The organism is Variovorax sp. GW821-FHT10B04 (genome assembly GCF_059415645.1).
Genome location: NZ_JBWKNQ010000001.1, coordinates 1 through 56994, shown reverse-complemented (window position 1 = coordinate 56994; position 56994 = coordinate 1). Strand labels below are relative to the sequence as shown.

Annotated in this window: 52 protein-coding genes (1 of these 52 only partly in view); 30 read left to right on the top strand and 22 right to left on the bottom strand. The window is 66.6% G+C overall.

Going from position 1 to position 56994, the window contains the following annotated elements:
• The 4 genes in view from AC07PZ_RS00260 to AC07PZ_RS00245 are tightly spaced (at most 60 nt apart) and all read left to right on the top strand, a layout consistent with a single transcriptional unit that may run on beyond the window.
• A protein-coding gene (locus AC07PZ_RS00260) for an ABC transporter permease (RefSeq protein ID WP_495293932.1) crosses the window boundary here: on the top strand, positions 1 to 250 show its final stretch. It extends 647 nt beyond the left edge of the window; the window shows 250 of its 897 coding nt (coding positions 648-897); its start codon lies beyond the left edge, outside the window; it ends in the stop codon at positions 248 to 250.
• Between the two features lie 2 nt (positions 251 to 252).
• Positions 253 to 1254: an ABC transporter ATP-binding protein gene (locus AC07PZ_RS00255; RefSeq protein WP_495292989.1), complete on the top strand. Its 1002-nt coding sequence runs from the start codon at positions 253 to 255 to the stop codon at positions 1252 to 1254.
• Positions 1251 to 2240: an ABC transporter ATP-binding protein gene (locus AC07PZ_RS00250; protein WP_495292988.1), complete on the top strand. Its 990-nt coding sequence runs from the start codon at positions 1251 to 1253 to the stop codon at positions 2238 to 2240. The genes AC07PZ_RS00255 and AC07PZ_RS00250 overlap by 4 nt, the downstream gene beginning before the upstream one ends.
• A 60-nt stretch (positions 2241 to 2300) precedes the next feature.
• Complete coding sequence (locus AC07PZ_RS00245; protein ID WP_495292987.1) at positions 2301 to 4112, top strand: NAD(P)/FAD-dependent oxidoreductase; 1812 nt, start codon at positions 2301 to 2303, stop codon at positions 4110 to 4112.
• Positions 4113 to 4183: 71 nt separating this feature from the next.
• Here the strand turns inward: AC07PZ_RS00245 and AC07PZ_RS00240 are convergent, their stop codons facing one another.
• The 6 genes from AC07PZ_RS00240 to AC07PZ_RS00215 form a co-directional block, all read right to left on the bottom strand.
• Positions 4184 to 6133, bottom strand: a complete 1950-nt coding sequence (locus AC07PZ_RS00240) for a glycosyltransferase family 2 protein (RefSeq protein WP_495292986.1) — start codon at positions 6131 to 6133, stop codon at positions 4184 to 4186.
• Complete coding sequence (locus AC07PZ_RS00235) at positions 6126 to 7541, bottom strand: ABC transporter ATP-binding protein (protein WP_495292985.1); 1416 nt, start codon at positions 7539 to 7541, stop codon at positions 6126 to 6128. The genes AC07PZ_RS00240 and AC07PZ_RS00235 overlap by 8 nt, the downstream gene beginning before the upstream one ends.
• The gene (locus AC07PZ_RS00230) at positions 7531 to 8337 is read right to left on the bottom strand and encodes an ABC transporter permease (RefSeq protein ID WP_495293931.1); all 807 of its coding nucleotides are present in this window, start codon (positions 8335 to 8337) and stop codon (positions 7531 to 7533) included. The genes AC07PZ_RS00235 and AC07PZ_RS00230 overlap by 11 nt, the downstream gene beginning before the upstream one ends.
• A gap of 160 nt (positions 8338 to 8497) precedes the next feature.
• The gene (locus AC07PZ_RS00225; RefSeq protein ID WP_495292984.1) at positions 8498 to 9487 is read right to left on the bottom strand and encodes a glycosyltransferase family 2 protein; all 990 of its coding nucleotides are present in this window, start codon (positions 9485 to 9487) and stop codon (positions 8498 to 8500) included.
• Entirely contained in the window at positions 9484 to 9621 is a 138-nt protein-coding gene (locus tag AC07PZ_RS00220) for a hypothetical protein (RefSeq protein ID WP_495292983.1), read from the bottom strand. The genes AC07PZ_RS00225 and AC07PZ_RS00220 overlap by 4 nt, the downstream gene beginning before the upstream one ends.
• 206 nt (positions 9622 to 9827) lie before the next feature.
• Positions 9828 to 10643 (bottom strand): response regulator, encoded by an 816-nt coding sequence (locus AC07PZ_RS00215; RefSeq protein ID WP_495292982.1) that lies wholly within the window; start codon positions 10641 to 10643, stop codon positions 9828 to 9830.
• Positions 10644 to 10838: 195 nt separating this feature from the next.
• On the opposite strand from AC07PZ_RS00215, the gene AC07PZ_RS00210 reads away from it, so the two are divergent.
• Complete coding sequence (locus AC07PZ_RS00210; RefSeq protein ID WP_495292981.1) at positions 10839 to 13004, top strand: ATP-binding protein; 2166 nt, start codon at positions 10839 to 10841, stop codon at positions 13002 to 13004.
• Positions 13005 to 13049: 45 nt separating this feature from the next.
• On the opposite strand, the gene gloA2 is transcribed toward AC07PZ_RS00210, so the two are convergent.
• The 9 genes from gloA2 to AC07PZ_RS00165 all read right to left on the bottom strand — a co-directional run bounded on the left by gloA2 (position 13050) and on the right by AC07PZ_RS00165 (position 21977).
• Positions 13050 to 13484: an SMU1112c/YaeR family gloxylase I-like metalloprotein gene (gene gloA2, locus AC07PZ_RS00205; protein WP_495293930.1), complete on the bottom strand. Its 435-nt coding sequence runs from the start codon at positions 13482 to 13484 to the stop codon at positions 13050 to 13052.
• 26 nt (positions 13485 to 13510) lie between these two features.
• Positions 13511 to 14686, bottom strand: coding sequence for a Gfo/Idh/MocA family protein (locus AC07PZ_RS00200; RefSeq protein WP_495292980.1), 1176 nt, complete (start codon positions 14684 to 14686; stop codon positions 13511 to 13513).
• Positions 14683 to 15690, bottom strand: a complete 1008-nt coding sequence (locus AC07PZ_RS00195) for a sugar phosphate isomerase/epimerase family protein (RefSeq protein WP_495292979.1) — start codon at positions 15688 to 15690, stop codon at positions 14683 to 14685. Before AC07PZ_RS00195 ends, AC07PZ_RS00200 begins: the two co-directional genes overlap by 4 nt.
• A gap of 24 nt (positions 15691 to 15714) precedes the next feature.
• Positions 15715 to 16677, bottom strand: a complete 963-nt coding sequence (locus tag AC07PZ_RS00190; RefSeq protein ID WP_495292978.1) for a substrate-binding domain-containing protein — start codon at positions 16675 to 16677, stop codon at positions 15715 to 15717.
• A gap of 157 nt (positions 16678 to 16834) precedes the next feature.
• Complete coding sequence (locus tag AC07PZ_RS00185) at positions 16835 to 17836, bottom strand: ABC transporter permease (RefSeq protein ID WP_495293929.1); 1002 nt, start codon at positions 17834 to 17836, stop codon at positions 16835 to 16837.
• Positions 17823 to 19388 (bottom strand): sugar ABC transporter ATP-binding protein, encoded by a 1566-nt coding sequence (locus AC07PZ_RS00180; protein ID WP_495292977.1) that lies wholly within the window; start codon positions 19386 to 19388, stop codon positions 17823 to 17825. Before AC07PZ_RS00180 ends, AC07PZ_RS00185 begins: the two co-directional genes overlap by 14 nt.
• Entirely contained in the window at positions 19385 to 20554 is a 1170-nt protein-coding gene (locus tag AC07PZ_RS00175; protein WP_495293928.1) for an ROK family protein, read from the bottom strand. The genes AC07PZ_RS00180 and AC07PZ_RS00175 overlap by 4 nt, the downstream gene beginning before the upstream one ends.
• Before the next feature lie 135 nt (positions 20555 to 20689).
• Positions 20690 to 21073, bottom strand: a complete 384-nt coding sequence (locus AC07PZ_RS00170) for a cupredoxin domain-containing protein (protein ID WP_495292976.1) — start codon at positions 21071 to 21073, stop codon at positions 20690 to 20692.
• A 4-nt stretch (positions 21074 to 21077) separates the two neighbouring features.
• Entirely contained in the window at positions 21078 to 21977 is a 900-nt protein-coding gene (locus AC07PZ_RS00165) for a metallophosphoesterase family protein (RefSeq protein ID WP_495292975.1), read from the bottom strand.
• A 185-nt stretch (positions 21978 to 22162) separates the two neighbouring features.
• Here AC07PZ_RS00165 and AC07PZ_RS00160 point away from each other — a divergent pair, with 185 nt between their 5' ends.
• Both AC07PZ_RS00160 and AC07PZ_RS00155 read left to right on the top strand, forming a co-directional pair.
• Positions 22163 to 22738: a sigma-70 family RNA polymerase sigma factor gene (locus tag AC07PZ_RS00160; RefSeq protein WP_495292974.1), complete on the top strand. Its 576-nt coding sequence runs from the start codon at positions 22163 to 22165 to the stop codon at positions 22736 to 22738.
• An 83-nt stretch (positions 22739 to 22821) separates the two neighbouring features.
• Positions 22822 to 23556 (top strand): hypothetical protein, encoded by a 735-nt coding sequence (locus AC07PZ_RS00155; protein ID WP_495292973.1) that lies wholly within the window; start codon positions 22822 to 22824, stop codon positions 23554 to 23556.
• Between the two features lie 82 nt (positions 23557 to 23638).
• Here the strand turns inward: AC07PZ_RS00155 and AC07PZ_RS00150 are convergent, their stop codons facing one another.
• The 3 genes from AC07PZ_RS00150 to AC07PZ_RS00140 all read right to left on the bottom strand — a co-directional run bounded on the left by AC07PZ_RS00150 (position 23639) and on the right by AC07PZ_RS00140 (position 25772).
• Positions 23639 to 24484 carry an NAD(P)-dependent oxidoreductase gene (locus tag AC07PZ_RS00150; RefSeq protein WP_495292972.1) on the bottom strand — a complete coding sequence of 282 codons (846 nt, stop codon included), beginning with the start codon at positions 24482 to 24484 and terminating at the stop codon, positions 23639 to 23641.
• Positions 24485 to 24529: 45 nt separating this feature from the next.
• Positions 24530 to 25090, bottom strand: a complete 561-nt coding sequence (locus AC07PZ_RS00145) for a TetR/AcrR family transcriptional regulator (protein WP_495292971.1) — start codon at positions 25088 to 25090, stop codon at positions 24530 to 24532.
• A gap of 190 nt (positions 25091 to 25280) precedes the next feature.
• Positions 25281 to 25772 carry an Rrf2 family transcriptional regulator gene (locus tag AC07PZ_RS00140; RefSeq protein ID WP_495293927.1) on the bottom strand — a complete coding sequence of 164 codons (492 nt, stop codon included), beginning with the start codon at positions 25770 to 25772 and terminating at the stop codon, positions 25281 to 25283.
• 153 nt (positions 25773 to 25925) lie between these two features.
• Between AC07PZ_RS00140 and AC07PZ_RS00135 the strand changes: the two genes are divergently transcribed.
• The 6 genes from AC07PZ_RS00135 (at position 25926) to AC07PZ_RS00110 (ending at position 33548) form a co-directional block, all read left to right on the top strand.
• Positions 25926 to 26816, top strand: coding sequence for an NAD(P)/FAD-dependent oxidoreductase (locus AC07PZ_RS00135; RefSeq protein WP_495292970.1), 891 nt, complete (start codon positions 25926 to 25928; stop codon positions 26814 to 26816).
• A gap of 17 nt (positions 26817 to 26833) precedes the next feature.
• The gene (locus tag AC07PZ_RS00130; RefSeq protein WP_495292969.1) at positions 26834 to 27511 is read left to right on the top strand and encodes a class I SAM-dependent methyltransferase; all 678 of its coding nucleotides are present in this window, start codon (positions 26834 to 26836) and stop codon (positions 27509 to 27511) included.
• A gap of 300 nt (positions 27512 to 27811) precedes the next feature.
• Complete coding sequence (locus AC07PZ_RS00125; protein ID WP_495292968.1) at positions 27812 to 28906, top strand: GGDEF domain-containing protein; 1095 nt, start codon at positions 27812 to 27814, stop codon at positions 28904 to 28906.
• 202 nt (positions 28907 to 29108) lie between these two features.
• Positions 29109 to 30233: a helix-turn-helix transcriptional regulator gene (locus tag AC07PZ_RS00120; RefSeq protein ID WP_495292967.1), complete on the top strand. Its 1125-nt coding sequence runs from the start codon at positions 29109 to 29111 to the stop codon at positions 30231 to 30233.
• Between the two features lie 135 nt (positions 30234 to 30368).
• Positions 30369 to 32531 (top strand): type IV secretory system conjugative DNA transfer family protein, encoded by a 2163-nt coding sequence (locus AC07PZ_RS00115; protein WP_495292966.1) that lies wholly within the window; start codon positions 30369 to 30371, stop codon positions 32529 to 32531.
• A gap of 3 nt (positions 32532 to 32534) precedes the next feature.
• Positions 32535 to 33548, top strand: a complete 1014-nt coding sequence (locus tag AC07PZ_RS00110) for a hypothetical protein (RefSeq protein WP_495292965.1) — start codon at positions 32535 to 32537, stop codon at positions 33546 to 33548.
• Between the two features lie 33 nt (positions 33549 to 33581).
• Here the strand turns inward: AC07PZ_RS00110 and AC07PZ_RS00105 are convergent, their stop codons facing one another.
• The 3 genes from AC07PZ_RS00105 to AC07PZ_RS00095 all read right to left on the bottom strand — a co-directional run bounded on the left by AC07PZ_RS00105 (position 33582) and on the right by AC07PZ_RS00095 (position 36018).
• Positions 33582 to 34766 (bottom strand): low temperature requirement protein A, encoded by a 1185-nt coding sequence (locus AC07PZ_RS00105; RefSeq protein ID WP_495292964.1) that lies wholly within the window; start codon positions 34764 to 34766, stop codon positions 33582 to 33584.
• 266 nt (positions 34767 to 35032) lie between these two features.
• On the bottom strand, positions 35033 to 35344 hold the full coding sequence (locus AC07PZ_RS00100) for a putative quinol monooxygenase (protein ID WP_495292963.1): 312 nt from the start codon (positions 35342 to 35344) through the stop codon (positions 35033 to 35035).
• Positions 35341 to 36018, bottom strand: a complete 678-nt coding sequence (locus AC07PZ_RS00095) for a type 1 glutamine amidotransferase domain-containing protein (protein WP_495292962.1) — start codon at positions 36016 to 36018, stop codon at positions 35341 to 35343. Before AC07PZ_RS00095 ends, AC07PZ_RS00100 begins: the two co-directional genes overlap by 4 nt.
• 125 nt (positions 36019 to 36143) lie before the next feature.
• On the opposite strand from AC07PZ_RS00095, the gene AC07PZ_RS00090 reads away from it, so the two are divergent.
• The 11 genes from AC07PZ_RS00090 (at position 36144) to AC07PZ_RS00040 (ending at position 49279) form a co-directional block, all read left to right on the top strand.
• A complete protein-coding gene (locus tag AC07PZ_RS00090; protein WP_495292961.1) occupies positions 36144 to 37049 on the top strand; it encodes a LysR family transcriptional regulator in 906 nt (301 codons plus the stop codon).
• A 123-nt stretch (positions 37050 to 37172) separates the two neighbouring features.
• Entirely contained in the window at positions 37173 to 38849 is a 1677-nt protein-coding gene (locus tag AC07PZ_RS00085) for a hydantoinase B/oxoprolinase family protein (protein ID WP_495292960.1), read from the top strand.
• Positions 38846 to 40993, top strand: a complete 2148-nt coding sequence (locus AC07PZ_RS00080; protein ID WP_495292959.1) for a hydantoinase/oxoprolinase family protein — start codon at positions 38846 to 38848, stop codon at positions 40991 to 40993. The genes AC07PZ_RS00085 and AC07PZ_RS00080 overlap by 4 nt, the downstream gene beginning before the upstream one ends.
• A 33-nt stretch (positions 40994 to 41026) precedes the next feature.
• Positions 41027 to 42595 carry an ABC transporter substrate-binding protein gene (locus AC07PZ_RS00075; RefSeq protein ID WP_495292958.1) on the top strand — a complete coding sequence of 523 codons (1569 nt, stop codon included), beginning with the start codon at positions 41027 to 41029 and terminating at the stop codon, positions 42593 to 42595.
• A gap of 61 nt (positions 42596 to 42656) precedes the next feature.
• Complete coding sequence (locus AC07PZ_RS00070) at positions 42657 to 43577, top strand: ABC transporter permease (RefSeq protein WP_495292957.1); 921 nt, start codon at positions 42657 to 42659, stop codon at positions 43575 to 43577.
• Positions 43574 to 44476, top strand: coding sequence for an ABC transporter permease (locus AC07PZ_RS00065; RefSeq protein WP_495292956.1), 903 nt, complete (start codon positions 43574 to 43576; stop codon positions 44474 to 44476). The genes AC07PZ_RS00070 and AC07PZ_RS00065 overlap by 4 nt, the downstream gene beginning before the upstream one ends.
• A complete protein-coding gene (locus AC07PZ_RS00060; protein WP_495292955.1) occupies positions 44473 to 45507 on the top strand; it encodes an ABC transporter ATP-binding protein in 1035 nt (344 codons plus the stop codon). The genes AC07PZ_RS00065 and AC07PZ_RS00060 overlap by 4 nt, the downstream gene beginning before the upstream one ends.
• Positions 45504 to 46583 (top strand): ABC transporter ATP-binding protein, encoded by a 1080-nt coding sequence (locus AC07PZ_RS00055; protein WP_495292954.1) that lies wholly within the window; start codon positions 45504 to 45506, stop codon positions 46581 to 46583. Before AC07PZ_RS00060 ends, AC07PZ_RS00055 begins: the two co-directional genes overlap by 4 nt.
• A 10-nt stretch (positions 46584 to 46593) precedes the next feature.
• Positions 46594 to 47610, top strand: a complete 1017-nt coding sequence (locus AC07PZ_RS00050) for a dipeptidase (RefSeq protein WP_495292953.1) — start codon at positions 46594 to 46596, stop codon at positions 47608 to 47610.
• 85 nt (positions 47611 to 47695) lie between these two features.
• A complete protein-coding gene (locus AC07PZ_RS00045) occupies positions 47696 to 48697 on the top strand; it encodes a LysR family transcriptional regulator (protein ID WP_495292952.1) in 1002 nt (333 codons plus the stop codon).
• Positions 48698 to 48700: 3 nt separating this feature from the next.
• Positions 48701 to 49279 carry a dihydrofolate reductase family protein gene (locus tag AC07PZ_RS00040; protein WP_495292951.1) on the top strand — a complete coding sequence of 193 codons (579 nt, stop codon included), beginning with the start codon at positions 48701 to 48703 and terminating at the stop codon, positions 49277 to 49279.
• 163 nt (positions 49280 to 49442) lie between these two features.
• Here the strand turns inward: AC07PZ_RS00040 and AC07PZ_RS00035 are convergent, their stop codons facing one another.
• Positions 49443 to 50162, bottom strand: a complete 720-nt coding sequence (locus AC07PZ_RS00035; protein WP_495292950.1) for a helix-turn-helix domain-containing protein — start codon at positions 50160 to 50162, stop codon at positions 49443 to 49445.
• Positions 50163 to 50584: 422 nt separating this feature from the next.
• Here AC07PZ_RS00035 and AC07PZ_RS00030 point away from each other — a divergent pair, with 422 nt between their 5' ends.
• From AC07PZ_RS00030 to AC07PZ_RS00005, 6 genes are all read left to right on the top strand, one after another.
• Positions 50585 to 51730 (top strand): NAD(P)/FAD-dependent oxidoreductase, encoded by a 1146-nt coding sequence (locus AC07PZ_RS00030; RefSeq protein WP_495293926.1) that lies wholly within the window; start codon positions 50585 to 50587, stop codon positions 51728 to 51730.
• Positions 51731 to 51778: 48 nt separating this feature from the next.
• Positions 51779 to 53233 (top strand): M81 family metallopeptidase, encoded by a 1455-nt coding sequence (locus AC07PZ_RS00025; protein ID WP_495292949.1) that lies wholly within the window; start codon positions 51779 to 51781, stop codon positions 53231 to 53233.
• A 40-nt stretch (positions 53234 to 53273) separates the two neighbouring features.
• Positions 53274 to 54848, top strand: coding sequence for an ABC transporter substrate-binding protein (locus AC07PZ_RS00020; protein ID WP_495292948.1), 1575 nt, complete (start codon positions 53274 to 53276; stop codon positions 54846 to 54848).
• Positions 54849 to 54866: 18 nt separating this feature from the next.
• On the top strand, positions 54867 to 55802 hold the full coding sequence (locus AC07PZ_RS00015) for an ABC transporter permease (RefSeq protein ID WP_495292947.1): 936 nt from the start codon (positions 54867 to 54869) through the stop codon (positions 55800 to 55802).
• 109 nt (positions 55803 to 55911) lie between these two features.
• The gene (locus AC07PZ_RS00010; RefSeq protein WP_495292946.1) at positions 55912 to 56787 is read left to right on the top strand and encodes an ABC transporter permease; all 876 of its coding nucleotides are present in this window, start codon (positions 55912 to 55914) and stop codon (positions 56785 to 56787) included.
• 22 nt (positions 56788 to 56809) lie between these two features.
• Positions 56810 to 56994, top strand: a 185-nt coding sequence (locus AC07PZ_RS00005; protein ID WP_495293925.1) for an ATP-binding cassette domain-containing protein, incomplete at its 3' end; no start/stop codon positions are given.

The following is a 56994-nucleotide window of genomic DNA, read 5'->3' as shown; positions in this document are numbered from 1 at the left end:
GGTGCAGGCCACCTACATCTGCGCCAGCGCGATGATCATCGAGGCCATGCTGTCCTTCATCGGCGCGGGCATCCCGCCGAGCACGCCCTCGTGGGGCAACATCATGGCCGAGGGCCGTGCGCTCTGGCAGGTCAAGCCCTACATCGTGTTCATACCGGCGGTGTTCCTGTCGGCCACGGTGCTGGCCATCAATCTGCTGGGCGACGGCTTGCGCGACGCGCTCGACCCGCGCGCGGCCAAGGGGATCTGACGATGGCCTTGCTCGAAGTCGAGAACCTGCGCGTGCACTTCCGCACGCCCGACGGCGTGAACCGCGCGGTGGACGGCCTGTCGTTCGAGGTGAACGAGGGCGAGACGCTGGCGATCGTCGGCGAATCGGGCTGCGGCAAGTCGGTGACCTCGATGTCGCTGCTGCGCCTGCTGCCCGAGCCGCCCGCGAAGATCGCCGGCAGCATCCGCTTCATGGGGCGTGAGCTGCTTGCGCTCGACGACGCCGCGATGCGTGCGGTGCGCGGCAACGAGATCTCGATGATCTTCCAGGAGCCGATGACCAGCCTGAACCCGGTGCTGACGGTCGGCTTCCAGATCGCCGAGACGCTGCGCCTTCACCAGAAGCTGGACAAGCGCGCAGCGGCGCGGCGCGCGATCGAGATGCTGCAGCTGGTCGGCATCCCCGCACCGGAACGGCGGCTGCACGAGTACCCGCACCAGTTGTCGGGCGGCATGCGGCAGCGCGTGATGATCGCGATGGCGCTGGCCTGCAACCCGAAGCTGCTGATCGCCGACGAACCGACCACCGCGCTCGACGTGACCATCCAGGCCCAGATCCTCGACCTCATGGCCGAGCTGAAGGACCGCACCGGCGCGGCGATCGTGCTGATCACGCACGACCTCGGCGTGGTCGCCGACGTGGCCGAACGCGTGATGGTGATGTATGCCGGCCGCAAGGTCGAAGAAGCCGCGGTCGACGAACTGATGGCGCGCCCGCGCCACCCCTACACCCAGGGCCTGCTGGCCGCCATCCCGAAGCCGGGCGCTTCGCAGCAGGCGGAAAAGGCACGGCTCACCGAAATCCCGGGCATGGTGCCGAGCCTGAAGACACGCATCGACGGCTGCCTGTTCGCACCGCGCTGCAGCCGGGCGACCGAGCTGTGCCATCGCGTCGCGCCCGCACTCGCGGCCAAGGCACCGGCGCATTTCGCGGCCTGCCACCATGCGCCGGCCGACGCGTTCGCCATGGAGCTTGCCGCATGAATGCCGCCGTGACTGTGAACCCCCTGCTCGAAGTCACGAACCTGAGGAAGCACTTCCCGCTCAAGCGCAGCTGGCTGGGTGCGTCGACCGGGCAGGTGCACGCCGTGGACGGCGTGTCATTCCACATCGACCGCGGCGAGACGCTCTCGCTGGTCGGCGAATCGGGCTGCGGCAAGTCGACGGTCGGCCGCTCCGTGCTGCGGTTGTTCGACCTGACGGCGGGCGAGGTGCGGCTGGACGGCCAGCGCATCGACAACCTGTCGGCGCGGCAGCTGAGGCCGTTGCGGCGCGACCTCCAGGTGGTGTTCCAGGATCCGTTCGCGAGCCTCAACCCACGCATGACGGTGCGCGACGCGCTGGCCGAGCCGGTCGGCAATTTCGAGCCGGCGCTGTCGCCGGCCGGCGTGCAGGCGCGGGTCGACGAACTGCTCGACCTGGTGCGCTTGCCGCGCGACGCCGCACGGCGCTATCCGCACGAGTTCTCGGGTGGCCAGCGCCAGCGCATCTGCATCGCGCGCGCGCTCGCCTCGCGGCCGAAGCTGGTGATCTGCGACGAAGCCGTGTCGGCGCTCGACGTCTCGGTCAAGGCACAGATCGTCAACCTGCTGCAGGACCTGCAGGCGGAGCTGGGCCTGGCCCTGCTGTTCATCAGCCACGACCTCGGCATCGTCGAGCACATGACGCACCGCGTGGCCGTGATGTACCTGGGCCGTATCGTCGAGCAGGGCACGGCGCGCAAGCTGTTCGGATCGCCGCGCCACCCCTACACGCAGGCCCTGCTGTCGGCCGCGCCGGGCAACGCGAAGGCGGGCCGGCGCATCGTGCTCAAGGGCGACGTACCCAGCCCGGTGAACCCGCCCGCCGGCTGCCACTTCCACACGCGCTGTCCGCATGCCTTCGACCGCTGCCGCAGCGAGGCGCCGCCGCTCGAGGACAAGGGCGACGGGCAATGGGCCGCCTGCCATCTGCAGGCGCTGCCCACCTGACCCCAGGCGCCGGACGCCTGGCAGGAACGCATCACGAAGAGACAAACCAGAGACCCACCCATGAACGCTACCCCACAGGATTCCGCCGTCGGCCAGGCCCGCGAATGGCTCGACGCGCTCGCCGCCACGCTCGCCGATCGGCAGCTGGACGCCCTGCCCGCGCTGTTCGCCGAAGACTGCTTCTGGCGCGACTTCCTCGCCTTCACCTGGAACATCAAGACCGTCGAAGGCATCGCGACGGTTCGGGAGATGCTCGCGCAGGCGCTGCCGCAGTTCGACAGCGCACCGACCTGGACGCTCGACGCGGCCAGCGTGCAGGTCGACGGCGACACGCTCGGTGCGTGGTTCCGCTTCGAGACCTCCGTCGGCCGCGGCCAGGGCCATCTGCGGCTGCGTGACGGCAAGTGCTGGACCTTCTTCACCGCCTTGCGCGAGCTCGACGGCTTCGAAGAGAAGTCCGGCCGCCGCCGCCAGCTCGGCACCGCACATCACTACGGCGCCGGCCGCCGCACCTGGCTCGAGGAACGGCAGCACGAAGAGGCGACGCTCGGCGACACCGAGCAGCCCTACTGCGTGATCATCGGTGGCGGCCAGGGCGGCATCGGCCTGGCGGCGCGGCTGCGGCGCCTGGACGTGCCGACCATCGTGATCGAGCGCAATGCGCGCGCCGGCGACTCCTGGCGCCAGCGCTACAAGTCGCTCTGCCTGCACGACCCGGTCTGGTACGACCACCTGCCCTACCTGCCCTTCCCGGAGGACTGGCCGGTGTTCACGCCCAAGGACAAGCTGGGCGACTGGCTCGAGGCCTACACGCGCATCATGGAGATCAACTACTGGTCGTCCACCGAGTGCGACAGCGCGCGCTACGACGAGGCCGCCGGCGAATGGACCGTGACCGTGCGGCGCGCGGGCAGGACCGTCGTGCTGCGGCCGAAGCAGCTGGTGTTCGCGCTCGGCGTGTCGGGCTATCCGAGCACGCCGGTCATCGAAGGGCACGAGCGCTTCGCGGGCGAGCAATGCCATTCGAGCGCCTACCGCGGCGGCGAGGACTGGCGCGGCAAGCGCTGCGTGGTGCTCGGCGCCAACAACTCGGCGCACGACATCTGCGCCGACCTGTGGGAGCACGGCGCCGAGGTGACCATGCTGCAGCGCTCGTCCACGCTGATCGCCAAGTCCGACACGCTGATGGAACGCGTGATCGGCAAGCTCTATTCCGAGGACGCGGTCGAACGCGGCATCGACGCCGACCGGGCCGACCTGATCCAGGCCTCGACCCCGCTGAAGATCGCGGCGCTGGTCAACATCCCGATCTGGCAGGGCATCGCGGAGGCCGACGCGGCTTTCTACGAACGCCTGCGGCAGGTCGGCTTCATGCTGGACTTCGGCGAGGACGGCTCGGGCCTGCACACCAAGTACCTGCGCCGCGGCTCCGGCTACTACATCGACGTCGGTGCGTCGGAACTCGTGGCGGACGGGCAGATCGGCCTGCGCAGCGGTGTCGGCATCGCGAAGATCGAGCCCGACGGCGTGGTGCTGACCAGCGGCGAGAAGCTGCCGGCCGACCTGCTGGTCTATGCGACCGGCTATGGCTCGATGAACGCCTGGGTGGCCGACATCGTGTCGCCCGAGGTGGCCGACCGCGTGGGCAAGTGCTGGGGCGTCGGCTCCGACACCACGCGCGACCCCGGCCCGTGGGAAGGCGAGCTGCGCAACATGTGGAAGCCGACGCAGCAGACTGCACTGTGGTTCCACGGCGGCAACCTCAGCCAGTCGCGGCACTACTCGCTCTACCTGGCGCTGCAGTTGAAGGCGCGGATGGAAGGCCTGTCGACGCCGGTCTGGGGAATGGAAGAAGTCCACCATCTGCGCTGATCCGGGGAGCGGCCCCCGTGCCATCCCTTCCGTGGCTCGCCGACGCGGCTAGTCCGGCGCCAGGGCCTGCGTCATCGGTGCGACCGATCCGCAGGCGGATTCCCCAGCGAGAAGTCTTCCCGGGTCAGCGTGAGGTTCGGGTTGTAGGCGCGGTCGCGCAGCAGCCCCACGCCCCAGCGGCGCTTCATGTACGCCACTTCGGAGGCGAAGCGTTGCTGTTTTTCCGGTGAGGCATCGGTGCCGCGCGTGGCCGACTCGTGGTGGTAGAGCTCCGCATAGGGCGTCCAGACGTTGCGCCAGCCGGCCTCCAGCAGCCGCAGGCAGAAGTCGACGTCGTTGAAGGCCACCTTCAGGTGCACGTCTTCCAGGCCACCGACCGCGAGATAGGTGTCGCGCCGCACCACCAGGCAGGCGGCCGTGACCGCCGACAGGGACTGGATCAGGTCGGCGCGCCCGAAGTACCCCGCCCGACCGCGCGCCAGGCCCTTGTGGCTGTGGCCGGCAACGCCGCCGATGCCCAGGACGATGCCACCGTGCTGCAGCGTGTCGTCCGGATACCAGAGCCGCGCGCCGACCGCGCCGACGCCGGGCTGCAGCGCGATGGACACCATCTCCCCCAGCCAGTCCGGCGAGATGACCTCGATGTCGTTGTTGATCAGCGCCACCAGTTCACCGCCGCAGTGCGACACCGCGGTGTTGTTGAGCGCCGCGTAGTTGAAGGGGCTGTCGATCCGCAGGACCTCGGTGTCGGGCTGGTCGTTCAGCGCATCGAGGTAGCGGCGGGCCGCCGGATCGTCCGATCCGTTGTCGATGATCAGGATCTCGTAGTTCGGGTAGCGCGTGCGCATGCGGATGCTCTCCACGCATTGGCGCAGCAGCGGCAGCGCATTGCGCGTCGGGATGATCAGCGTGACGCGCGGCGGCGTGTCCGGCAGCGCGTAGCGCGTCCGGTAGCCGCTGCCGGCCCATCCGGCGGTGGCCTGCACGCCGCACCGCGCGAAGTGCTCGTTGAGCGCCCGCTCGCTGGCCACCTGCGCATAGGGCTTGGCATCCACACCGGCCGCCGTGCTCTGCGCATGCACGCGCCAGTGATAGAGCACCCGGGGCACATGCTGGATCTGCGATGGCTCGATCCGCTCGATGCAGCGCAGCACGAGGTCGTAGTCCTGCGCACCCTCCAGCCCCACGCGAAAGCCGCCGACCTGGCGTACCAGCGACGTGCGGTAGGCGCCGAGGTGGCAGAACATGTTCTGCGAGTGGATGAGATCCGGGTTCCAGTCGGGCTTGAAGTACGGGTCGCAGCGCATGCCGGCCGCGTCGAGCTTGTCCTCGTCGGTGTAGATGAGCCGCGCCGCCGGATGACGGTTGATGCAGTCGGCGATCCAGAACAGCGCGTCTTCCTTCAGCAGGTCGTCGTGGTCCAGCAGCGCGATCCATTCGCCGTGGGCCAGCGTCAGCGCGGTATTCGACGCCGCGGCGATGTGCCCGTTGCGCGGCCGCCGCACGGCGCGGATCCGGGCGTCGCCGCGGTAGGCGTTCAGCACCTCGCGTGTTCCCGCATCCGTCGACGCGTCGTCGGCGATGCACAGCTCCCAGTGCGGATACAGCTGCGATCGCACCGATTCGATCGCAGCGTGCAGCCACGCCGGGTTGGCGTTGTAGGTCGGCATGACGACCGATATCAGCGGCAGGCGCGGCAGCGCCTGGACACGCTCGCGCAGCAGCGCCCGCGCGGGTGCGTCGAGCGTGTCGTAGCGCGCGACCCATTCGCGATAGTCCAGTGCAGCGCCCACGTTGCGGTCGGCCGCGCGCAGGTTGCCGAACGCCTGCCAGAGGCCCCGCAGGCCGGATTGCCGCCAGATGGCCGCCGTGCGTCGCGCGGTGCCCACGAGGCCCTGATGGTGCGACACCCGTTGCCCCAGGCGGCGCGCCAGCCGCCCGACGCCGCGGACCTTGCGCGCACTCCAGCGCAGCGGGCTCGCGAGCCGTCCTGCCTGGTTCGGGATCGTCCGTTCATTCATGGTCGACCTCGAACTCGATCTTCTGGAATGGAATGCCCACCAGGCCCCAGCGGATCTGGCTGGACGCCACATGCAGCACGAGCGCGTCGTGCATGTAGTGGTGCTGCACGTTGTCGTAGAGATCGCCGTCGGCCAGCGAGGCCATCAGCGTGTAGCTGCCGTTCGGAAGCATCGGCATGCGGAACTCGAAGGCCGCGTGGAAGGTCTCGCCGGTCCGCACGGCGCGGGGCGAAAAGGCCGTCAGCGGCAGCGTGTTCTCGCCGAACAGGTCCTGCCCCAGGCGGTCCTTGAGAATGAAACCGAGGATCGGATGATCGAAGCCCTGCCGGGCCATCGCGCGGATGACGAGCCGCACCGGTTCGCCGCCTTCGAAGACTGTCGACGGTGCGCCGTCCGGCCGCTCGATCGCGATCGACACGATCTCGCCGGCACCGGTCTTCCAGCCGGTCGCGTCGGCCAGGTTCGCAGGGTCGACGCGCAGGCGCGATGCGTAGTCGATGACCGGCGCCGCGTCGGGCGAACCGGCCTGTTCGGCATCATCGACGCCGTCGGCCACGCATGCCATCTCGTGCATCTCCCGCAGCTCCGGCAGCTCCGACGTCCTGGGCGTTTCCAGCGGCGCGAGCGACACCGCGCCGCCATACACCTCCTGCAGCGTCTGCCGCAGATAGGACGCCACCACCTGCTTCGACGGGCCCGACGCCACGATCTTGCCCTGGCCCATCCAGATCGAGCGCTGGCAGAGGTTCTGCACCGACCCCATGTCGTGGCTCACGAACAGCAGCGTGCCCTTCTGCTGGAACTCGCGGATGAAGCGCATGCACTTCTGGGTGAACACGGCGTCGCCCACCGACAGCGCCTCGTCGACGATCAGGATGTCCGCATCGACGTGCGCGATGACGGCGAAGGCCAGCCGCACGTACATGCCGCTCGAATAGGTCTTCACCGGCTGGTCGATGTGCGCACCGATGTCGGCGAACGCGGCGATGGCGTCGAAGCGGGCATCGGTCTGGGCACGCGACAGGCCCAGCAGCGATGCGTTCATGTAGACGTTGTCACGCCCCGAGAACTCGGGGTTGAAGCCCGCGCCCAGTTCGAGCAGCGCCGCCACGCGGCCCTGCGTTTCCACCGTGCCGAGGGTCGGCATCAGCGTGCCGCAGATGGTCTGCAGCAGCGTGGACTTGCCCGACCCGTTGCGCCCGACGATGCCCACGGTCTCGCCTCGGCGCACCTGGAACGACACGTCGTCCAGCGCCCAGAACTCCTTGAAATAGGGCTGCGTCGGCAGGCCCAGCAGCTGGCGCGCCGGGGGGACTACGAACTGGCGCAGGCGGTCGATGGGGCGGGCATAGGTGCGGTAGCACTTGCCCAGGTTTGCCACGTCGATGGCCAGGTCTTCAGAGGACATCGGCGAACCCCGTGCGCGTCTTCTGGAACCAGGCGTAGCCCAGCCAGGCCACCGCGGTCGCGATGGCGAGATAGAGGCCCAGCCCGGCCCAGTCGGGCAGGTGCCCCCAGATCACGACCTCGCGCATCTGCTCGATGATGAAGGTCAGCGGATTGAGCTGGATCCAGGGCTGCAGGCGCGGCGGCAGCGCGCTCACCGGGAAGAAGACGGGCGACAGGAACATCAGGACGGCCGTGGCCATGCCCACGACCTGCGCGATGTCCCGGGCGAAGACGCCGACCGAGGCGAGAAACCAGCCGCAGCCCATCGCCAGCACGATCAGCGGAAGGAACACCAGCGGCAGGAACACCGTCGTCCATTGCAGATGCCCGTTGAAGACCCCGAAGGCCAGCAGCAGGACCGCCGTGCTCGTCGCCGCATGGAACAGCGCGGCGCCGGCCGTGGTCGCCACCAGCGTCTCGAGCGGGAAGACGACCTTCTTCACGAAGTTGGTGTTCGCGAGGATCAGGCCCGGCGCCCGGTTGATGACCTCGGCGAAGAAGGCGTGCACGATCATTCCGGCGAACAGGACGATGGCGAACTGCGTGCGGCCGCCCGGCCCGCCGGTGTCGACGCCCCACTTCGCCTTGAAGACGACGGAGAAGACCAGCGTGTAGACCGCCAGCATGAACAGCGGGTTGAGGAAGGACCAGAACAGCCCCATCCACGAACCCTTGTAGCGGCCGCTGATCTCGCGCCGCGTCATGCGGGCGATCAGCTCGCGGTGCGACCAGAGCGTGCAGGCGAGGGACTTCATCGACGTGGCGGCCGCCAGGTGCGGGTTCAAACGCGTGCTCCCGGTTCGGCCATGGGATGGCGGCAGGAGGATGGTGGAAGTGGCATGGGAAGTGGACGGAAAAGCACGTGGAAGAGTTGGGCTTTGGGGGCTTGGGCCCCTGGGGGTTGGGGCTGCACCGCTACTTGGGCTGCAGCAGGTCGCGCACGATGCCCTTGCCGCCGCGGCCGACGCGGGCGTAGTGGCCCTTCAGCGCCTCGTGGGCGATCGGCAGGATGCGTGCGAGCCGGCTGTTGGGCAGCGTTGCGCGAAAGCGCTGGTGTTCCAGCTTGTCGAACACCAGCCCGATCTTCTCGACCTCGACCTCGCCCACCAGCCGCAGCATCTGGGCCAGCAGCTTCTCGGCCTTGACGGCCATCCGCGACTGGCTGTCGCCGCTGGACACAAGGGCACGCTGGACCTTTTGCAGGAAGGACTCGCGCCGCGCGCCGAGCTGGTTGTTGTCGTGTTGCCGGTAGTCGATCAGCTCTTCTTCCAGCACGTCGACGCGGCCGACGGCGGCGGCAATGATCGCGAGCCATTCGTCGTGCAGCCATTCCTCGGGAAAGGGCAGCGCATGGTCCAGCAGGCTGCGGCGGAACACGGCCGTCGCGCCGGTGACCAGGTTGCGGTGGAGCAGCGCGTCGAAGGCGCGGCCATCGTGGATGCATGCCAGCTCGGCGGGCTGCACCTCGAGCGCGTGGAACAACGACCCGCCCAGACTGCGGTTGTGCGCATCGACCAGCCGGGCGTCGCTGTGCAGCAGCAGCAGTTCGGGGCGGCGTTCGAACTCGGTCCGCAAGCGCTCGAGCCGGTGCGGATGCCAGGCGTCGTCCTGGTCGCACAGCATCACGAGTTCGCCATGGCAATGCATCACGGCCTGCTCGAAATTGCGGGTCACGCCCAGGGCCTTGGTGTTCTGGAGGATGACGACCTCGATGCGCTGGTCGGTGTTCTCGCGGGCGCATTCGTCGAAGGCCGCCTGTGCGATCTCGACGCCGCCGTCGGTCGATGCGTCGTCCGAGATGACGATCTCCGACGGCGGATGGGTCTGGCGGCAGATGCTGCGGACCTGTTCGCGGATGAAGGCCGCGCCGTTGTGCATGCACAGCGCGACGGAGACCTGGGTCATGGCAGCCGCTCCTGTGCAGAAGCGAGCGGGATCAGCCTTGCCAGGTGCCTGTGGTCCCAGCGCAGGAAGGCCCGCAGCAGCAGCGCGTCGCCGATCGCCAGGGTGGCGATCGAGCCCCACTCCCAACCCGTCATGGCCGGTCTCCGGCTCGCGCCGGAAAAGATGCGGGGAGACCGTGTTCGCGGCCAGTCGCCGGATGCGTGTCGAAGACGTTCAATGTGAGCTCCGTAGTGGAGCCCGGAGTCTCGAAGGCTGTCTTTGCTGGCGGATTTCGCCGTGTTGCGGCTTTGTTGCCGGACCTCGCCAAGCTGCCGCTGTCTGCGGCCAGCCGCGGCGAACGTCAGGCTGGCGGTGTGCGGCTCACGGCCGGAACGAAGATGTAGCCCTCGTTGCGCACCGTGCGGATCAGCTCGACCGGCGCGCCGCTGCGCGACAGCTTGCGCCGCAGCCGGCTGATCTGCACGTCGATCGCGCGGTCGTAGCTGTCGGCGTCCGCGCCCATCGCATAGCCCATCAGTTGATCGCGGGTCAGCACCCGGCGCGGGTGCTGCGCCAGCGCCCGGAGCAGGCGGAACTCGCCGTCGGACACGGACACGATCTGGCCTTCGGGGTCGTACAGCAGGCGGCCAGCCACGTCGAGCCGCCAGCCGGCGAAGTGCAGCGATGCGTCTTCCGCGTCCTGCGCCTCGCCCACGCCCACGCCGTCGCGGCTGTGCGCAGGCGCTGGCAGGTCGCGGGGCGTGGCCGGCACGGGCGTCGGCGCGGATGCCGGCACGGGTGCCGGCCCCGACACCCGCCGCAGCACGGTGCGGATGCGTGCCAGCAGCTCGCGCGGGTTGCAGGGCTTGGCGAGATAGTCTTCGGCCCCGATCTCCAGGCCGATGATGCGGTCGATGTCGGTGCCCACGGCCGACAGCATGATGACCGGCGGTGCGCCGCTGTTCTGCAGTTGCCGCAGCGCCGTCAGGCCGTCCTCGCCGGGCATCATGACGTCGAGCACGATCAACGCGTAGGTCGACTGCGCCAGCCGCTCGCGCATCTCGCCGGGATGGCCGGCCACGTCGACCTGGAAGCCGTGCTTCTCCAGGAACGACGACACCAGGCTTCGGATGCCGGCGTCATCGTCGACGACAAGGATGCGGGTGGAAAGATTCACGTTGGGGACCGTTCTGCGGCCCGGGATCATAGGCCGGGAACGCCGGCCGCCGACACAAAGCTGCAATCCGGCGCAATACGGCGACATCCGGCCACCCGGGCGAACCTGCAAAATGCCGCTTTTCCATCGACCCGAACGCGCCACCATGGCGGGACCCAACGTGACATTCGGCGCCGCCCCTGCAAGCATCGACCCATGAACCCGACAGGTGCTTCACGCCGATGGCTGGGCCCGCCGCTCGCCCTGCAGATCATGGGGCTGCTGCTGGCGGGGCTGGTGGTGGCCCAGGGGGCGACGCTCGCGCTCACGCTGCTGCTGCCGCCCGAGCCCCAGTCGCAATGGGATCTCGGCGAGATCGCCCAGGTCCTGGCAGGCCGAAAGGCGGTGGACCGCAGCACCCGGCTGCAACGCACGCTGCAGGCAGGCCCGCCCGAGGCGAAGGGCCCGGGCTGGCTGCTGTCCGACAGCACGCGCCGCGATCTCGCCCGCCTTCTCGAGCGGCCTGAAGAAGAAGTCCGCCTTTATTTCTACACGCCGTTGCCCTTCGCAGGCACGGGAACCGCGGCGAACGCCGTCCGCCCCGCGCCGCTGGCCGTGCGCAAGGCACCGCTGCGGCTGGCCGACGCGGACCCGGACAGTCTGGACCGGTCGGGCTTCCTGCGGGTCCAGGCGGGCGGCGGTCCCGGCGGCGGTGGCATGGGTGGATTCGGCGGGTCCGGCGGATGGGGCAACGGCCGCCCGGGTGGCTTCGGTTTTCCCGACGGTGTTCCCGGCCGCCGGGCCACGCCCGATGCCGCACCGACCACACAGCCCAAGCCCTCGGAAGGAACTCCGTCGACCAGCGGCAATGCAACCAGCCCGGCCGCCGAGCCCGCAGCCGCGGCAGCCCGGCAGGCGCCGGCAGGCACGGACAGCGCAGCGGCAACCCCATCGACACCACCCTCGGCCAGCCGCGACGCGGCACCTGTCGCCGCCCCGGCGCAATCCGGCAATGGCGCCCCGCAGCCTCCCGCTGGCGCAGCGGGTACAGCGGGTACAGCGGCCCCGGCGCGCAGTGGTGCGGCCGACGCGCCTCGGCCCGGCCCGAACGCGAGCACGCGTCCGCCCATAGAACGCCGCCCCGCAGCGCCGCCGATGGCCGCGACGAGCACACCGTCCGCGTCGCCAGCACCGGCGACCGGCACGCGCGCCGCGCCCGTGCCCGAAACCCAACGCAGGATCGCGCCGGCGCCGAGCCGGCCTTCTGCACCGGCGCCATCGGCCGCGATCGTTCCCCGAGCCGCCGAGGTGTCGCGGCCGCCAGTCGCCGCGGTATCGCCGGCACCCAAGCCTCAGGCGGCGCCCGCGCAGCCCGTGGAGGTGCGGCCTGCCGCGCGCGGGCTCTTCGGCCTCGCACCGGCGCCCTTCGTCGAGGGCGACTTCGTGGCGGCGGTGCACACGACCGAAGGCAGCTGGATCGTGGTGCAGCCGATTCCCGAACCCTTTCCGAATGCGTGGCAGCGCCGGGTGCTGCTCTGGTTCGCGATCGCGGCGGCGGTGGTGCTGCCGGCCGGCTGGCTCTTCTCGCGCCGGCTGGTGCGCCCGATCAGCGGCTTCGCGCAGGCGGCCGAGCGCCTGGGGCGGGACCCGTCGGCGCCGGTGCTGGCACTGGAAGGGCCGGCCGAGATCGGCCGCGCCGCGCAGGCCTTCAACCGCATGCAGTCGCGCCTGCGCAGCTTCGTCGACGACCGCACGGTGATGATCGGCGCCATCAGCCATGACCTCCGCACCCCGCTCACCCGCATGCGCTTTCGCATCGAGGACGTGCCCGACGACGTGCGCGCCGGCATGCTGGAGGACGTGGAAGAGATGGAACAGATGATCGGCGCCGTGCTGGCCTTCATCCGCGACGCCTCCACGCCCGGCACGCGCGAGCAGATGGACTTCGCGAGCCTGGTCGACGACGTGGTGGAACAGGCCGTGTTCGTCGGCAAGAACGTGCGGCTGGAACACACGGAGAGCGCGCCGGTCGACGTCGACGCGATCGGCATGCGCCGCGTGCTCGACAACCTGATCGAGAACGCGGTGAAGTACGGCACGCAGGCCCGCGTCCGCCTGTTCCGGGAGGGCGACAGCGCCGTCGCCGAGATCAGCGACCGCGGCCCCGGCATCGCGGACGGTGAGCTGGCACGCGTGTTCCAGCCCTTCTATCGAACGCCGGACGCACGCGCATCGGGTGCCGCCGGCAGCGGCCTGGGACTGGCCGTATGCCGGTCGATTGCGCGGGCGCACGGCGGCGATGTCGAACTCAAGCCCGGGCCGCACGGGCTCGTCGCGCAGCTGCGCGTTCCGCTCGCCATGAAGGTTGCCGCATCAGCGTGAGCCGTCCATTGGCGATCGGTCTGCGACAGAACGCTCCCGATCGCGTCAGGGCGCTGGGTGACGCACCTGCGCCGGCACCTCGTACAGCTCGAGAGGAAGACCGTCAGGATCCTGGAAGAAGAAAAATCGGCGTGACGTGAACTCGTCCACCCGGATCTCTTCGACCGGCACGGACGCCGCTTCCAGGTGCACCTTCCAGGCGTCGAGGTCTTCGACGGCCAATGCCAGGTGCCGCAGGCCGGCGGCTTCCGGTCGGCTCGGTCGGGCGGGCGGACTGGGGAAGGAGAACAGCTCGATCTGCGCGCCGCCGGGCAACTCCAGGTCCAGCTTGAAGGAATCACGTGCCGCGCGGTAGTTCTCGGCAACGACCCGGCATCCCAGGACCTCGGTGTAGAAGTGCTTCGAACGCTGGTAGTCCGAGCAGATGATCGCCACGTGGTGGATGCCGCGCAACGGCGGAATGTTCGTCGGGGTTTGCATGGCCGCCAGTGTGGCCGCAGACGCATTCACCAGGGCGTCCACTTGGCGTAGCTCGCCGCGGACGCGACCGTGCGCTCGATGAAACGCACGCCGCGCGCGCCGTCTTCCACACGCGGATAGTCCGCGTCCGGCGGATCGTCCTGCTGGCCGCCAAGCCGCGCGCGGATGCTCGCGAAGATGCCGGCGTAGACATTGGCGAACGCTTCGATGAAGCCTTCCGGATGGCCGCTGGGCAGGCGGTTGGCGCGCAGCGCCGCCGGATGCAGCCACGGCGATGCGCGGGTCAGCCGGCGCGCCGGGCCATCGAGCGTCCGATGGATGAGCTCGTTCGGCTGTTCCTGCTGCCACTCGACGGTGCCGAGCGTGCCGGACACGCGCAGGCGCAGGTCGTTCTCCACGCCCGAATTGATCTGCGATGCGACCAGCACGCCGCGCGCGCCATTGGTGAAGCGCAGCAGCAGGTTCGCGTCGTCGTCGAGCGCGCGGCCCGGCACCAGCGAACCCAGATCGGCGCAGAGGCTCTCGATCCGAAGGCCGGTGACCGTGGCGATCAGGTTTTCCGCATGCGATCCGATGTCGCCGATGGCGCCGGCCGCACCGCTGCGGGCCGGGTCGAGCCGCCAGCCGGCCTGCTTGTTGCCATCGTCCTCGAGCGCGGTCGCGAGCCAGCCCTGGCTGTATTCGCACACCACCTTGCGCACCGTGCCCAGTTCGCCGGCGGCGACCATCGCGCGCGCCTGCCGAACCATCGGATAGCCGCTGTAGTTGTAGGTGACGCCGAACACCGTGCCTTGCCGTGCGACGGCCGCGACCAGCGCATCGGCCTGCGCGCTCGTGTGCACCAGCGGCTTGTCGCACACCACATGGAAGCCGGCCTCGACGAAGGCCTGCGCCACCGGAAAGTGCACATGGTTGGGCGTGACGATGACGACGAAATCGACGCGCTCGTCGGCCGGCCGCCGCAGCTCGTCGGCCAGCAGCGCGGCCCAGTCGCCGTGATTGCGCGCGTCGGGCAGGAACAGGTCGCGGCCCGAGGCGCGCGCCTTGTCCGGGCTCGACGAGAGCGCGCCGGCCACCAGTTCGGCCTGGCCGTCGAGCGCGATGGCGTGGCGGTGCACCGCGCCGATGAAGGCGTCGCGCCCACCGCCGACCATGGCGTAGCGCAGCTTGCGGTGGATGGTGGAAGAAGGCGTGGCGCTCATCGGTTTTCTTTGGCGAACACGGCGTCGAACGCGCCGGCCGCGGGCTTGAAGTCGAGCCGCTTGCAGAACGCCGCGCTCTCGGTGGCGCCGTGCACGCGGTCCATCCGGCTGTCTTCCCACTCGACGCTGAGCGGGCCGGCGTAGCCGATGTCGTTGAGCGCGACGATGACCGACTCGAAATCGATCATGCCGCGCCCGACGCTGCGAAAGTCCCAGAAACGGCGCACATCGCCGAAGCTGGTGTGGCCGCCGAACACGCCGACCGTGCCGTCGCCCTTGCCCCACCACACGTCCTTCATGTGGGCGTTGTAGATGCGGTCGTGGAACAGGCGGATGAACTTGACGTAGTCGACGCCCTGGTAGCCCAGGTGGCTCGGGTCGAAGTTGAAGCCGAAGCGGCGGTGGCCGTGCACAGCCGCGATCGCGCGTTCGGCGGAAGCGATGTCGAAGGCGATCTCGGTCGGATGCACCTCGAGCGCGAAGTTGATGTCGTGTTGCTCGAACACGTCCAGGATCGGGCTGAAGCGGCGGCCGAAGTCGGCGAAGCCCTTGTCCCAGAAGGTCTGCGTGGTCGGCGGGAACGCATAGGTGGCGTGCCAGACCGACGAACCGGTGAAGCCGGTCACGGTCTTCACGCCGAAGGCCGCGGCCGCGCGCGCGGTGTCGGCCAGCTCGCTGGCGGCGCGCTGGCGCACGCCTTCGGGCTCGCCGTCGCCCCACACATGGTCGGGCAAGATCGACTTGTGGCGTTCGTCGATCAGGTCGCACACGGCCTGGCCGACCAGGTGGTTGCCGATCGCGAAGCACTGCAGGCCATGCGACTGCAGCAGTGCCCGCTTGTCCTGCACGTAGCGCTCGGAGGCGAGCGCCTCCTGCACGTTGAAGTGATCGCCCCAGCAGGCCAGCTCGAGGCCGTCATAGCCCATTCGCCGGGCGAGCGGCGCCAGCTCGGCCAGCGGAAGGTCGGCCCATTGGCCGGTGAAGAGAGTGACGGGTCTTGCCATGGTGTCTGCGGGGGCGAGTGAGGATCAGAACGGCGAGTCGGGGTGGTAGAAGTCTTTTGCGTTGTCCTTCGTGATGAGGACCGACGGGATGATCGTCGTGGCCGGCAGCTTCTCGCCCTTCAGGCGGGCTTCGGCCGTGAGCTTGATCGCGTCGTAGATGAACTTCGGCGAGTAGCTCACGTCGGCACCGATGCGCTTGTCCTTGCCGTCCATGATGGTCTTGACCATGCCCTTGGCGCCCGCGCCGCCGAACACGATCTTGATGTCGTCGCGCTTGGCCTGTTCGATGGCCTTCAGCACACCGACCGCCATGTCGTCGTCGGCCGCCCAGATCGCGTCGATGTTCTTGAAGCGCGTGAGGTAGTCCTGCGTCACCTTGAAGGCGTCGTCGCGGTTCCAGTTGGCGTACTTGGCGTCGAGCAGCTTCACGTCGGGGTTGGCCTTGAGCACCGCGTTGAAGGCGTCCATGCGCTCGTTGTCCAGCGTGGTCGCGATGCCGCGCAGCGCCACCACGTTGCCCTTGCCGCCCAGCGTCTTCACGATGTACTCGGCGGGGATGCGGCCGAAGGCGGTGTTGTCGCCGGCCACGTACGCGTCCTGCGCGCTGGTGTCGGTCAGGCCGCGGTCGACCACGGTCACGTAGGCGCCCTTGGCCTTCACCTGGGCCACCGGCTTGGTCAGCGCGGCCGATTCGAACGGGAAGATCACCAGCGCGTTGATCTTGGTCACGGTCGTGAAGTCCTGCAGCTGGTTGGCCTGTTCGGGCGCGCCGCTGGCGGTCTTGATCGTGATTTTCAGGTCCTTGTGTTCCTTCTCGAGGTCCTTCTTCGCCTGGTTGGCCCAGTAGTTGATGCCGCCCATGAAGCTGTGCGTGGCGGCCGGGATCGAGACGCCGAGGTTGACCTTCTCGGCGGCCAGCGCCGGCAGGCTGGCCAGGGATGCGGCTGCGATGGCCGTGAGCGCGATACGACGTGTGAAACGTGTCATGACGGATGTCTCCTTGTGGTTGAGGGAAGCGGGAACGGAACAATGAACACAATGACTTTTCGTGGAACACCGCGGAACCGGCTGGGCCGGGCCGCTGGTGTGGCCCCCGGCAGGGGGTTGGCGGAGCGACACGAAGTGCGCGAAGACTGGGGGCGAGTCATCTTCTGCTGCGCTGCAGGAACGCGACGATGATGATCACGAAGCCCTGCACCGCCGCGTTGAGGTACACGCTGATGATGCTGGTGAGGTTCAGGATGTTGCTGATGACCGACAGCAGGATCGCGCCGATCACCGTGCCGGTGATGCTGCCCGCGCCGCCCTTGAGCGCGGTGCCGCCGACGATCACCGCGGCGATCGCCTCCAGCTCCCACAGGAGGCCGGTGGTGGGCGACGCCGAGCCGAGGCGCGGCACGTACAGCAGCGTGGCGATGCCCACGCAGACACCCAGCAGCACATAAGTCAGGATCTTCACGCGGTCGACGTCGACCGCGGCATAGCGCGCCACCTGCTCGTTCGATCCGATGGCCTGCACGTAGCGGCCGTAGGCGGTGCGGTTCAGGATCACGCCGCCGATCACCGCGACGATGAAGAACACCCAGACCGGCACCGGAATGCCCAGCAGGCTCGCGTAGTACACCGGCGCGTACAGGTCCGACAGCTCGTTGTCGAGCGTCAGCGCGCCGCCATCGGCGAAGTACGTGAGGTACGCGCGAAAGATGCCGAGCGTGCCCAGCGTCACGATGAAGGGCTCGATCCGGCCCTTGGTGATCAGCAGCCCGTGCGCCAGCCCGAACATCGCGCCCAGCACCACCGCGAGCCCAGCGCCGAGCACCACCGCCATCAGCGGCGAACCGGTCGCCGGCCCCGCCCAGTTGATGAACATGATCACGCTGCCGGCGATCAGCGCGGCCATCGAGCCGACCGACAGGTCGATGCCGCCCGAGATGATCACGAAACACATGCCGACCGCGATGATGCCGATGAAGGCGGTGCGGGTGAGCACGTTCATCGCGTTGTCGAGCGTGGCGAAGTCGCTGTTGAGCAGCGTGCCGGCGATGCACAGCAGCACCAGCCCGATGACCGGGCCGACGCCGTGCAGGCGCTCGGCCCATCCGGGCTTGTTCTCGGCGCGGTGCGCGGCGGCCTCAGGCGTTGGCATGGTCATGGGCTGTTCCTGTGGCATGGGCGATGAGTTCTTCTTCGGTGAGATGGTCCGCGTCCAGCGTCGTTACGAGCCGGCCGGCGCGCATCACCGCGACGCGGTGGCACAGGCCGATCAGCTCCATCAGCTCGGACGAGACGACGATCACGGCGAGCCCTTCGCGGGCCAGTCGCTGGATCAGGAAATAGATGTCGCGCTTGGCGCCGACGTCGACGCCGCGCGTGGGCTCGTCCAGCACCACGACCTTCGGTTGCGGCTGCAGCACCTTGGCCAGCGCCAGCTTCTGCTGGTTGCCGCCCGACAGCGACGACGCGCGCGCATCGAGATCGCCGGTGCGGATACCGTAGTCCTTCACCGCCTCGGCCAGCGCGGCGCGCTCGGCGTCGGGCTTGAGCCACGGCGTGGCATAGCGCTCCAGCGCCATCAGCGTGAGGTTCTGCCGCAGGCCGAAGTGCACGTGCAGGCCCTTGCCCTTGCGGTCTTCGCTGAGGTAGGAGAAGCCGTTCTTCGCGGCGTCGCGCGGGTTGCGCCAGCCCTTCTGGTTCGGCACCGTGCGGCCGAGCATCTCGACGCTGCCGCTCGCCGGGCGCAGGCCCAGCAGGCCTTCGAACAGCTCGGTACGGCCGGCACCGACCAGGCCGGCAAAGCCGAGGATCTCGCCGGGGCGCACCTCGAAGCTCGTGTCCTGCGCCCAGCCGGGCACGCTGAAGTTGCGCACGCGCAGCGCGGGCGCACCGCCCTGCACCACGGCGTCGCGCGGCGGATAGAGGTCGGCCAGCTCGCGGCCCACCATCAGGTTCGCCATCTGCTGGCGCGTGACGTCGGCGGTCAGCGCGCGCGTGACGAAGCGGCCGTCGCGCATCACGATCACGTCGTCGGTCACGCGCTCGACCTCGTCGAGCTTGTGCGAGATGTAGACGATGGTCACGCCATCGGCACGCAGCTGCGCAATCAGCTTGAAGAGGCGCTCGGTCTCGCCGGGCGTCAGCGTCGCGGTAGGCTCATCCATGATCAGCAGGCGCGCACGGCGGGCGATCGCCTTGGCGATCTCGACCAGCTGCTTCTCGGCCACGATCAGGCGGCGCACCTTGGTCTTGGGGTCGACCTGCAGGCCGACCTGGGCCAGCGCGGCCGCGGCGTCGCGCTCCATCGATGCGTCGTCGAGCAGCCAGCCCAGGGGCGGTTTCTTCTTTTCATGGCCGAGGAAGATGTTCTGGGCCACGCTCAGGTCCTCCGCCAGGTTGAATTCCTGGTGGATCAGGACGATGCCCAGCGCCTCGGCGTCGCGCGAACTCGCGAACTGCTGCGGCGCGCCGTTGATGCGCAGCGTGCCGGCGCTCGGCTGCTCGTAGCCCGACAGGATCTTCATCAGCGTCGACTTGCCCGCGCCGTTCTCGCCGAGCAGGCCATACACCCGGCCGGGTTCCAGCGAGAAGCTCACGCCGTGCAGCACCTGCACCGGCCCGAAGGCCTTGACGATCCGGTCGAAGTCGACCGACACGCCCGTCGCTGTGCTGGCCGTGGCGGCGGATGAATGCTTGTCTGTCATGGCGCCACTCCGCGGACCTTGAGGGTTTCCTGCATGGCCAGCACGCCGGCACCGGTGACGCCGGCCTGCGCGCCGAGCGGTGTGTACTGGATCTCGAGATGCCGGGTCGACAGCGCCAGCGAGCGCTGGTAGACGCTCTGCCGCACGGCCGCCAGGAACAGCGGACCGATGTGCGTGATGCCGCCGCCGATGAAGATGTGCGACGGATTGAAGAAGTTGACGACCGACGCCAGCATCTGGCCCAGCAGGCTGCCCGCCTTCTGGATGATGCCGTTGGCCGCCGCGTCGCCGGCACGGCCGGCATGCCCGACGTCGGTCGCATCGATCCGCCCGGTTCGTCGCAGGCAGTCGGCCAGCGCTTCGCTCTGCCCGTCGTTCGCCGCCTGCACCGCCATGCGCGTGATGGCCGGCCCGGCGGCCATCACCTCGACACAGCCGACGTTGCCGCAATGGCAGCGCGGGCCTTCCTGGTCGACGCAGATGTGGCCCACGTCGCCAGCCGAACCGGCCGCGCCGCGGTACACCTCGCCATGGCAGACGATGCCGCAGCCGATGCCGGTGCCGACCTTGATGACGAGAAAGTTGGACAGCGAGCGCTTCAGCCGCCACAGCTCGCCGAGCGCCATCAGGTTGACGTCGTTGTCGACGAAGACCGGCGCGGCATAGTCCTCGCGCAGCAGGTCGCGGATCGAGAAGCCGTCCCAGGCCGGCATCAGTGGCGGATTCACCAGCTGGCCGCTCTGGAAGTTGACCGGACCCGGCACGCCGATGCCGATGCCGAGCACCTGGCGGGGAGTCGCTCCGCAGCGCGCGAGCAGTTCACGCAGGATGACCCGCACGCGGGCCAGCACCACGCCGGGACCCTGCCGCACATCGGCGGCTTCGGTGTGTTGCGCCACGGGTTGCAGGTCGGGCCGCAGCACGGCGATGTCGAGACTGGTGGCGCCGATGTCGATGCCGACCAGCACGCCGAGCGTGCTGCTGAGCTGGAGGTTTTCGGCGCGGCGGCCGCCCGAGGATTGCTGCAGGCCGGCTTCGGCCAGGATGCCCTGGTCGACGAGCCCGGCGATCAGCGCGTTGGTCTTGCTCTTCGAAAAGGCCAGCCGTTCGGCCATGCGATGGCGCGAGCCGCCGGCCGACCAGAAGGTCGTTTCCAGCAGCAGCATCTCGTCGGCAGTGAGGCCGCTCCAGCGTTCCAACGTGTGTCTCCGTCGCTTGATCCGGCAGCGTGTGGCCGGTCGCCTGCGGATACTAGAGGTGCACCTTCAGCCAGACAAGATCCAACTTCGGACAAATTCAGGTCAAACTGTCACGACCAAGGTGCCGTTCATCTCCTCATGCCCGGTGCCGCAAAAGACATCGCACAGGAAGATGAAGCTGCCGGTCCTGTCCGGCGTGAACTCGAGCATCGCGTCCTTGCCGGGCACGATGTCGGTCCGGACATGGAAGTCGGCCAGGTTGACGCCCATCGGGACCTCCGGTGCGCTGAATTGCAGGATGACGGTTTCGCCCTGCTTCACGCGGATCTCGTCCGGCACGAACACGAACTTCCTGGCAATCACCTTGATCACCCGCGGCGTGGGCTTTGCAGTTGCCGCGAGCACGGCCGAGCCCGCGGCGAGCGAGCCGAGTGCCGCGGCACCGGCGGCCACCATCCATGTGCGTCTGCGTGTATCGATCGGCATGGCTTCAGGCTTTCTGAACGGGGTATTCGGTGATGGCGTAGTCGGCCTTCTTTGCCTGCGCCTGGATCTCGCGGAAGCCGAGGCCCTTGTACGGCTGCGCGGGGTCCCACGGCAGCGGCGTGCGCTTGGGTTGCGAGCCGACGACGGGCAGCGGGAAGATCAGCGACTTCGCCGAGTGATGCGGAATGTGGCCGGTCATCTGGTGGTGCTCCTGATGGATGTGGCCGTAGAACACGGTCACGTTGTCATGGGGCATCAGCAATGCGACTGCCTTGGCGCCGTCGCGCGTGGCCCAGTCCCATTGGGGTGCGAGGTCGAACAGCGGCCGGTGCGCGAAGACGACGATGTGCGCGTCCGCCGCCTGCGTCTTCAGGTCCTCTTCGAGCCACGCGAGTTGCGCGTCGCCGAGCTGGGCGCCCGGGTCGCTCACGTTGTCGAGCACGATGAAGTGGACGCCCTTGTGGTCGAAGGTGTAGTGCGTCGGCCCGAAGAACTCCTTGAAGGCCTTGCCGTTGTCGAGCGAAGCGTCGTGCTCGCCGGGGATGAATCGCACGTCCTTCACCTTGAGCGCCCCGACGATCTCCTTGAATTCGGCCATGCGCTTTCGGCGTTCCCTGGGGTCGTCCGTGGTCTGGGTCAGGTCGCCGGTGAAGACGACGAAATCGGGCTGGACCTCGAGTGCATTGACCGAGGCGACGGCCTTCGGCAGCGTGCCTTGCGCGTAGGGGTTGGGCGGCCCGTCGAAGCCCCAGTGGCTGTCGGAAAGCTGCACGAAGTAGAAGTCCTCCGGCGCCGCAACGCCCGCGGCGTCCGCCGCCCGAGCAAGGCCCGAAAGGCCTGACATGAAGACGGCACCGCCGACGCCTGCCAACTGCATGAACTGCCTTCTGTCGAATGAACTCATCGCTGTTCTCCTGGTTGGCGGCACGTTTGCGGTGCCGCATGTGTTCGGCGCAAGGGCCTGTGCATTGACATACCCGTCGACCCGCAGAAATATTCCCGGGCCACCTGTGCCACCCGACGGAATTGGTCAGGTATGGGGAATAAAAAGGCTGCGAACCCGGTAGAGGTTTGCAGGAAGGATTCGCGATGAGCGACGACGAGAACTTGCGGAGATTCGAATTGCTGGCATTGCCGCATCTGGATGCCGCATACAACCTGGCACGATGGCTCACGCACAACGATCACGATGCGCAGGACGTGGTGCAGGAGGCGCTCGTTCGCGCCTTGCGCTACAGCAGCGGCCTGCGCGGAGAAGGCGCGCGCGCATGGCTGCTGCAGATCGTTCGCCACACCTGCTATTCGTGGCTGAAGGAAAACCGTCCCGCCGAACGCGTGCTGTTCGACGACAGCGACGAGGCCTGGCACGACATCGCTGCGCCGGTCGGGGACGAGCCGCAATCGATCGCCATCCGCAACGAAGACCGCAGGAAGATCAACGAGGCGATCGCCGCCCTGCCGATCGCCTATCGGGAGGTGCTGATACTGCGGGAGCTTGAAGACCTTTCGTACACCGACATCTCGCGGATCGCGGAGATTCCCGTGGGCACCGTCATGTCGCGGCTGGCGCGGGCCCGCTGGCTCATGCGCGCAGCCCTGTCACCGGCGGCACGGCCCGTTCTGCGTCCCGTTCCGCGGACCGCGCAAGGAGGAGTCAAGTCATGAATACGCGGAATCAAGCCATCCAGATCCATGCCTTCGTGGATGGCAAGCTGGACCTGTCCGACCAGCTCGACATGGAGGCGCGGTTGCTCGTCGACATCGACCTGCAGCGCCGGGTCGAAGAAGCTCGCCAGTTGCGCAAGGCCATTCGCGAGAATGCCGACTACCACGCTGCGCCGGAAGCGCTTCGGGCGCGCATGGCGGCGCTGATGTCCGGTTCTTCACCGCAGCAGCAACCGGCTGCTCGACCGATCGATCGCGCGCCGAAGGCCGGTACACCAGCCGGCTTCGCTGCAACGCTGCGGACCTGGCTCTCGTGGCGCCCGCTCGCGGCCTCGCTAAGCTTCGCGGCGATAGCCGCCGTGGCAGTCAATCTTCTCTGGCTGCAATCCTCGAAAGAGGAACAGTTGTCGGACGACGTGGTCGCAAGCCATGTGCGCTCCACCATCGGGCCGCATCTGGTCGACGTCTCGTCGTCCGACCATCACACGGTCAAGCCGTTTCTGTCGTCGAAGCTGGGGTTCTCGCCGCCGGTCGATGCGCTGGCATTGCCGGGCTCGACATTCCTGGGCGGACGCATCGACTATCTCGAAGAAAGGCCGGTCGCCGCGCTCGTCTACAAACAAGGCGAGCACATCGTCAATTCGTTCGTGTGGCCGGGCAAGGGGTCGGACAGTGCGCCGAGCTATTCCGTGGTGCGCGGCTTTCGAACGGCTCACTGGCGTTTCAATGGCATGACGCATTGGGTCATCTCCGACGTGAACGCGCAGGAGTTCGACGCGGTCGTGAAAGCGGTACGGCAACTCGACGCGGCACCTTAGCGATATCGCGAGCGAGGCTGTTGACGCCCGTATGCCGTGGGCGACCGCGCTCCCAAACAACGCGCCTGTCCGGACTGCTTCGTCAGACCTCCGCGAGCGCGGACCAGTCCTTGTCGGCCCATCCGGTGCTTGCGGCACGGGCCAGGCGCTCCCGCACCACGGCGGCGCCCGGAAGGCTCACGCCGCGGTCGGCCGCGGCGTCGGCGGCCAGGACCGCGTCCTTGAGCCCGAGCGCCAACCGGAAGCCGGGTTCGTAGCGGCGCTCGGACAGGTTCTTGCCGTAACGCTGGTAGCTGGGGCAGGCGAACAGCGTCTGCGTGACCACGTCGAGGAAGTCCGCCGCCGGGAGACCGTACGACGTGGTGAGCGTGCACGCCTCGGCCATCGACTCGATGGCCATCGTGATCATCATGTTGCCGGCGATCTTCGCGATGTTGGCGCGTACCGGGTCCTCGCCCAGCCGCCAGGTCTTCTTGCCGATGGCATCGAGGATCGGCTGCACCCGCGCCACGTCGCCTTCCGCGCCGGCGGCAAGGATGTTGAGTTCGCCCCGCGCAGCGACGGCCGGCACACCGAAGACGGGGGCCGCGACATAGCCGACCGAGACCTTGCGATGCAGGGGCTGCATTTCGGCGACCAGCGCAGGCGAGATGGTCGACATCACGAGATGAACCACGTCGCCCGTGGCCGACGCCAGCGCGCCGCTGTCGAGCAGGACGCTGCGCACGGCCCGGTCGTCCGACAGCATCGTGATCACCACGTCGTGGCCGGCGAAGGCCGCGGCCGGCGATGCGAGCGGGGCCACGCCTTCGAGTTCCGACACGGCTTCGGTGCGGCGCGCCCAGGCGGAAACGGCGTGGCCGTGCGAGACGAGATGGGGAATGATGGCGGAGCCCATGCTGCCGACGCCGATGAATGCGATCTTCATGAAATTGTCCTGTTGACGAAAGCTTGCCGATGCCGATGCCGATGCCTATGCAGCGGCCCGTGCCGCATCCCATAGCCGCATCACCTGCGTGACCGCGGCATCCAGGCTCGACGCATCGATGCCGTCCCGTGCCAGCGTGGCAAGACCGGTCAGGAAGCTGTCGAACACGGCCGCCAGTGCGGCGGCATCGGTCTCTGGTTCGAGTTCTCCGGCATCGATGCCGCGTTGAATGCAGGCCAGGATGCCGGCGTGCGTCTGGACGCGCGCGTCGCGCAACGGCCGTGCCACGGCGGCATTGGCTGGCGACGGCGCGCTCATCGCGCCCAGTGCGACCATGCAGCCGCGCGGATGGCCGGGATCGCACTGCATCGCGGCCGATCGGCGCAGCGCGGTCTCGAGCGCCTCGCGCGGCGCAAGCGCTTCGTCCTGCAGACACGCAGTGACCTGCCCGTGCGTCGCCAGATACAAGGCCACCGACTCCTGGAAGAGCGCCTCCTTGGAGCCGAACGCGGCATAGAAGCTGGGCGCGGAGATGCCGCCTCCGAGCCCGTCCTTCAGCTGTGCCAGCGACGTCGCATCGAAGCCGTGCTCCCAGAAAAGGTGCATGGCCTGGGCGACGGCGGCGTCTCTGTCGAAAGTTCGGGGGCGTCCCATTCGGGCCAAGTGGATCTCCTGCTTCAAGGACTTCGATACTAGTCGGTACAGAAGTCGTTGGCAAGGCACGCGAGCCCGCCGTATCCGCGGGCATCGGCAAATCTGCGAGTCCAGGCGCTGCCGGTCGCCTGCCGCCACCCGCCTATTTCTTGCGGACCTTGGCCTTGGGCACGGAACTGGTTTCCGACGCGTGATGCGACGCCAGCGATCTCGACGTGCACAGGGCATCGAAGTCTTTGACGAGGTCGCTCAGGCTCACCGCGCCGAGTCTCTTCACGAGCAGCGCCTCGGCCTGGGCCAGCGCCTCGTCCAGCGCGGCGTTCACCACTTTCTCGACCGCGCACTGTGGGTTGTCGGTCGTGTTGCCGATGGCGAAGATGTGAGGGCCGCCGACCGCCTCGTGGACGTCCAGAAGCGTCACGGCCGCGAGGTCGCAGGACAGCCTCCACCCACCGCCGTGGCCCTTTTCGGAGCCGACGAAACCGGCCTTCTTCAGTCCCGACATGGTTCGCCTGACGACCACCGGATTGGTGTCGAGCATCTTGGCGATCTGCTCGGAGGTGAAGGGTTGTTCAGTGCGCGCCATGTGCAGCAGCACATGGAGCATCCTGGAAAGCCGGCTATCGCTTCTCATGTTCCACACCGGTCACACGCGCGCCGGTTCCATCGTTGAGCATCATGAAGCATTGTAAGTTGCATGAAATCGCCTCGCCACCTATCATGCAACTTCAATAGTTTCTCAACTCCGGACATGCATGCGCCCGGACTCCACTTTCAGGAATCGCCCATGGTCTACGACGCCATCATCATCGGAGGCAGCTACGCCGGCCTCTCCGCCGCCTTGCCGCTCGCACGCGCGCGCCGCAGCGTCCTGGTCATCGACGAGGGTCGACGCCGCAATCGGTTTGCCGACCATTCGCATGGCTTCCTGACACGGGATGGTGCGAAGGCGTCGGACATCGCGGCCATTGCACGCGAGCAGGTCCTGGCCTACGACACCGTCGAATGGCTGGATGCCCAGGCCGGCAGCGTGACCCGGACAGATGCCGGATTCCGCGTCGAGGTCGACGGAGTGGGCGCGCAGACGGCGAAGCGGCTGGTGCTCGCCACCGGTGTGGTCGACACGCTGCCCGCCATACCCGGGCTCGCCGAACGTTGGGGCCGCCAGGTCTTCCATTGCCCCTACTGCCACGGCTACGAGCTGAAGCAGGGGCGGATCGGTGTGCTCGGCACCTCGGCGATGTCCGTCCATACCGCGCTGCTCCTGCCGGACTGGGGGCCGACCACGCTGTTCCTCAATGACACGGTCACGCTCGACGCCACGCAGCGGTCGCAATTGGAGGCGCGCGGCGTCGCGATCGAAACCGCGGCGGTGGAACGGATCGACGGCCAGCTCGACCTGGTGCTGCGGGACGGCCGAAGCATCGCACTCGACGGCTTGTTCACGACCACCCGGACCGCCGTGGCAGGCAGCGCCGCCGCCGCGCTGCGCTGCGAGTTCGCGGAAGGCCCCTTCGGACCGATCATCAAGACCGACGGCATGAAGGCCACGACGGTGCCGGGTGTCTTCGCGTGCGGCGACGCGGCACGCGCAGGCGGCTCGGTGGCGCTGGCGGTCGGGGACGGAACGCTCGCAGGCGTCGCGGCCCATCAGTCCCTGGTGTTCGAACACCGCTAGTCGCCAGCGAGATCCGAATGTCGACCCACGTCTTCAACGATCCCCAGGCCATCGCAGACTATGCGCAGCGCCCGCCACGGCAGGTCCCCGGTTTTGCGGACATGCAGCGCATGAGCATGCTGCTCATGGCCGAGAGATCGCCGCCCGACGCGCGCGTCCTCGTGCTCGGCGCCGGCGGCGGTCTCGAACTGGCGCTGTTCGCGCAAGAGCAGCCGGGATGGCGATTCGACGGCGTCGACCCGTCGGGGGCGATGCTGCAACTGGCCCGACAGAGACTGCAGCCGCACCTGTCGCGCGTGCGATTCCACGAGGGATACATCGACGACGCGCCCGCCGGCCCTTTCGACGCGGCGTGCAGCCTGCTGACACTTCACTTCATCGAGCGGGACGAACGGCGCCGCACGCTGACCCGATTGCACGAGCGACTCCGCCCCGGCGCACCCTTCGTTTCGGCGCACTTCAGCTTCTCGCAAGAATCACCGCAACGCGAGCGATGGCTGTCCCGGTATGCCGCCTTCGCGGCGTCTTGCGGCGTTGCACCTGCCGACGCGCTGCGCGCAAGCCGAACGATTGGCGCTCGGTTGCCCATCCTTTCGCCTGTGGAGGACGAGGCCCTGCTGCGCGATGCCGGGTTCACCGACATCGAAGTCTTCTACGCAGGCTTTGGTTTCCGGGGCTGGGTGGCTTCGGCGTGACGGGGCGCCTCCGAGCGAGAAGGCATGTGCAGGATAACGTGGAGAGCTTGATGCAACGCGATCCCTAGAATCGCGGCATCTATGCCGATGTTCATATCCACCGTTTCCAATTGTTACCACTTGAGACCATCCATCAATGCTCCGAAGCAGCATTGAGCACATGGCGCCACGCATGCCCTTCAGCGTGCAGGCTATTGGAAACGGCCAGCCCACGGGCGTCGGCTCTGGCGATCCGTTGCATCGCCAACCTCGAACCCCGGCCCCATCCCTCCGCAACCCGCATCTGAACCGTCCGTGCAGATGCCCCGCAAACTGATGTCTCCGCGGGACGCGGCGGCGGCCGACCGCTCAGATGCGTTTCGCCAGCAGGCGTTGAAGCGACTGCAGCTCACTGCCGCCGAGATGGGCGTGATGGCCGTGGTGGGTTCTGCGGTCGTGCTCCTGGTGCGACTGCTGATACCCACGCCGGAATACGTCTGGCTGCGCGTGCTGCTGCTGCCATTGACGGCGATATTCGCCTATGTGATCGTCCGTGCGCCTTCGGTGCGGACCTACGGCGCCGCCTGCATGGCGACCATTGCGACAGTGAGCTTCAACAGCTACCTGGGTGCGCTGGGCACCGACCGGCCGCTGATGTACTTCCTGCCGGCGGCGATCATCATCATGCTGTCCACCAGTTTCTTCTGGGTCACGCTGGCCCAGTGGATCGGCGGCGCGGTGGTCTGCTATGCCTTCTTCCTGCCCTTTGTGATCGACCACACGGCCAGCCGGGCCGACGCCGTGTTCAGCATGCTCTTTGCGACGATGGCACTGATGGCGGGCTTCGTCAGCCATATGCGGCTGCAGGACTACCAGCGCCACGCTTTCGAACAGGAATGCCGGCTGGCCGAACTGTCGATCACCGACACGCTCACCGGCGCCCGCAGCCGGGCCGCGTTCCTACAGCAGGCCGAACAGGTGGCGGACAGGGCCCGCGCCACGGGTGCGCCGCTCACGCTGCTGTATCTGGACATCGACCATTTCAAGCAGATCAACGACGGCTACGGCCATGCGGCCGGCGACGCCGTGCTGCGCGGCATGGCCGGCGTGCTGCAACAGGCATTGCGCAACAGCGACATATTCGGCCGCCTGGGCGGGGAAGAGTTCTGCGTGCTGCTTTCGGAACAGGACGAGGACAACGCCCGGGCGCTGGCAGAACGCCTGCGCGCCCTGCTGGCGGCGGTGCCGCGGCCGGACGGCCAATTGACGGTGTCGGCCGGCGTCGCGGGCATGCGCGACGGCGAGTCCGTCACGCAGACGCTGCACCGGGCCGACCTCGCGATGCTCAAGGCCAAGCAGTCCGGTCGCGACACGGTGCGCGTGGCCGACGACGTCTCGCTGCCGGCCGGCGGATGACCGCCGGCGGTCTGCGGCCGATGCGCCCGTCGATCGCAGTCCGACGACCCCGCCATCGATCTGCTGGATGACATGAAACTGTCGCTTGGATCGACAGGTCCATTCGTGCATATTCGGTCTTCCGTAGATGCCCCTGGACGAAGGAGCAACCATGTCAGGCGATGGGTCTCGCAACAGGTCGACGACAAGACACGAGCAATCGATGTCTGCATTGATCGAAGGAGTTTATGAAGCCGCCTTCGGCAATGGCGGATGGGGCGGCGTCATGGCGATGATGAAGGAGCGATTCGCGTCCAGCGCCGAGACCTTCTACTTCCTCGACTTCGAGACCCGCCGTTCGCGGCCCGTGCATCTCGGTGGCATCACCGACGGCTGGTATGCATCCTTCGCCGCGAAATATTTCACCAGTGACAACCCCTGGATCACCCATACCGGTGCGTTGCACCAGCCCGGTGTGATTCGCACCAACGAGCGTCTTGCGACGTACACGCGGGACCCTCAGATCCTCTACCGGTCGCAGTACTACAACGAGTGGATGAGGCCCCAGGGTTTGAAGTACACGATCGGCAATACGCTCAAGACCGAGAGCGGCACGATCGTCAACGTCACCCTGCTCCGGGACGCCGACGCGCGAACCTTCCAGCCCTCGGAAGTTGCGGCATTCGAGCAATTGAGCCGCCATCTGGAGCGCGCCCTGCGGGTCGGCGTTCAGCTCGAGTCCGCAACGGCCGAGCGTGATCGCTTCGCGGCCATCTTCGAGCAATCGGCGCATGGCCTGGTCATGCTGGACATGCGCGGCAAGGTTCTCCACGTCAATCCAGCCGCGCGCAGACTCCTGGAACAGCGGGATGGTTTGGCGTTGTCCCACAACCGGCTTCAGGCGATCAACGCCGACGACCAGCATCAACTGGATTCGCTGCTCAGGCCCTTCCTGCGCGGCCACATGGTCGCGGCCATCGGTGCGCCGTCAGGCATCGTGATTCGGCGAACGGCCGCAGGGCCGTTGTTGCTCAATGCCGCGCTGCTGCCGCAACGCCAGCATCTCCTGCTGGAATCCGGGCCGGTCATCCTGATGACGATGACGGACCCGGCAGCCAAACGCATGCAGAAAGGACATGCACCGAGCCTTCGCTATGCATTGACCGCGGCCGAATGGCGTCTTGCTCAACGGCTCGTCAAAGGCGAGAGCCTGCGGGAGATCGCAGCGGCAGACGGTCTTTCCTATGAAACCCTGCGTGGCTATCTGAAAGTGCTGTTCCAGAAAACAGGCACGAATCGGCAGGCGCAATTGGTCGCGCACCTGATCGGTGAGTTCGCGAGTCTTTGAACGAAACGGATCCGGGCACCGGAGATATCGGGCGTCTGACATGAGTCGGCCTCTTCACCCCCCAATTGAGGGGTGTGCAAATGGATTGCACTTTCTAGACTGGATGCACGTCCCTCGGAGGCGGACTGCCACCCATTGAATGCGGCCGCACTGCCCGGGTTCTCGACGCTCGAGGAGCCAACTGTGAACAGCATGTTATCGATCGCCGCATTGATGGTGTTTCTCGCGGCTGCGGCTTACATGGCACGCAAAGCCTGGATCGAAACGCACAGCGGCAATACCGCCGTTCCCATCAAGGAAGCAACGTTTCTCTATCTCAAGGAACGCTGGCTGCTCGCTTCCCTGGGCGCAGTGCTTTCGGTCCTGTTCGCATTCTGGGGACTCTTCTTCTTCGTCATCATCTACTGCTTCTTCAGCAAAGGGCCGGGCAGCTATCGCCTCAAGGCGGGCCGCAAACGCTACACCGCGTTGACTGCGGCCGAGAGATCGGCATGGCAGATCGAGCTGGGCGCCGATCGCGAGCCGCGCCTGCGAACGATCGACGACATGATCTCCGAGAAGAAGCGGGTGGTAACCCATGCGGCTTTCTTCGACTGGCAGAAGAGCTGGCTGTATTTCAACCTCAGCCGTTCGCTGGCCACCATGGACAGCAAGGAGCTGGAGTTCCTGCGCCTGACCGAGACGCTCTACACCATGGGCGCGTTGTCCGAAGAACGGTACAACCATTGCCGCTTCGGCCTGATCTGGGGCAATGGCAAGGCAAGCGTGGAGCGCTACGAGTTCGCCGGCGAGGGATGGGACAACGTCAGCGTGCGCGACGGCCAAAGTGCGGTGCGCTATGTCATGGACCTCCACAATGCCGGCGTCGACAGCACGGTCAACGAATTGCTGGGGCACCTGGAGCATCAGGTGGAAGCGTCCGCCCCCGACTCCAACCTGGGCCTCGTGCTGTCGGGTTTCAGCAAGCGCCTGAGCGGTGGCAATGCCTGGCTGTCGGCCGAAGAAGCGCTTGCCCCCACGTCGGTCTTCCGGCTCCATAAGGAGCGTGTGGAGAAGGAGCAGGTGCTGTACCTCGGCCCGCTGGAAGGCAGCGATGTGCCGCTGAGCTATACCGGCGAAGGCGCGATGATCACCATCGCACCTTCGCGCTCGGGCAAGACCCAGTGCCACGTGTATCCCGCGTTGCTGTCCTGGCGGGGGCCGGCGGTGGTGCTGGACGTCAAGGGCGAGATCTACGCAGAAACAAGCAAGTGGCGCGCCGAGAACGTGGGCCCGGTGTACAAGTTCAGTCCGCTGGACCCGGCCAACAGCCATTGCTACAACCCGCTGAGTTTCATCCGGCAGGACAGCGACTGGATCTGGGCGGATGCCCGCTTTCTGGCGGACATGATGATCGTGCCCTCCGGCGCGGCCGACCCCTTCTGGGAGAACAAGGCGCGGGATGTATTGCAGGCGGCCATTGCCTATGTGAGCTATTCGAATGGCCCGGACCAGCGGCCGATGTCCCGCATCATGGACATCATCCACGGCGGCAGAGCCTGGGACGAGATGGTCACCGGGCTGCAGATGGCGGTCGACGTTCGCAGCATGACGCAGCAAGGCACGGCCTTGTCCACCATGAGCGAGAAGACGCGCGACAGCGTCCTGCAGACGGCACAGGGCAGCCTCAGTGCCTGGAGCGGCGAGCAGATCTACCGGACCACGCAGAAGTCCGACTGGAGCCCGCTCGACCTGCGCGATGGCAGCCACGCCACCATCTACATCTGCCTGAAGCCCAACATGGTGGAGAGCTATATCTCGCTGCTGCGGGTGTTCATCGCCCAGCACATCCGGATGCTGACGGCCGACCTGCCGCCGCGCGACGCCGATCCGATCCTGTTCATGCTCGACGAGTTGCCCCGCCTGCGGCACATGCCGCCGATCGAGGAGGCGCTGGAGATCGGCGCAGGCTACGGCCTCCGGCTCTGGATGTTCACGCAGAACCTGGGGCAGATGGAGAAGGCCTACCCCAACGCTGCAGGGATGATCGGCGGGTGCGCCGTGCGCATCTACATGAACCCCGCCTCCGCCGACGGAACCACCGAGAAGTTGTCCGAGGAACTGGGCTACCGCCAGAGTGTGATGGACGGCAGCCGCCAGAAGCTGGTCGAAGCCTCGGAGCTGGGCGGCCCGGAATACCAGTCCATCCAGCTCGTGATGGCAACCAACAGCAAGCCCGCACGCGCAGGCAAGTCGCGCGCCTTCGAGCATCCGGTCTACAAGGAACGGCTGGCCAGCCATTCAGGCGGAGGGCGCTGAGCCATGACCATCACCGTTTCAATGCCCGAGATCGACCGCCAGATCAAAGAACTCGAAGAGCAGCGGCAGGCGTTGATGGGCAGGCTCAAGGAGATGGAGGCGCAAGAAGCCAGGGAAGCGCCGGGACCCGGGAGCGGACCGCAGGTCGCGGCCCACCCGCCGGGCCCGGAACTGCGCCAGAAGGACCAGGCTGAACTCGGTCGCATCGAGGTCGAACTGCAGGAGCTGCAGGCCCTTCGCCGGACGGCCGAGCTTGCGCTCGAGAACGCACTCGCCCGCTTGCCGCAGGAAAGCCAGAAGACTTCGCTGTTGCCGCCCGATCAGACGCTGGCCACCCGGCAGCAGCTCGAGGAGCAGGACAAGGAACAGAAGCGTGGCCTCCAGGTGGAGAAGCACGATCTCGGCGAACAGATGGCGGAATCGAAGGCGCTCGCCGAGGCCGCCTTGAAACAGGTCGGCCTGACGCACACACCGCATGCGCTTCCTCTCGCCGAGCTCTCGCATCCCACCGACCCCGTGGGCACCGCCCTGCTCTATTCAGGAATGGGTGCTGCCGCGCTGATACCCAAGGTGGTGGAATTCGCGAAGGAGCACGGAGAGGATCTGTCGAAGGCCGGCTCCGCGCTGTGGGAAGCCGGGAAAGCGCTGGACTTCAACCGCGACCGGGCCATGGCCGAACTGGCCCACCAGCACAGGGACGACCCGCCCTCGCAGGGCAGCCAGATGATGGAGATGACCGGCAGGCACCAGGCCGAGCATCAGGAGATCGTCAAGGCAAGCCACGAGGCGCAACGGCAGGCCGAAGAACTCGCCGAGCAAAAGTACGACCAGTTGCGCAAGGCACTGGAACAACGGATCGAACATGCCGCCCCCGAAGTGCAGGAAGTACTGAGAACGGCACTGGAAGACAAGATCAGGCAGGACGCACAACTCGCCGAAGAACGGGCGCGCCAGGCGCGCGCCGAAGAAATCGAGCGCATGAGAAGGCAGCACGAGAGAGAGATCGACGCACGTTGATCGATCTGATCTCGGTGCAGCCGATCCGGGTTCTCAGTGCGGGCGTCCCTGCCGGGCAGGCGTCGATCGAAGGTCCCACCAACTCACGGCCAGCAGCACGACGGTCGTGAGCCAACCCATCGTCAACAGGTCGACCTCGAGCGAAATCGGAATGAGGGCGACCAGGGCCAATGCGCCGACGATGTGCGAGGCGGCAAGGCGCCCGTAGACCATCTTCTTGTAGATCGCGCTGCCCAGCAGATACACGGCCGGCCCGCCGATCAGCACCGAGACGGAGGCCGGCGAGAAGCCTTGGTGCGGATGGGCGAGCACCAGGTCATTGGCCACGGCACTCCCGATGATTCCCGCCACCAGGATGGCATGCACGTAGTGGAAGTACGCCCCGATGCGGCCCGGATCGTCCGACTGCACGATCTTCTCGCTGGCGTCCTTGCTGGTGGTGCCGAAGTACAGCCACCACATCGCCAGCGTTCCCAGGAATGTCGCCAGAAGCGCCGACACGATCGGCGTGCTCCACTCGGCTTCGGCAAAGGTGGCGCCGCTCGCCAGCAGGGTTTCGCCCAGCGCGACGATCACGAACAGCTGGCACCGCTCGGCCAGGTGGCCGCCCTCGATCGTCCAGTCGCGTGTGCGCGAGCGCCCCAGGCCGGGCAACGCGAAGCCGAACATCGGCGAGAGGTATTCACACAGGACGGCAACGATCCACAGGCCGATGCGCAGCTCGTGTTCGGCCAGTCCGCCAGCGATCCAGAACACGCCGGAGATCACGAGCCAAGCCAGCATGCGGGCATAGTTGTTCGCCAATGCGTGGCCGCGCGGAAGCATCCAAAGGATGAAGGCCGTGCGCCCGATCTGCATCGCGGCGAACGCCACCGCGAAGACCAGCCCGCGCGTGCCGTAGGCCTGCGGAATGCTGGAGGCCATGATCAGTGCCAGCAGCATCGTGACGAAGATCAGCCCGCGCACACGCGGTGTCTCCGGGTCGAACCAGTTGGTCACCCAGCACGTGTACTGCCAGCCGAGCCACACGGCGAACCAGAGGATCAGCGTTTCGACCACGCCGACGAGCGTCAGGTTGTGCAGCAACTCGTGGCTGATCTGCGTGACGGCGAAGACATAGACGAGATCGAAGAAGAGTTCTTCGTAGGTGACGCGGGCATGGTGGCCGTCGCGCTGCCGCAGGATCGACCGCTGGCCGGCCTTGTCGAGCTCAGCCACGCGAAAGCCTCCAGGCGGTGATGGCTGCGGCGTCGTTGCCCCGCAGCCATCCGAAGAAGATGAAGACCGCCAACTGGACGGTCCCGCCCACCATCACCAACGCCATGTGCATGAGTTCCTCCCGATGAATCTCTCGCAAGCCAGTTAGCAAGTGACATACCTGCCGTTTCCAGAGAGTCTCTGCAGATTGTCTGTTCAATGATGGGACTTGGAGCGCCCGATCACCGGTGCAGTCGTCAATGACTCATGGCGTGCGAGCCGGTTCGTCAGTCGGGATCGCGTGGCCGAAGGATGTCCACCTGCCGCGCTGCCAGCAACGGCAGGATGCGCTGAACGACCAGCGCCTGGTAGTGCGCCGACTGCCGATGCGCCTCCAGCGCCGCGTCGTCGCGATAGCGCTCCAGCAGCAGCACCGAAGCCGGTGCATCGACGGCTCGGAACACCTCGTAGCCCAGGCAGCCCGGCTCGGCGAGCGAACGCTCGCGGAGCTCGGCGACATGCGCGAGCACGTCGCCCAGGCGATCGGCTGACACCTGCCAGCGGGCCACCACCACGACCGGGGTGACGGCGCCGGTCATGCCTGTGCTCCCAGGGCCTTGGCGATCGCCTCGCCGACCAGGCTGCCCGACTGCGGGTTCTGGCCGGTGATCAGGCGTCCGTCGACCAGGAGCTTGGGCGTCCACGGAGCGGATGCTTCATAGAGACCGCCCTCGTCGCGCAACGCGGCTTCGAGGTCGAACGGTACGTCGCTGCGGGCATAGCCGTCTTCTTCCGCCGTCGAGAAACCGGCGACCTTGCGACCGCGCAGCAGCGGCGTGCCGTCACCGAGCGTGACGCCCAGCAACGCAGCCGGGCCATGGCACACGGCGGCCACGACCTTGCCGCCGTCCCAGGCGCGCCGGACGGCGGCCTGCACTTCCGGGTTGCGCGTGATGTCGACCATCGGGCCCAGGCCGCCGGGGAAGAAGACAGCGTCGTAGTCGAGCACGTCGACCTCGGACAACTTGCGGCTGCGTGCCAGGCGACGGTATGAAGCGCTTTCCACGAAGCCGGCCTGCACGGCATCGGTGCCGTCGAACCCGTCCTCCGGCGGCTTGCCGCCTTGCAGGGAGGCGTACTCCACCGCGATGCCGGCCTTGTCCAGCGCCTCGAACGGGTGGGCAATCTCCGGGAAGAAAAATCCGGTGGCGCGGTCATGGGGGCCGATCACCGCTGCATTTGTCACAACGAACAGGACATGCTTGACGTTCATGATTCACTCCTTGATTTCGGAAACCCGGCGATTCCGGGGTGAAACGAAGATTAGGGCGACAGGCGTCTTTCGAGTAGGTCTGAAGATGTTGACGCATTGGCTTATCCATATTGACAATCGACGGCATGAGCTCCAACCCGCCACCGATCCTGGATGAACTGCGCGCCATGGCGATCTTTGCCACCGTCGTGCGCTGCGGCAGCTTTGCTGCCGGTGCGCGTGCGCTGGGCCTGACCCGCGCGGTCGTGAGCCACCACATCCGCAGCCTGGAGACCAAGCTCGGCGTGCCGCTCGCGCAGCGCAGCACGCGCAGCTTCAGCCTGACGCCCGCGGGCGACGCCTTCCGCGTGCACTGCGAGCGCCTGCTCGACGAGGCGCACGACGGCATCCGCGGCATGGAGCTGCTGCGCGCCGAACCACGCGGCGAGGTGCGCATCACCTGTTCGCATCACTTCGGCAACAAGCGGATCCTGCCGGCGCTGCTGGCCTTCCGCCGGCGCTATCCCGCGATCCGGCTTCACGTCGCGATGAACGACACCAACATCGACCTCGTGCAGCAAGGCATCGAACTGGCCGTGCGCGCCGGACCACTGGCGGATTCGGATCTGGTCGCGCGTCGTCTGGTGAGCGAACCGACGATGCTGTGCGCGTCGCCCGCTTACCTGCGGCGCCACCGCGCGCCGACGACGCTCGCGGACCTCGCAGTGCATCGCTGGGTGATCTATCCGCCCACGCAGCGATCGTTGATGGGCATCCACGATGGCCAGCCCGTCGAGATTCCGGTGCAGGGCGACATCGTGACCGACAGCGCAGCGTCGCGGCTGGCGTTCGTACTGGCCGGCGAAGGCATCGCACGGCTGCCGGCCTACGACGCTGCCGCACCGCTCGCTTCGGGCGAACTGATCCGGGTGCTGCCCGAACTGGAAACCGCGGCACTCGAGATCCACCTGGTCCACGGCAGGCGCATCGGGCCGAGCGCACGGCTGCTGAGGGACTTCCTGCTGGCGGCGATGGAGGGTCAGGACGGATAGCCGGCGCAGAGGCAGCATCTCCAACCCTTATGGCGAGGGTCAGAACTAATTATTGGACGCCATCCACCCTCGTTTCTACGATGAGCCTCATGTTCAGCTCTCGTGAAGAAACCGGTAGACACCATGCTTGAAGCGCCTCCGATGCACTCGTCCGGGCAGGACCCGGTGGCCATGCAGATCCGCTGGAACCGACTGGTTTCGATGATGGATGAAGCGGACATCTCCCTGCTGCACTCCGCGTTCTCCACCATCGTGAGCGACTCGCGCGACTACGCCGTCATCCTGCTGGACAGGCACGCGCGTTCGATCGCACAGGCCCAGATATGCGTGCCCGCATTCACCTGCTCGCTACCCGGTGCGGCCCGCACGATGCTCAAGCAGTTTCCACCGGAAACGCTGCAGCCTGGCGACGTGCTGTTCACCAATGACCCATGGCTCTGCCATGGGCACCTGCCCGACTTCCACGTGGTGAAGCCGATCTTCCACGACGGCCGCATCGTGGCGTACTACGCCGCGGCAGCGCACATCTCGGACATCGGCGGCAGGCTCGACGAACTCGTGGCACGCGACGTCTATGAAGAAGGCCTGCGCCTGCCACCTTGCAAGATCTACAAGGCGGGCCAGGCCAACGCGGACGTGATGGCCATCCTGGAGGCGAATACGCGCTATCCGCGGCTGGTCCTCGGCGACCTTGGCGCCATGATCGGCGCATCCGCCGTCGTGGAAGAGCGATGCGCCGAGTTCCTCACGGACTACGGCGCGGATGCCATCGACGAGACCGCCGAAGAGATCCTGCGCCGCTCGGAAGCCGGCATGCGCGAAGCGATCTCCGCGCTGCCCGACGGCGAATACGCCTTCGACCTCGAATGCGACGGCTACCTCCAGCCGACGCACATTGCACTCAAGCTGACAGTCCGGGGCGACACCATGTCGCTCGACTACACCGGCTCCAGTCCGCAGCGCGCGGACGCCTCGGTGAACTGCGTGCTCAACGTCACGCATGCACATTCGATCTTCGCCGCCAAATGCAGTCTCGTGCCGGACCTGCCGAACAACGAGGGGCTGTTCAGGCCGATCAGCACACATGCGCCGGAAGGCTCCATCCTCAACGCGCGGTTCCCGGCTCCGGTGCGAGGGCGCTCGATGACCAGCTACCACCTGCACCAGGCGATCTTCGGCGCGCTGAGTTCCGTGATTCCGAACCGCGTGCGTGCCGGAAGCGGTTCGTTCTGGTGGGTGTCCTGCTCGGGACGCGACGAGAGCGGCGAACCCTTCGCGTTGCACGTCCTGCCCAACGGCGGCACCGGGGCCGTGCTGGGGCACGACGGCCATTCGACGATGTCCTTCCCGGGCAACGGCACCATCACGCCGATCGAGATCATCGAGACCAAGGCCGGTGTTCTCGTCGAAGAACGGTCCTTCTGGGAAGACTCGGCCGGCGCAGGCGAATCGCGCGGCGGCCTGGGCCAGGTACTGCGCTTCCGCGCACATGCCGCGGGCGTGCGCATGACGCTGCGGCCCGACAAGGTGCGGGTGCCACCGCCCGGGCTGTGCGGCGGCAAGCCCGGCGCGCGCGGGCAGTTCCAGGTCGACGGCAAGGACATCCCCATCGAGCCGTTCTTCCTCCATCCCGGCCAGACGCTGACCCTCAAGCTGCCAGGCGGCGGCGGCTTCGGCGACCCTTCGCGGCGAGACAGGCAACTGCTCGAACGCGATGTGCGCCATGGCCTGGTGAGCAGACGCGCGGCACGCGAAGACTACGGCATGCGCGAGGACGTGGCCGAGGGCCTGCAGCCATGAGCGGCCACGCCAATGCGGTGCAGTCCTTGCGCCCTCCCCGCCGATACCGGCTCGGCTTCGACATCGGCGGTACCTTCACCGACTTCGTGCTGATCGACCGTTCGACCGGCGCACTCAAGCTCGCCAAGTGCCTCACGACGCCGCACGATCCCTCCGAGGGCGTGGCCCAGGGCCTGCAGGAACTGCTGCACGGCACCGGCATCACCGGTGCGGATCTCGAGATCGCCGTGCATGCGACCACGCTCATCACCAACTCGCTGATCGAGCGAAAGGGCTACCGCACCGCATTGCTGACGACCGCGGGCTTTCGCGACACGCTCGAGATGGGCACCGAGCTGCGGTACGACAACTACGACCTGTCGATGCAGATGCCGCGCCCGCTGGTCGAGCGGAACATGCGCTTCGACATCACGGAGCGCATGGACTCGTCCGGCGCGGTGGTTCGGGCACTGGATGAAGACCAGGTACGCGCCGTGGCAGGGGCGCTGCGCCAGGCGGGCGTGAAGGCCGTCGCGGTGGCGTTCCTGCATGCCTATCGCAACCCGGAGCATGAGCGCCGTACGGCAGCGATCCTGGCCGAGGAGCTTCCCGAGGCGGCCGTGAGTCTCTCGAGCGTCGTCTCCCCCGAGATCCGCGAATACGAGCGCACCAGCACCACGGTGGCGAACGCTTATGTGCAGCCGATCGTGCGCGACTATCTGGACAAGGCGATCCAGACGCTCGCTCGCCAGGGATACCGCCGGCCGCTGCACATGATGATTTCATCGGGCGGCGTGTCGGACAGCGAAACCGTCAAGAAGCTGCCGCTGCGCATGCTCGAGTCCGGCCCCAGCGCCGGCGTGCTGTCGGCGATCCACTTCGGCCGCCTGATGGGCCTGCCGGACCTGATCACCTTCGACATGGGCGGTACGACCGCCAAGATCGGCGTGGTACGCAAGCACGAGGCCCGCAAGTCGAACCTGTTCGAGGTCGGGCGCGTGGCGCGCTTCATGAAGGGCAGCGGCCTGCCGATCCGCATTCCGCACATCGAGCTGATCGAGATCGGCGCGGGCGGCGGAAGCATCGCCCACGTCGACCGGCTCGGTCTGCTGGCCGTCGGCCCGCAGAGCGTCGGCAGCGCGCCCGGGCCGGCGTGCTACGGACTGGGCGGGACGTTGCCGACGGTGACCGACGCCAACGTGGTGCTCGGTTATCTCAACCCAGGCTACTTTCTCGGCGGCGCAATGCCGCTGGATGCCGCCGCGGCGCAGACGGCACTCGAGCGATCGATCGGTGGGCGGCTCGGCCTGGATGCACAAGCCTGTGCGGCCGGTGTCTACGAAGTCGTCAACCAGAACATGATCGCGGCCAGCAAGGTCCATATCGCCGAGCGAGGCGAAGACCCGCGCAGCTTCTACCTCTTCTCGTTCGGCGGCGCGGGCCCCTCCCACGCCTATGAACTCGCGCGCGCCTTGCACATGAAAGGGGTCGTCGTTCCTCCCGGCGCAGGCGCGGCGTCGGCCACCGGGCTGGTGGCAAGCCCTGTCTCGTTCGACCTCGCGCAGAGCGTGTCGACGCGCCTGGCGCAAGCCGACTGGAGCCGCATCCGCGAGGTGTTCGATGACATGGAACGGGAAGGCCGCCGCATCCTGCAGGACGCCGGTGCCGAGGCGGCCGGCGTGCGCCGCTTCATGGACCTGCGCCACTACGGACAAGGCCGCGAAGTCACGGTGGAAGTCGATCCGGAACGATTCGCGCAAGCCGATCCGTCGGTCATTGCGGCACTGTTCTATGAAGCCCATTTCGAGCGCTACGGCCATGCACACCGGAACCTTCCGGTGGAGCTGGTCACCTGCCGCACGACAGTGACCGGGCCCGACATCGACATGCCCCTGCTGCAGCCACGGCAGACCGCAGCGAGCGATGCGTCCGCCCTCAAGGGCACGCGGCCCGTGTACTTCCCCGAGCTGAAGGCGTATGTGCAGACGCCGGTCTACGAACGCGCCCGGCTGGCGGCAGGCACGTCCTTTGCAGGTCCCGCCGTGATCGAGGAACGCGAATGCACCACCGTGGCCGGCCCCAGCGCCCGGGTACGCATCGACGAACTGGGTGCGATCTACCTCGAGCTTCGTCAGTTTCCATGCCCACCGGCGCAACGCGGGTGAGCCCATTCCAACCAACCTCCGAAATCCGACCCCATGAGCTTCCGTCGTTCTCAACCCATCCCCTGGCCCGGGCGCCTGTTCAAGTCCCTGGCTGCCGCCTGCATGCTCGTGCTCGCCGGTAGCGGCGCGCTGCTGCCGGCCAATGCAGCGGCGCAACAGGCGGGCACGCTGACGGTCGCACAGGGCTACGACCCCGTGTCGCTCTGGCCCAACGTCTCGACCTCGCAGGAGCAGATCAACGTCGGCAATGCGATCGTCGAGTCCCTGTACTGGAGCAGTCCCCGGACTGGCAAGGGCGAGCCGGTGCTCGCGACGGGCTACCAGATCGTCGACCCGAAGACCATACGGATCCACCTGCGCAAGGGTGTGAGCTTCTCCAATGGCGAGCCCTTCAACGCCGATGCAGCGCTCTTCACCTTCAAGATATTCACGGACGTGAAGATCACGCCGGCCTATGGCCGCTATGCCGAGCCGATCGAGAGCGTGACGAAGGAGGACGACTACACCATCGTCATGCACCTCAAGCACCCCTATCCGGCGATGGAGATGCTGCTCGGGCAGATCTACATGGTTCCACCGGCCTATTGGCAATCCGTCGGTGGCGCCGAAGGATTCGGCCGCAAGCCCATCGGCACCGGTCCCTTCATGCTGACGGAATGGGTGCGCGACAGCCGCATCGTGATGGACGCCAATCCGAAGTACTGGGGCGCAGCGCCGAAGGGGATCAAGCGCCTGGTCTGGCGCCCGATCCCGGACGACACGGCACGCGCGTCAGGGCTGCTGGCCGGCGAATTCGACATCGCAGTGAACATCCCGATCTCCGCGTCCGGGCCGATCAAATCGGGCAAGGACGTCGCCCTCGTCAGCACCCCGAGCTTCCGCATCTTCACGGTCGATCTGTCGAACCTGCCCGAGCATCCGGGTCCGTTGCAGGACAAGCGTGTGCGCCAGGCCATGAACTATGCGATCGACAAGCAGGGCCTGATCGACGGACTCTTCGAGGGGCAAGGCCGGCTTCTCAGTGGCCAGGTGCTGCGCAAGGAACAGCCGGGTTTCGATCCGGCCGTGAAGGACTATCCCTATGACCCCAAGAAGGCACGTGCGCTGCTTGCCGAGGCGGGCTTTCCGAATGGCCTGGACATCGCCTTCAAGTTTCCGGTGGGCCGCTATGCGCAGGACAAGGAGGTCGCAGAAGCGATCGCGGGGATGCTCGCCGATGTGGGCGTGCGGGCCAAGATGGTGTCGCTGGAGGCCGGCGAATTCCTGCGCCAGCTGAGCGCACGCGAGCTGCAGCCCATGGGTTATGTCGGCCTGGCGCCAGCGGACGACCCGGACCCGCAGATGGCCCAGTACCGCTCCAACTGGCGTTACTCGTATGTATCCAACAAGACCCTGGACGGCCTCATCGATGCGGGCGCCCGCGAGATGGATCCGGCCAAGCGCGCGCAGATCTACCAGCAGGCCGGCCGCCTGATGAACGACGAAGCGTCGGTGATCTTCCTGTTCCAGGCGGTCGACCTGTATGGCGTCAACAAGCGCGTCAAGGGCTTCGTGCCCCGCGGCGACCAGCGCTGGGTTCTGCAAGGGGTTTCGAAGGACTGAAGGACGACTGGCGCCATGCAAGGCGCCAGCCCGTCCCGACTGCGACTGCGACTGACACACGATGACCCGATATTTCCTGCGGCGGCTTCTGTACACCATCCCCTCGCTGGCCGGCGTTCTGGTGGCCTGCTTCTTCCTGACCCGCTTGAGCGGAGACCCGACCGAACTCTTCCTGCCCATCGATGCATCGGCCGAAGCGCGGCAGAGCTTCCGGCAGGCCAACGGCCTCGATCGTCCGCTGCCGGCGCAGTTCCTCGCTTTCGCCGAGAAGGCGGTGCAGGGTGACTTCGGCAAGTCCCTGCGCTTCAGCGAACCTGCGGTCAGCCTGTTGGTGGAACGCCTCGGCGCCACGATCGAGCTCGCGCTGGCCACACTGGCGATATCGGTCCTCATCGGGATTCCGGCCGGCATCGCGGCGGCGTATTACCGCAACAGCCCTGTCGATGCGGTGGTTCGCCTGTTCGCCGCATTGGGGCAAGCGGTGCCGACGTTCTATTGGGGCGTGCTGTCCATCCTCATCTTCGCGGTCTGGCTGCGCTGGCTTCCCACCGGCGGCAGTGGCGGCCTGCTCAACCTGATCCTGCCCGCGACCACGCTGGCATCCACGCTCATCGCGCTGATCGCCCGCGTCATGCGGTCGTCGATGCTGGACGTGGTCCGCAAGGACTACGTGCGCACGGCCCGCGCCAAGGGTCTCGCCGAGTTCCCGGTGGTGATGCGCCACATCGTGCGCAATGCGTTGATCCCGGTCGTCACCGTGATCGCGCTCCAGTTCGGCGTACTCATGGGCGGCGTCATCGTCACCGAGACCATCTTCTCCTGGCCGGGCGTGGGGCGTCTCGCCATCCAGGCGATCTATGCCCGCGACTACCCCGTCGTACAGGCCGTGGTCTTCTTCTTCGCGGTGGTGTTCGTGCTTGTGAACCTGCTGGCCGACCTGCTGCAGGCGGCACTCGACCCGCGCGTGAGCCACGCTTCATGAGCGCCGTGCCAACCGTCCGGCCCGCGTCGCCACCGCGGAAGAACCGCTCCCGAGTCCTGGCCTCGCTGCGCGGCCCCGCGGCCATCCTGAGCCTGTTCGTCGTGCTGCTGATCTTGCTGTGTGCCATCGCACCTGGCCTGTTGTCGCCGCACGATCCTTTTCAGCAGGCGCTCGGCCGCAGGCTTTGGGCACCGGCTTGGTTGCGCGAATCGCAGGGCTACCTTCTCGGCACCGACCAGCTCGGGCGCGACATCCTGTCGCGGATGATCCACGGCACGCGCGTGACCGTGATCGTCAGCGGCCTCGCCGTGCTGCTCGCCGGCGTGATCGGCACGGCGGTCGGCATGGTGGCTGGCTACAACGGCAGATGGATCGACGCCCTCGTGCTGCGACTGATCGACATGCAGCTGGCGTTCCCGGTGGTCCTGCTGGTGATCGCCGTCGTGTCGGTCGTCGGCTCGTCCATCACGTCGCTCATCCTGGTGATGGGGCTGTCGGGCTGGCCGCAGTTCGCTCGCATCGTGCGCTCCGCCGTGGTGTCGGTGCGCGACCTGGAATACGTCGAGGCCGCGCGTGCCATCGGTGCGTCGCCACTGCGCATCGTGCTTCGCCACATCGGACCCAACGTGCTGTCGGCCACCATCGTCTTCGCTACCTTCGAGTTCTCCCGCATGATCCTCATCGAGGCCACGCTGAGCTTCCTCGGCCTGGGCGTCCAGCCGCCGACACCGACCTGGGGCGGCATGATCAGCGAGGGCCAGAAGTACATCAACCAATCCTGGGCCGCATCGGTCTTCCCAGGCCTGGCGATCGCCGCCGCCATCCTGGCGATCAACACGCTCGGCGACGTCCTGCGCGATGCGCTCGATCCGCAGCTCGCCGGAGGGTCGTCGCGATGAAATACCGGCCTGTCGACGTGGAGGCTGGACACCCGATCCATGCCGATCCGGGCGAGATCATTCTGGAACTCCGAGGCCTGCGCACATCCTTCCAGGCTGGCGGCACCAGGACCGTCGTGGTCGACGGCGTCGACCTCGCGTTGCGCCGCGGCAAGACACTTTGCGTGGTGGGCGAAAGCGGCTGTGGCAAGTCGATGCTGTCGCTGTCCATCATGGGCTTGCTGCCGCCGTCGGGCAGGGCCGAGGGCTCCATCCTGTTCGACGGCACCGAACTGGTCGGCATGCCCTCGCCTGCGATGCGCCGCATCCGGGGCCGCCGGATCGCGATGATCTTTCAGGAGCCGATGACCAGCCTGAATCCAGTGCTGACGATCGGCTTCCAGATCGTCGAGGCCTTGCGCGCGCATCACGCCGGTCTGTCGGCTGCCGACCTGCAGGAGCGCGCAGTGGCGGTACTCGAGCAGGTGCGCATGCCCGCCGCCGCACAGCGCTTCGGCGAGTACCCGCACCAGCTGTCCGGCGGCATGCGACAGCGCGCGATGATCGCGATGGCGCTGGCCTGCAGTCCCGACGTGCTCATCGCCGACGAACCCACGACCGCGCTGGACGTCACCGTGCAGGCCGAGATCATGGAACTGATGCGCGATCTCCAGCGCCAGACGGGCATGTCCATCGTCCTGATCACCCACGACCTCGGCGTCGTCGCGGAGATGGCCGACGACGTCGCCGTGATGTATGCGGGCCGGATCGTCGAGAAGGCCTCATGCCGATCGCTCTTCGATGACCCCCAGCACCCGTACACCCTGGGGCTGCTGGGAAGCATTCCGCGCCTGGAGAGCGACGCCACACGGCTGCTGGCCATCGAAGGTTCGGTGCCGCTTCCATTCGAGATGCCCGCGGGATGCCGCTTTCATCCGCGCTGCGTATTCGCCGAAGCCGGCTGCACGCAGCAGCGGCCCGCGTTGCGGGAGATTGCCTTCCACCATCACGTCGCCTGCCGACTTGCCCCGCTCGAGGAGATTCAGCCGTGACACCGGTCCTGCAGGTCAACGACCTGTCCAAGCATTACGTGATGTCGCGCGCAACGGCGGGCCGGAACAAGGTCCTTCGCGCGGTCGATGGCGTGTCGTTCTCGGTCGAACGCGGCGAGACGCTTGCACTGGTCGGAGAGAGCGGCTGCGGCAAGTCGACCACCGCCCGACTGGCCATGCGCCTGCTGGAAGCCACCAGCGGCAACGTGGCATTCGAAGGCGTCGATATCGGCACCTTGTCAGCCAAGGCCATGCGCCAGTTGCGGCGGCGCATGCAGATCATCTTTCAGGACCCGTTCGCATCGCTCAACCCGCGCATGACCATCGGCCAGACGCTCGAAGAGCCCTTGATCGTGCACGGCATGCGCTCCGCGCCCGAGCGCCAGTCCCGCGTGAACAAGGTGCTGCTGCAGGTCGGTCTCTCGGGCTATCACGCCGGCCGATATCCGCACGAGTTCTCGGGCGGCCAGCGCCAGCGCGTCGGCATTGCCAGGGCGTTGATGCTGTCGCCTTCATTGATCGTCTGCGATGAACCGGTTTCCGCGCTGGATGTCTCCATCCAGGCGCAAGTCATCAATCTGTTGCAGGATCTCCAGAGGGATCTGGCGCTGTCCTACCTGTTCATCTCGCACGACCTTGCTGTGGTCAAGCACATCGCCACACGGGTGGCCGTCATGTACCTCGGGAAGATCGTCGAGATCGGGCCGAAGCCGCAGTTCTTCTCTGGGCCCCGGCACCCCTATTCCAAGGTCCTGCTCGGCGCCATTCCGAGGCCCGATCCCGGCCAGCGACGCGAGCCGCAAGCTGTCGCCGGTGAAATACCCAGCGCCATGAATGTGCCGACCGGCTGCCGGTTCCACACGCGCTGCGCTTTCGCGCTCGAGCGCTGCCGGAACGAAGAACCTGCACTGCTGCGTGCGGCGCCCGACTGGTTCGTCGCCTGCCACCGCGCCGACGAACTGGACGCGCAAGTACCGGCTGCGCAGGCCCCCAACCGCATGTCCCCGGCGGCGCAGCGCCGCCTCGCCCTGTATGCATCGCGCCGCGACGCCGCATCGCACTCTCCCACCCCCTGAGAAACCAACCATGACCCTGTCCGCATCTCCCACCACCGGCCCGCTCGTCATCGACGGCCTGAACTGCGCAGAACTCACCCGCGCCCAGATACTTCGCACGCTCGCCGGCGGTGTCTCGGCGATGAACTACACCGTGCTTCGCCCACCGGCGGGCCTGGAGGCCGCGCTCCTGCAGATCGCCGCCGCACAACGCACCATCGCCGCGATGTCGGACATCGCGACCGTGGTGACCACCGTTGCCGAGATCGAGCAGGCGCATGCGGACGGCAGGTTCGGCATCATCCTCGGCGCGCAGAATTCCGTGATGGTCGAAACGGACGTTCGTCTGCTGGAGACCTTCCGCGCGCTCGGCCTGCGCATCCTGCAGCCCACCTACAACGAACAGAACGCATTCGGCTACGGCGCGCCCTTCACAGGGGACGAAGACCGGGGCATGACGGAGCGAGGCCGCGAGTGGCTCTGCGCCATGGAAGAACTCGGCCTGCTGGTCGACCTGTCCCATTGCGGCCACAGGACCAGCGCCGACTACATCGCCGCAGCACGCAAACCCCTGGTCTTCAGCCATGCGAATGCCTATGCGCTGTGCCCCAGTCCGCGCAACAAGCCCGATGCCTTGATCCGCGCGATCGCGGCGAACGGCGGCCTCATCGGCGCACTGACCTGGTCCCCCGTCGTACGCTTCGATGCGCGCCCGACGCTCGACGACTTTGCGAACCACATCCTGCACCTGGTGAACATCGGCGGCATCGACCACGTCGGCTTTGCCAGCGACCTGCCCGAAGGCCGCGAAGACGATGCCGCCGAATGGGAAGCTCTGTGGGGCCGCACCGGCAAGTACCCCAAGGTGACGAGCGTGATGGGTGAGTGGTATCGCCACGGGGATCACATGATGCTGGGCATGGAAAGCATGTCCAAGACGTCGCAGGTCTGGGACAAGCTCAAGGCGCGCGGACTCGGCGAGAACGACCTGGACAAGCTGATGTCAGGCAACTGGATGCGCGTACTGAAGGACGTCTGGAAGGACTGACAACGGCACGGGCTGCTCGCGCGCTGGCTCGACTTTTGCGTGCTTTCTCGATCCGCATGATTCGCAACGCGAGGAAAGTCCGCCGATGTGCCAACTCAAGGAATTCCGCCTTTTTGTCGCAGCATACGAAGAAGGATCGTTCTCGGGTGCAGCGCGCCGCGAGAACGCAACGCAGCCAGGCGTGTCGCAGCACATACAGAAGCTCGAAGGCCTGCTCAAGGTCAAGCTGTTCCACAGGACCGCGAAGGCGATTGTCGCCACACAGGCCGGGGAAGCCTATTACCTGCACTGCCTCGAACTGCTGCGGATCCACGAGAGCGCCAGCCGCAACATGCAACGCTTTCGGGGCCTGGGCCAGGACGAGATCACGCTGGGCGTCACGCCGTGGATGGCAAAGAACGTCCTGACGCCGGCATTGCTGTCGTTCATGGAACTCCATACCGACGTGGCCGTGCGGGTCGTCGAGACCAACAGTCCGGGTGTGCGCAATGGCGTTCGGCGCGGCGAGTTCACGCTGGGGCTGGTGCTTGGCGATGACGAAGGCCCCGCAGTTCGCCCTGTCGTCGACACGCCCACCGTACTGGCCTGGTCTTCCCGCCGTGGCAATCGCTTCGAGAACCTCCAGGGTCCGTTGAAGCTGGTTCTGCCGGGACGCGAGACCCGATGGCGCGCTTGCATCGACGACTACCTCACGCGCCAAAACATGCGGGTTGCCCGCAGCATGGACCTGTCTTCGACGCCTTCGATGATCCAGCTCATCAGCACCTCCGACTGGGTGGCGATCCTGCCTGCGTTCGTGGTTGCGGTGGATCACGACTGCGAAAAGCTGGCGTCCATGCCATTGCCGGACGGACCGCATTTCAGCGTCATCTTTCTGCATCCGGATCGTCCACTCTCGGAAGCAGCCATCGCGTTCGAGCAGATGCTGTCGGACGAGATAGTGCGCCTGCAGAACGACAAGGTCCGCCTCTTCCAGGCCGGCCTTGGACCGTTCAGTGCGCCGCTTCCGCATCGGGAACCGAGGCTGCACCTGAAGTCCGATTCGCTTCCCGATCGTCGAGATACGATGCGCATCGCTGAAAGGTGATGCATGAGAACACTCAAGATCATGGCGCACATCTCGCTGGACGGCGTCATCCAGACTTCCGGCGAGGATGGTTTTCCTTACGCGGACTGGACCGCGCCCTACCGAACGCCCGCCGGCCGGGATGAGTTGCTCGCCGCACAGGGCGGACGCTTCGACCTGCTGCTCGGACGTCGCACCTACGACATGTGGTCGGGCTTCTGGCCCGACGCGCCAAGCAGTCCGATGGCGGACTGCCTGAATACGGCGACCAAGTATGTCGTGACGCATCGTCCGGACGGCCTTGGATGGGGCCCGTTCGAACGCCTGGGACCAGACTTCGTCGAAGACATCCGCCGCCTCAAATTGCAGGCTGGCCCGAACCTGATTCTCTGGGGCAGCTCCACGCTGACCTCGATCCTCTTCGCGCACGGGCTTGCGGATGAAGTCGTGCTGGTGGTCTATCCGGTCCTGCTTGGCGCCGGAAAGCGCTTCTTCGCCGATGGCGCCCCGCCGCGCGCTTTGGAACTCATCACCACGAAGGCGATGGCGTCCGGCATCACCCTGAATGCATACAGCGTCGCCGGGCCTTTGAAGTCCGGTTGATCGGACTTCGCGCGCATCGACGTTGCAGGCCGCAAGCCTGGTCAATGCCGCGTGACACAGCGCTCGTCAAACCGCAAGGATCATTCAGTACCTCGGGCCCACCGGCAACGCATCACATTGGCCCCCAGCATTCGTTGGGAATGCGCCCGACGCGACCGGTTGATCACGAAGCGTCGACCGCCGCCTTCTTCCGTGTCCTTGGCGGCTGCTTGCTCTTCTGATCGACCGACTTGACCTTTGCCGCCTCCCCCGCACGCGCCGAGAGCATGTGTTGGCTCTCCGTGGTGCATACAGCAATTCCACGGGCCAGTTGCTTGCTCACCGAAATATAGGCATGGCCAATCCGGCTGTCGAAATACGCGCAATCACCGGGCGCAAGGCGAATGACCTCTCCGGTCTCGAAGTGGACTTCGCCGATGCCACTCAATTGATAGACGAACTCCTCGCCTTCATGGCGCTCGTAGTCTTCGGGGCCGTTGATCTTCCGCGCGTGGACGGTTCCCAGCATCGGGATCATCTGCTTGCCCACGGCCTGTGTGCCCAGAAACTTGTACGTCGTTGCGAGGCCCTTGTAGTTGGCGCCTTCACCCGCACGCGTGACGACCGGATGAATCAGCGACGCGGTCTTCGGTGAGCCGTCCCCAAACATCGATCCCAGATCGAGCTGCAGAACGCGTCCGAGTGTCGTGAACTTCTCGTAGCTGAGTACCAACTGTCCACGTTCCGCCCGAGAAATCGTGGTGGTGGAAATGCCGGACAACTGCGCGAGCTCCGCCAGCGACCAGCCGAACTGCTTCCTCGCGTTCAGCAAGCGCTTGCCCAGTGCCAGCCGATCGCGCGCCACGGCCTCGTCCGAATCGTTCTTCGCTTGTGGAGCCTTCACTCTTTTCGTCTCTTCACATTCAGGACCGCCATTCTGCCAGTCATGCAGGCGGACATGGGATTTGGAGCCTTCGAATCGCCCGTAGCACGTTGCGTATGCGCCATCTTTTATCGAGCGTGAACGATGAACTTCGTGGGTTCTCCTGGCGTCTGGTGGCTCAGACTCATCACGAATCCGCTACGAGACCTGTAGCTTGCTCGCACCCTCATTGTTCCTCTCAGTGCACCATCGATTGGAGAGTGCATCCTGAGGAATCTTCTGGCATGTTCGTTGCGTATACGAAATTGCGGATGCGCAACAAAATCAACACATCGATGAATAACCTGAGTAGACTTCGGATATGACGTTGCGTAAACGCAATGAACGCCACATTGCATCTTTCCGCAGAGAGCACCCCAATTCAGTTCAACCCATGCACCAAGATGGCAGAAATCTTTGACTATGTGATCGTCGGCGGTGGCATCGCCGCCGCATCGATCGGCTACTTTCTTGCGCCCCATGCGAAGGTCGCGATTCTCGAGCGCGAGGAACAGCCCGGCTATCACTCGACCGGGCGATCTGCGGCCTTGTTCATGGAAGGCTATGGAACGCCACAGGTGCGCGCGCTCACCAGGGCCAGCCGCGCCTTCCTGGAAGCACCTCCGGCAGGCTTCTCGGACTATCCTTTGCTTTCAACGCGTGGTGCGCTGGGAGTGGCGTCGCCTGGCCAGGAGGCGATGCTGTCGTCGATCTATCAATCATTGCGGGCAACGACGCCTGGTTTGCGGCTGCTCGACAAGTCCGAGATCCTGGCCATGGTCCCGGTGCTGCGCCCGGAGCTCACAGCGGGCGGCTTCTTCGATTCCACTGCCGCAGACATGGATGTCCATGCCATACATCAAGGCTTCCTTCGAGGAATGCGACGCGCCGGAAGCCGGATCTACTGTGATGCGGAGGTGTTGTCCCTTCGCCATGCGCACGGTCTCTGGACTGCCGTCACAGCCACCGGCACATACCAGGCGCCTGTGGTCATCAATGCAGCCGGCGCCTGGGCCGACGTGGTCGCGCGCCTGGCCGGTGTCATGCCCATCGGCCTCGAGCCACGCAGGCGATCCGCATTCATCTTTTCGCCGCCGGCCGAACTCGACACCACCCATTGGCCCATGGTCAGCGGACTGTCCCATGACTGGTATTTCAAGCCGGATGCGGGAATGCTCCTGGGCTCCCCCGCCAACGAGGATCCAGTGGAACCGCAGGACGTCCAGCCCGAGGAGTTCGACGTCGCGATGGGAATCCACCGCATCGAAGAGATGACCACGATGAACGTTCGACGCCCGACGAGAACCTGGGCTGGACTTCGCTCATTCGTTGCGGACGGCGACCTGGTCGGGGGCTTCGATGTCGAGGCTCCCGGATTCTTCTGGCTTGCGGCGCAAGGCGGCTACGGCATACAGACCTGCAGTGCCATGGGCGAAGCATGCGCGGCACTGGCCCGCGGCCTGCCATTGCCGGAACGCTTTCAGGAGTTCGGGCTGGACGCGGCAATGCTCAGTCCGGCGCGGTTGTCATCGACAGCCGCCAGCGCCTGAGTCAGGCCTCACACAGTCTCACCAACAGATCTAACCAGGTGCAATCCAATGCGAGTCTTCAGCGGATCCCTTTTCACGGAAACGAATACCTTCGGCCCGATGCCCACAGGCCTCGCGTCATTCAAGGAGCGCGGCTACTACCCGGCCGGCCAGCACCCTGACCACCTGACGCAGTTCTCCGGGCCGCTGTGGGCCGCTCGACAACGTGGGCAGCCACTCGGCTGGGATCTGGTGGAAGGCATGGCCGCTGCGGCACAGCCCAGTGGAACGACGACACGCCACGCCTACGAGACGCTGCGTGATGAATTGCTTGCCGACCTGCAACGCGCCCTCCCCGTCGACATGGTGCTCCTCGGGCTGCACGGTGCGATGGTGGCGGACGGCTACGACGACTGCGAAGGCGACTTGCTCCAAAGGGTGCGTGCGATGGTGGGGCCCGACGTGGTGGTCGGCGCCGAATTGGATCCGCACAACCATCTGACGGAAACAATGACCGAGAACGCGGACCTTCTGGTTGCCTTCAAGATGTATCCCCATACCGATGTTCTCGAAAGAGGACTGGAACTCGTCGATCTCTGCGCGGCAATGGTCGAGAAGAAGATAAAGCCGGTTGCCGCCGTGGTCGATTGCCACATGATCGTGGCCGTCCACTCTTCGCGCGACCCCGCGGCCACGTTCATCAAGCGCCTTCAGTCGCTCGAAGGCAAGGACGGCGTGCTGTCGATCTCGATCACACACGGATTCCCCTGGGGCGACGTGCCCGACATGGGCACCCGGATGCTCGTCTATACCGATCGCGATCCGGTGCAAGCCAGGGCATTGGCGCGCCAGTTGGCGGATGAATTGATCGGCCTGCGTGACCAGCTCACCATTCACCATCCCGGCATCGATGCGTCGCTGGACGAGGCCCTGGGGTTCACCGGCTCGCCAGTCGTCCTGGCGGACGGCGCAGACAACGCAGGCGGCGGTGCGGCGAGCGACTCGACCTTCATTCTGGGTCGCATGGTCGAGCGCGGAATCACGAACGCAGCGGTCGGCCCGCTGTGGGATCCCGTTGCAGTCCGCATCGCGTTCGAAGCGGGCGAAGGTGCACGATTGCCACTGAGGATCGGCGGAAAGATCAGCACCCTTTCCGGCGCCCCGCTCGACCTGCCCTGCGTCGTCAAGGCACTTCGTCCGGCCATGATCATGACGGGCCTGGGCAACACGCCGGTCGCCTTGGGCGATTGCGCCTTGGTCGAGTCGAACGGAATCGACATCGTGCTCGTCACCATCCGCAACCAGGGCATCGACACCGATCTCTTCACCCGGTTGGGCTGCGCCGTCGCCGACAAGAAGATCGTGGTGGTGAAGTCCTCGCAGCACTTCCAGGCATCGTTTTCCAAGGTCGCCAAGAAGATCATCTACGTGGGCGCTCCCGGCGCCTTGACCACCGACTTTGCAAGCCTTCCGTATCAGAAGCGGCCTCATCCGATCTGGCCACTGGACGGCACATCCGCATGACCTCTCTTCCACGTCGACGCCACTCCCAGGAGATCCAACGATGAAACGCCCCCTTCTCTCGATCGCGGCAGCGCTTCTTGCGCTTGTCTCGGTCGCCGCCCTTCCAACGGCGAATGCGCAGGTCAAGACACTCAAGATGGTCGCGCGCGCCGATCTGAAGATCCTGGACCCGACCTTCACCACGGCCTACATCACGCGCAATTTCGGCTACATGGTGTACGACACCTTGTTTGCCCAGGATGCCGAAGGCAAGCCCCAGCCCCAGATGGTGGACAAATACGTGACGTCCAAGGACGGAAAGGAATGGAGCTTCACCCTTCGAGCCAACCTCAAGTTCTCGGACGGCACACCGGTCACTGCAGCGGACGCCGTGGCGTCGCTGCAGCGCTGGGCCGCCCGCGATGCCCTGGGGCGCGCCATGACGGCCTCGGGCGGGGTGTGGAAGACCGTCGACGCAAAGACCTTCACGCTGACGCTTTCCGAACCGTTCGGCATGGTGCTCGAGGGGCTGAGCAAGCCCTCCAGTTTTCCGGCGATCGTTCTTCCTGAACGACTGGCCAAGTCGCCGACGACGTCGCCGCTGAGCGAGGTTGTCGGCTCGGGTCCCTTCATCTTCAAGCGCGATGAATGGGTCCCGGGAAACAAGGTCGTCTTTCTTCGAAACCCCTATTACGTGTCTCGGTCCGAAGCCCCCAGCGGCCTGGCGGGGAGCAAGAAGAGCAACTTCGACCGCGTCGAGTGGCTGTATCTGCCGGACGCCAACAGTGCCGTCGCCGCTCTCAAGGCCGGAGAAGTCGATCTGATCGAGGAACTGCCGCCGGACTACATCCTTCCGCTGCGCATGGACAAGACGATGAAGGTGGGCCGCAACGGTACTGCCCAGGCCCTGCTCGTCCTCAATCACCTTTATCCACCCTTCAACAACCCGAAGGTCCGGCAGGCGGTGCTGCATGCGGTGAATCAGGAGCGGTTCACTGCGGCGATGGGCTATCCGCTCGACATGCGGGTGACGTATTGCGGATCCTTCTTCGTCTGCGGCCGCGCTGGCGAAACGACGGCCGGCTCGGAGGCATTCCGCACCACCGATGTGGCGAAAGCCAAGGCGCTGCTGGCGGAGTCGGGCTACAAGGGCGAGAAGGTCGTCCTCCTCGTGCCAACGGACATCACGTACATGAACGCAGAGGCGTTGATGGCTGCACAGACGATGCGCAACATCGGCTTGAACGTGGACATGCAGAACATGGACTGGGCCACGGTCTCGGCGCGGCGCGCCAAGCGGGATGCACCCGAGGCCGGCGGCTGGAGCATGTACGTGACCACGGCGGGCGAGTTCGACGTCGATACCCCGATGGGCGCGCTCGGCACCGCTTGCGGAGGCAGCATGCCCGGCTGGGCGTGCGACAAGCCGCTCGACGAGCTTCGCACGGCATGGCTCAAGGAAACCGCCCCTGCCAAGCGGAAGGAAGCGCTGGACGCCTTCCAGCGGCGTGCCTTTGAGACTGTCCCGTACATCAGCGCGGGCCAGTTCTCCGGAGCCTATGCCGGACGAGCGAACCTCAAGGGCCTCGACAAGATGTGGGGTGCCATTCCGATCCTCTGGGCGCTCGACCGATAGACGCAGAGGCAACGAACCGTGGGCTACATTCTTCGGCGTCTCCTGGCGACGCTTCCCGTGATGGCGGTAGTGGCCGTCGTCGTCTTCCTGCTGATCCACCTGTCGCCTGGCGACCCTGCAGCACTGATCGCAGGTGATCTCGCCACCGGCGAGGACATCGACAAGCTACGCGTTGCGCTCGGCCTGGACCAGCCTCTGTGGCAACAGTTTCTGATCTGGCTGGGGCGACTGGCTGCAGGCGACCTGGGGACGTCCATCTTCACGCAGGTCCCCGTCACCGAACTGCTGAGCCAACGCCTGGAACCAACGGCCTCCATCGCATTGGTCACGATGCTGCTCGCGCTGGTGACCGCGGTGCCCCTCGGCACATTGGCGGCCTTTCGGGCCGGCAGCTGGATCGATCGGCTCGTGATGCTGTTTTCCGTGCTGGCGTTCTCCGTGCCGGTCTTCATGATCGGCTATCTGCTCGTCCACGCATTTGCCATCGAGCTTTCATGGTTTCCGGTCCAGGGCTATGCACGGCTTGGTGACGGCGCAGGTGCGTGGCTGCGCAGCCTGGTGCTGCCTTGCGTCAACCTGGCACTGGTCTACATCGCGCTGGTGACACGAATGACCCGCGCCACCGTGCTCGAAGTGCTGCAGGAGGACTACATCCGCACCGCGCGGGCCAAGGGCCTGGGCGTGTTGCCGGTGCTCATCCATGCGCTGCGCAACGCGGCCATCCCGATCGCAACCACGATCGGTGTCGGCATCGCGCTGCTGATCGGCGGTGTCGTTGTCACGGAGACCGTCTTTGCCATTCCCGGCGTTGGCCGCCTGGTCATTGATTCGGTGCAGCGCCACGACTACCCCGTGATCCAGAGCGTCCTTCTTCTGTCGGCTGGCGTGTACGTACTGATCAATCTATTGATCGACCTGAGCTACCGCCTGTTCGATCCTCGAGTCAGTCTATGACTCACCCTCAGGCTTCGCGCACGTCGTGTCGCCTTCGCCAACCCCGTTCCAGGGGGCAACACCAGCGGCCCGGCAAAGCCGGTTCCGCGGTGTTCACGATGAAGAAACCATGTCCACTCTGAATCCAACCTTGGTCGACGACATTCCCTTCGTCCCGCCGCGCTTGCGCTTCCTGCGCAAGCACCCGACGCTGATCGCCGGCGCACTGCTGCTGCTCGCGGTGGCCGCGCTGTCCATCGGTGCACCGTGGATCGCCACGCACGACCCGCAGGACATGGACGTGCTCGCCCGCATGCAGCCGCCATCGGCCGAGCACTGGTTCGGCACCGACGCGCTCGGGCGCGACGTGTTCAGCCGCGCCGTCTGGGGCGGCCAGGTGTCGATGGTCGTCGGCCTGTCGGTGGGCATCCTGGCCACCGTGCTCGGTGTGCTGCTGGGCCTGTTCGCCGGCTTCGTGCGCTGGGCCGACGGCTTCGTGATGCGCGTCATGGACGGCCTCATGGCGATCCCCGGCATCCTGCTGGCCATCGCATTGATGGCCGTCACCCGCGCCAGCCTGACGACCGTGATCGTCGCCATCACCATCCCCGAGATACCGCGCGTGGTGCGGCTGGTGCGCTCGCTGTCGCTGACCCTGCGCGAGCAGCTCTATGTCGAAGCGGCGCACGCGGTCGGCACCCGGCTGCCGGTGATCCTCGCGCGCCACGTGCTGCCCAACATGGTGGCGCCGCTGATCGTGCAGGCCACCTTCGTCGCGGCCGCCGCGGTGCTGACCGAGGCGGCGCTGTCCTTCCTGGGCGTGGGCGTGCCGGCACAGACGCCGAGCTGGGGCAACATGATGGCCGAGGGCCGCAACTTCGTGGCCGTGGCCTTCCACATCATCCTGTACCCCGGCCTGCTGCTGGCGGCCACGGTGCTGGCGATCAACCTGCTGGGCGACGGGCTGCGCGATGCGCTGGACCCGCGTCTGGCTCGGCAACTCTGATGCGGGCACCACGATGAAACCGATGTCCCCCATGTCGCGCGCGGCCCTGCCGACCGGCGAGCCGCTGCTCGAGGTCGACGACCTGCGCACCCACTTCGACACCATGACCGGCCCCGCGCGTTCGGTCGACGGCGTCAGCTACACCGTGCGCGCCGGCCAGACGCTGGGCGTGGTCGGCGAGTCCGGCTGCGGCAAGAGCGTCACCGC

Excerpts from the sequence above, each read along its gene's own strand:
- AC07PZ_RS00020 (WP_495292948.1), top strand. The coding sequence starts at position 53,274 with ATGAAACGCCCCCTTCTCTCGATCGCGGCAGCGCTTCTTGCGCTTGTC.
- AC07PZ_RS00185 (WP_495293929.1), bottom strand. The coding sequence starts at position 17,836 with ATGCCAACGCCTGAGGCCGCCGCGCACCGCGCCGAGAACAAGCCCGGA.
- AC07PZ_RS00100 (WP_495292963.1), bottom strand. The coding sequence starts at position 35,344 with ATGACCGGCGCCGTCACCCCGGTCGTGGTGGTGGCCCGCTGGCAGGTG.
- AC07PZ_RS00085 (WP_495292960.1), top strand. The coding sequence starts at position 37,173 with ATGCTTGAAGCGCCTCCGATGCACTCGTCCGGGCAGGACCCGGTGGCC.
- AC07PZ_RS00170 (WP_495292976.1), bottom strand. The coding sequence starts at position 21,073 with ATGCCGATCGATACACGCAGACGCACATGGATGGTGGCCGCCGGTGCC.
- AC07PZ_RS00135 (WP_495292970.1), top strand. The coding sequence starts at position 25,926 with ATGGTCTACGACGCCATCATCATCGGAGGCAGCTACGCCGGCCTCTCC.
- AC07PZ_RS00220 (WP_495292983.1), bottom strand. The coding sequence starts at position 9,621 with ATGACGGGTTGGGAGTGGGGCTCGATCGCCACCCTGGCGATCGGCGAC.
- AC07PZ_RS00125 (WP_495292968.1), top strand. The coding sequence starts at position 27,812 with ATGCCCCGCAAACTGATGTCTCCGCGGGACGCGGCGGCGGCCGACCGC.
- AC07PZ_RS00255 (WP_495292989.1), top strand. The coding sequence starts at position 253 with ATGGCCTTGCTCGAAGTCGAGAACCTGCGCGTGCACTTCCGCACGCCC.
- AC07PZ_RS00200 (WP_495292980.1), bottom strand. The coding sequence starts at position 14,686 with ATGAGCGCCACGCCTTCTTCCACCATCCACCGCAAGCTGCGCTACGCC.
- AC07PZ_RS00140 (WP_495293927.1), bottom strand. The coding sequence starts at position 25,772 with ATGAGAAGCGATAGCCGGCTTTCCAGGATGCTCCATGTGCTGCTGCAC.
- gloA2 (WP_495293930.1), bottom strand. The coding sequence starts at position 13,484 with ATGCAAACCCCGACGAACATTCCGCCGTTGCGCGGCATCCACCACGTG.
- AC07PZ_RS00240 (WP_495292986.1), bottom strand. The coding sequence starts at position 6,133 with ATGAATGAACGGACGATCCCGAACCAGGCAGGACGGCTCGCGAGCCCG.
- AC07PZ_RS00030 (WP_495293926.1), top strand. The coding sequence starts at position 50,585 with ATGGCAGAAATCTTTGACTATGTGATCGTCGGCGGTGGCATCGCCGCC.
- AC07PZ_RS00210 (WP_495292981.1), top strand. The coding sequence starts at position 10,839 with ATGAACCCGACAGGTGCTTCACGCCGATGGCTGGGCCCGCCGCTCGCC.
- AC07PZ_RS00150 (WP_495292972.1), bottom strand. The coding sequence starts at position 24,484 with ATGAAGATCGCATTCATCGGCGTCGGCAGCATGGGCTCCGCCATCATT.
- AC07PZ_RS00250 (WP_495292988.1), top strand. The coding sequence starts at position 1,251 with ATGAATGCCGCCGTGACTGTGAACCCCCTGCTCGAAGTCACGAACCTG.
- AC07PZ_RS00095 (WP_495292962.1), bottom strand. The coding sequence starts at position 36,018 with ATGAACGTCAAGCATGTCCTGTTCGTTGTGACAAATGCAGCGGTGATC.
- AC07PZ_RS00080 (WP_495292959.1), top strand. The coding sequence starts at position 38,846 with ATGAGCGGCCACGCCAATGCGGTGCAGTCCTTGCGCCCTCCCCGCCGA.
- AC07PZ_RS00130 (WP_495292969.1), top strand. The coding sequence starts at position 26,834 with ATGTCGACCCACGTCTTCAACGATCCCCAGGCCATCGCAGACTATGCG.
- AC07PZ_RS00050 (WP_495292953.1), top strand. The coding sequence starts at position 46,594 with ATGACCCTGTCCGCATCTCCCACCACCGGCCCGCTCGTCATCGACGGC.
- AC07PZ_RS00060 (WP_495292955.1), top strand. The coding sequence starts at position 44,473 with ATGAAATACCGGCCTGTCGACGTGGAGGCTGGACACCCGATCCATGCC.
- AC07PZ_RS00065 (WP_495292956.1), top strand. The coding sequence starts at position 43,574 with ATGAGCGCCGTGCCAACCGTCCGGCCCGCGTCGCCACCGCGGAAGAAC.
- AC07PZ_RS00160 (WP_495292974.1), top strand. The coding sequence starts at position 22,163 with ATGAGCGACGACGAGAACTTGCGGAGATTCGAATTGCTGGCATTGCCG.
- AC07PZ_RS00045 (WP_495292952.1), top strand. The coding sequence starts at position 47,696 with ATGTGCCAACTCAAGGAATTCCGCCTTTTTGTCGCAGCATACGAAGAA.
- AC07PZ_RS00190 (WP_495292978.1), bottom strand. The coding sequence starts at position 16,677 with ATGACACGTTTCACACGTCGTATCGCGCTCACGGCCATCGCAGCCGCA.
- AC07PZ_RS00230 (WP_495293931.1), bottom strand. The coding sequence starts at position 8,337 with ATGAAGTCCCTCGCCTGCACGCTCTGGTCGCACCGCGAGCTGATCGCC.
- AC07PZ_RS00145 (WP_495292971.1), bottom strand. The coding sequence starts at position 25,090 with ATGCACCTTTTCTGGGAGCACGGCTTCGATGCGACGTCGCTGGCACAG.
- AC07PZ_RS00075 (WP_495292958.1), top strand. The coding sequence starts at position 41,027 with ATGAGCTTCCGTCGTTCTCAACCCATCCCCTGGCCCGGGCGCCTGTTC.
- AC07PZ_RS00245 (WP_495292987.1), top strand. The coding sequence starts at position 2,301 with ATGAACGCTACCCCACAGGATTCCGCCGTCGGCCAGGCCCGCGAATGG.
- AC07PZ_RS00165 (WP_495292975.1), bottom strand. The coding sequence starts at position 21,977 with ATGAGTTCATTCGACAGAAGGCAGTTCATGCAGTTGGCAGGCGTCGGC.
- AC07PZ_RS00120 (WP_495292967.1), top strand. The coding sequence starts at position 29,109 with ATGTCTGCATTGATCGAAGGAGTTTATGAAGCCGCCTTCGGCAATGGC.
- AC07PZ_RS00025 (WP_495292949.1), top strand. The coding sequence starts at position 51,779 with ATGCGAGTCTTCAGCGGATCCCTTTTCACGGAAACGAATACCTTCGGC.
- AC07PZ_RS00195 (WP_495292979.1), bottom strand. The coding sequence starts at position 15,690 with ATGGCAAGACCCGTCACTCTCTTCACCGGCCAATGGGCCGACCTTCCG.
- AC07PZ_RS00225 (WP_495292984.1), bottom strand. The coding sequence starts at position 9,487 with ATGACCCAGGTCTCCGTCGCGCTGTGCATGCACAACGGCGCGGCCTTC.
- AC07PZ_RS00010 (WP_495292946.1), top strand. The coding sequence starts at position 55,912 with ATGTCCACTCTGAATCCAACCTTGGTCGACGACATTCCCTTCGTCCCG.
- AC07PZ_RS00180 (WP_495292977.1), bottom strand. The coding sequence starts at position 19,388 with ATGACAGACAAGCATTCATCCGCCGCCACGGCCAGCACAGCGACGGGC.
- AC07PZ_RS00235 (WP_495292985.1), bottom strand. The coding sequence starts at position 7,541 with ATGTCCTCTGAAGACCTGGCCATCGACGTGGCAAACCTGGGCAAGTGC.
- AC07PZ_RS00110 (WP_495292965.1), top strand. The coding sequence starts at position 32,535 with ATGACCATCACCGTTTCAATGCCCGAGATCGACCGCCAGATCAAAGAA.
- AC07PZ_RS00090 (WP_495292961.1), top strand. The coding sequence starts at position 36,144 with ATGAGCTCCAACCCGCCACCGATCCTGGATGAACTGCGCGCCATGGCG.
- AC07PZ_RS00040 (WP_495292951.1), top strand. The coding sequence starts at position 48,701 with ATGAGAACACTCAAGATCATGGCGCACATCTCGCTGGACGGCGTCATC.
- AC07PZ_RS00070 (WP_495292957.1), top strand. The coding sequence starts at position 42,657 with ATGACCCGATATTTCCTGCGGCGGCTTCTGTACACCATCCCCTCGCTG.
- AC07PZ_RS00175 (WP_495293928.1), bottom strand. The coding sequence starts at position 20,554 with ATGCTGCTGCTGGAAACGACCTTCTGGTCGGCCGGCGGCTCGCGCCAT.